Here is a 57671-nt window from a genome sequence, read left to right as displayed (position 1 = left end):
AATTTTCGCCAGGCCAGAGGGCGTTTGGCCGAGGTCGAAGGCGCTTCGGCCTTAAAATTAGATGAAATGGCTTTGCGATGGCGCATTCACAGTGTTGCTGGGGAGCGGTATGGGGATATTTCTGAGGAGACGCGGCAATATATCGCAGCTTTTGTTGGGGGTATCAACCACTATATTGAAATTCATCGGCAGGTATTGCCGCAGTGGGTGCAGGATGTGCGGGCGGTAGATGTAGTAGCTCTTGCGCGGTGGATTTTGTTCTTGTTTGCCGAGCAGACCGGTGAATCTGAATTGGCTCAGGTGGGATTGACGACAGCGGTTCCCAAATTGCCAGGATCCAATCTGTGGGTTGTGGGACCATCTCGATCTGACAGCGACGCACCGGTGCTGGCGATGGATGTGCAATTGCCATACACAACACCTTTTCAGCTTTGCGAAGCGCATCTGGTCAGCAATGCGGGTTTGAATGTAATGGGGGCAACATTTTTTGGTCTGCCGGTTATTTTTGCCGGTCACAATGATCACATTGCCTGGTCAATGACCGCCAATGATATTGATGTTTTTGATTTGTACGAAGAGCGTCTGGATCCCATCAATCCCAGACGCTATTTTTATGGGGATGAGAAAAGGCGCGTGGTGTCGCGGCGCGTGAAAATCCATAGCGGGGAGGGGATGCGGGAAGTTGAACGCGAGTTTCTCTATACCGATCACGGTCCCGTTTATAAGACGATTGGCAATTGGGCTTATGCTGCGCGTACGAGTGTGGCTGATCGCGTGGATGCAATGGGGCAGTTATTGGCGATGAATCGCGCGGTGTCACTGGGCGCGTTTCAGCAGGCGCTTTCGCGTTTAGAGTTGCTGGTTTTTAATGTGATATACGGCGATGTGATGGGCGAGATTTTTTATGTGTTTAATGGCAACTGCCCCGTGCGATCAGAGGATTTCGATTGGCGCGCACCCGTGCCGGGCTGGTTGCCTGAGACAGAGTGGAGGGGGACGGTCGCATTTTCTCAATTGCCGCAAGTGCATAATCCCGCTTCTGGATCTTTGCAGAATTGCAATGTCTCGCCAGATGTGGTTGCGATTGATAGCGGTCTTAAAAGGGACGATTTTCCACCGTTTTTGGGGTGGGGAACACCCAATCATCGCGCACAGAGGATTGTGAGCTTTTTGCTCACGCATCAAAATATTGCTGTTGGCGATATGCAGGCTTTGCTTCGAGATGATTATCTCGTTGACGCAGAAGAATATAAAGGGTTGATTTATCGTGCTTATAATAGCGCCTGGCCCTTGCTATACGATCCCAACTGGAAGATTGGCAAGGCTGTTCAAATTCTCAGATCCTGGGATAATCGGGCGAGTTTAGAGAGTGTTGGCACGCTTTTGTTTTCGATTTGGAAGATGCGATTCGATCCGTTACTCGCACAGGCTCCTCAAAAACGCGATATGATTGTTCGGGAGAAGGTCGCATTGGAGGCGTTACAGCAGGCAGTCGCATATATGATCGCGACTTATGGACGATTGGATGTGCCCTGGGGGCAGGTGCATTACTTGAAGCGAGGAAATCGCACTTTTCCGATGAGCGGTGCGCCTTCTGGCACAGAGGCTTTGCATCAGACACTGACGCGAATAGAAGCAGATGGGACGATGCTTATCGAAGGCGGATCGGCTTTTGGGATGGTGGTTTCGCTGGTGCAGCCGGTGCAGTCGTGGAGTGCGCTGGCTTATGGTAATAGCGAAGATCCCGAGTCTCCCCATTATGACGATCAGGCCGCTCTACAACATCGCAATACATTTAAGAAGACGGTTTTTACAACTGGCGATTTGCAATCTGTTCTGACAGGTCTTACAACAGTTCCTTACGATCCCGAAGAAGCCGAGCGTCAATCGCTGAAGGCTCTATGGCATAAGCAGTTACAAACAGGTGGAGTCGCACCCGATTCTACGAATGCTGAGCCAGAATCCCCACAAGACGATTAAAAATCTCCCGTATTCGGGGAGTTTGTTTTTGGACATTTATCAGGAGGTATTCATGCGTTTTTGGGTATTATTTTGGGGGCTAATGACAATTGCTATTCCCGATCATACATATGCGCAGGGTACGGTGCAGCAGGTGGTGGGTGATCTCGTCTATGTGGAAGGACTTTCGGCTGACCTGGATGGCAAATTGCGGGTTGCAGGCGACGACGGTGCGGTTTTGCAGGTAATTAAGGTATTGCCCAATGTAGCGGTTGCGCGCGTGGTTGAGGAGAATGGTTTGCCAGTGAAAACTGGCGATCGGATTCAGACCGATGATGGCACGCTTGCAGGATCGCCGCGCAGGGTGGTGCAGGCGACGCGGGTTGCAGCGGCACCGCGCATTGACGGGCGGTTGGACGACGCGGTTTGGCAACAAGCTCAGGCCGCAGAGGGCTTTGTGCAGCGCGATCCGAAATACTGGATGCCGGTTACTGAGCGGACGGTTGTGAAAATTATTTATGACAATAAAAAAATTTATTTTGGTTTTGAATGTTATGACAAAAATCCCGGCCTCATTGTTACCAATAATATGCGCCGAGATTCTCAGCTTTCGGGCGATGACAATATCCAGTTGTTGCTCGATCCGTTTAATGACAACCAGAATGGGGTTTTCTTTTTTGTAAATGCGCTCGGCGCTCGGGCAGATATGCTTTTGTCAAATGAAGGGCGAACGACGAATGAAGATTGGGATTGTATCTGGGAGGCGCGGTGTGTGCGTCATGAGAGGGGCTGGACTGCCGAAATAGCGATTCCCTTTAATCAACTCCGTTTCAATCCGTCTGATGAGATGGAATGGGGGATTAACATGGGGCGTTATATCGGGCACAAGAACGAAGAGACAGCGTTTATTGTCGGGCGGCACACGCCGTCGCCCCGGCGGCGATATCAGATGACAGATATGGGTGTCTTGCGCGGATTAAAGGCTGTTGAGAGGAAGCGGCTCTTTCAGGTCAAACCATATGTGTTGCCGGGGACTTCGCGCAATTTTGCAGGCGATGAGGGTGAGAATCGCACGTTTGAAGCGGGTGCAGATGTGCGCTATGGCGTGACGCCTAATCTCGCTCTGGATGTGTCGTATAATACGGATTTTGCCCAGGTCGAAGCCGATCAAGAGCAGGTGAATTTGACTCAATTTTCTCAGTTTTTTCCCGAAAAGCGCGAGTTTTTTCTGGAGGGGGCACAGTTGTTTGATTTTGGCGAGGCCGCGTCAACTCGTGGGGGCGATGTGCGCCCGCCAACGCTGCTGTTTTACAGCAGGAGAATCGGTCTGGATGGGGGGCAGCCCGTGCCGATTCTCGCAGGTGGCAAACTGGCTGGCAAAGCCGGGCGTACCAGTATTGGCGCGTTAAATGTTCTGACAGATTCTGAGATGCTGGACACGCAGACGCTGCCGCGGAGAAATTTTTCCGTCCTGCGGATGAAACGCGATGTGCTCGCGCGGTCCAATGTGGGATTTATCTGGGTAAATAAACAAAGCGAAGTGTCCGAAGGTGGGTGGGGCGACTACAATCGCGCCGGGGGGCTGGATTTCAGTTTTTCGCCGTCAACCGCGGTCAATGTGCAGGCGTTTTACGCGCGTACCTGGGATAAAGACTCAGAAGAAGTGGATGATGCACGGTATCTTCGCTTATCGTATAACGGTACTAAATACTCGGGTTCGGCAACTGTTCTGGATGTGGAGGACAATTTTGAGCCGGAGGCGGGGTTTGTCAATCGCAGACGTGGTATTCGGGGATTTCGGCGCTATAATGTCAATCTATCCTATTTGCCGCGTCCCAGAGTAGCCAATATTCGCAATTTGAGGTTCACGCCCGATATTCAGGTGATTGAAGACGACGAAGGCGAGGTGCCGTTCCAGCGGTTCAGACTTGACGGTGTGCTCGCACTTCAGACGGCTGATCGCTTTTTGGTGCGTGTGGAGAGGACCCGCGATGTCGTTACGCGGACTTTTAGACCGTCGCGCAAGCGACCCGATGTCGCCATTCCGCCGCGTGAATATACTTTTACATCGTTCAGGCTGGGACCGGATACGGCAAATTATCGCAAATTGCAGTTGGATTTTGATTTTCTGGTCGGAACCTATTATACCGGACACCTGTATCGGGTAACCGCAGAGAATGCCTATCGGCCCAATGGCAGATTGGGTATTGAGCTGATTTACGATGGCAATTGGATTCGCTTGCCACAGGCCAATCTCAATATTCAGGCATTGAGCACGAGGATAATTTATTCGTTTACAACCGATTTCTTTTTCAAAATTTTCGCGCAGTGGAATAGTGACAGCGAATCCATGGGCGCAAACTTTTTGCTCAATTACCGTTTCCGCCCGGGTAGCGATATTTTCTTTGTGTATGATCACGGGTTTGGAACCGATGGCGATCTTCACCAGACCGGCCGCGCCGTCCTGCTCAAGGTGTCGTATTTGATTGGGTTGTGAGACAGGTTCTATCACGGAAATTTAAAATTAACAAAAAGCACCCTAATAAAACACGGGTGCTTTTTTGTTTTTGACCTGGTTGCACTCTCACAGCGCGAGGGCAACGCCTATCCCTACGATGGGGAGGAGCAAGTATTTGAGCAGTCCGCTGCGTTTGCCCTGGATGTTGCTGAGGATAGATGTTTCCAATTTTTCATTTCCTGTTTTGTAATACAGGCATTCCGTACCTGGGGTCGCGGCAATGGCGGTGACACCGGGCCAAACGGGTTTGATGCCACCGAGGGGATAGAGAATGATATTTTCGCGGTGGCGTTTGTAATCGCCCATTTTGACCAGAAGTGCGTATTCTCGGCCAAAAGTAATTTGGTCGGGTTGAACAATCGGGCCGAGTTCGTCCCCGACGACGGTTTGCAAGAGAACCGTATCCGACGCGGTTTTGGCGGTGGGCAACCACAGGCTGACGCGCGGTGAGATGGATAGAAAAGTGGGGGCATCGGAAACTCGGAATGAAATGGGAATGGCCATGTTTTGCGTATCTTTAAGCATATAATGGCCTTTGGGAAGAGTGATGGAAAACTCTTGCCGGCGATTGGCGATATTCTCGTTCAGGATATGTTCGGCAAGAGCGACAAGGCTGTCGTGCATGGCCTGTTCGTGCGAGGAGGTGGCCGGGGGCACGGGTGCTTCTCGCGTGAAGCGCACCTGTTCAAAGCGCAGGGTTTTGGGAGGCAGGTTGCGAATGGCGAGATAGGCCGCATTTACGTTGACATCTAATCGCCCGAGGCGCATGTGCCAATGTTCGGCAAAGCGCGTGAGATCGCCCAGGCGGGACTCGTTTTCCCCTGGAAGGGGATTGGGTTCCTGTTCAATGGGAAAAGGGGAACGCTCACGGGCTTCTCGGAAGAGCGCGTGCGCTTCTGAGAAGCGGCGGTATTTGCCCAGCACAATACCGCGGTACACGTCAATTTGCGACAGCGCACGGAGCAGGCCGCGTTCGCTTTTTCCCATAAGACGCATCGTGCGTTCTAATTCACGCGTCTGGTGGCTATAGTATTTCAGATCTTCGATAAAAGGCGTCAGGCGCGGATCGCTGAGGCGGATAGACACATTGGTTTCAACTGCGGGGACCGTCTCGCCAATGGCCAGGGCAGCGGCGAGGAGTTGCGCGCTTTCGGCGAGGTATTGGTCTGCGATATCCACGAGACCGGGGATGGACAATTCCGTGAGTGGCAGCGGATTGCGGGTAAGCCTAATTTCTATGAGTTTGCCACGCGGGGGCAGAAAGAAGTCTTGTTCGATGAGGTTATAGCCGGGTTTGCTGATTTCGAGGCGGTATTTGCCCACAAAAAGGTCCGACTCATAAGCCACATTGCCGCGTCCGATGTTGATAAACCCGGTGATGGTCGTGTCTTGATCTGCAAATCGAAGGTGGATTTCTGCGCCTAAGGCCGCGAGTTGATCGGACCGGATCTCCAGATGCGCTTTCTGACGTATGAGCGCGATATGCACCGTATCTGCCAGAACAGTTGTCGTAAATGTGCGCATCCAGGGCTGGTAGCCATGTGCAAATGCCTGAATTTTATCGCCAATGTCCAGTAGCTTTTCTGTGACAAATGGCGTATAACCCGCTTCCTGCCCATTGATGAAGACCTGGGCACCTGTGGGTTCTGAGCGAATGTGGATTTTCGTCTTGAGAAGCATCCTCGGCGCAGGCTCTGTTTCTTGAGCCGAGATATGGAGCGGTGTGGTCAGCAGGATGCAAAATAAGATGAATCTCAGGGTGTTCATGGGGAGGTGTCCTGTTTTTTGCTGAGCAGCGCGCTGCTGTGCTTTTCTTCGAGTTGACGCGCTTGCACATAGTTGCCCTGACTTTTGGCAATGCGATGAAATTCTTTCCAGTAGCGTTCTGGCGCAATGCGATAGGCCATTTCCGCGGCCTGGTATGCTCTCGTCCCCACATTTTGCAGGTCGGAGTTGAAATAGGCAATCGCCAGGGTGATCAGGGCTTCGCCGCGGTCTTGCCATCCAAAGGATGTCACGGGATAAATGGTTGAAATCGCCTCTCGATACGCGCCTTCTTTGAGCTTTACGCTCGCCAAACTGAGCGAAAGCCCGCCATAGGTATCGCACACTCTCGGTTCGTATTGGTTGTACGCGTATGCGTATTTGGCATATTCAACGGCTCTGGGCAAGTCGTCACGGTACGCGGTGAAGGCCATGTCGAGATAGAGGGCGGCGCGAGAGGTGTCGGATCTCGCATAGACCAGAGCGCGTTGCATGGCGTGGATTGCGCGGTTGGCGTCTTCTTCTTTGCTGTGACGCAATCCCTTGAGGCGGTAGATGGCACAGCGCATGTTATAGCCGCCGTCAAAGCGCGCGGCAGCGAGCACTTGATTGAACCAGTCGGGGTTATCGCCCAAAACACCGCGAGAAGATGCGGCGGCAATTTTGGGGATGTAAAAATCGGGTTCTATCCCTTCAAAATTGGCCTGACCGGCGGTCTCGATCAGGTTCAGGCTATTTTCGATATAGACGCTTAAATAAGCCTGAAGAGTGTCACTCATGGTGCTGCGTTGCGGCGCAGCATAGATAATTTCCTTTTGCGTTCTGCCGAGAATCGCCATCCAAATGTTGCGCAGACCACCCCCTGCGAGATGCCATATTCGGTGCAGGGAGTCAATTGTTGCGGGTTGAAAGCGCGTGGGTATCCAGGTACTGTCTCGCAATACTGGCGGGGGCAAATCCAGCGGCAGGGGTTGGCGGTTGTTTTCGCGCTCGAGCACGAAGTTGGCACGCGCCATCGCGTATTTGACGGTGAGACGTCCCAATTCGTAGCGAATATCGGGGGCTTGCTCGCGGTCGAGTGCCGTGCGGTAGGCATCGGCACTTTTTCTGAGCAGGTCCAATCGGTTGGGCGCGTCCTGCCCCGTGTCGTAGGCACGCTCGCCTGCTGTGCCCAGCCAGATATAATAGGCGCTGGTAAAGATGAGGGCCTGGTTGCACGCGCGCTCAAAATGTGCGACTGCTTCGAGGTATCGCCCGCTCTCATAAGCACTGCGGCCCTGCTCGAAAGCCTGATAGGCGAGGGTGTCGTCCTTTTCCCGGGCAAGGGCAAGGGATGGCAAAATCAAAAAAGCGAGGGTAAGAGTTATTTTTTTCATAGGCGGTCTCACAGGTTGCTCAACGCGCGGTTGAGGAAGTGAATGCCCCGGCGCGCTTCGGTTTCTATATGAAGGGTTTTATCCATACCCGAACGTGCGAAAATCTGAATGTCGTCGAGTTGCCCCAGTCGAAAGATGAGGATAAATGCAACGCCGTCGGCAAATTGTATTTTGGCTTTGTCTGGAGCCAATGTGAGTTGGGCATTTTCATATATTCTGTTTTGCGGCGTTTTCAGTCGAGAGAGTGCGCGCTGGATACGGGTCAGGCGCACGAGTTCTACCGAGAGACCTGCCGATGTGTGAAAGTTGGAAAATCCAATGCGTCCTGCGGGCCGATAGCCTTTGAGGTCGGCGGATTCCGCTTGTTGCTCGGGCTGATCTTTGCTTGCGCTTGCGCCCGTTGATGGCAATGTGGTAGGGGCATGCGCTGGCATACTCATAGTGGCGCGCGCGACCTGGACTTCTGGCCGCGAACCAAAAAATGACGATGGGTTTGCTCCTCTGTCCAGGTCAGGTGCCGAGACGCGAGGCGGTGTTTTCAATCCACTGAGCGATGGTCTGTCGAGTTGGCGCGGAATATCGGGTAGTGATGCGAGTGCCAATTTCGGTTTGTCTGGCAGCGCGATTTGGGGGCGGGGCGCTGGCTCTGGGGCAGTGGATACTTCGGCTTTCACTTCTGGCTTTGTCGCACTAACTTCCTCGCGTGTGCTTTTGCTCATATCAAAGATGCCCTGCGCGCTTACGAGCATTTCCTCAAAATTTGTGACAATGGCTTTGAATGCCCGCCCCCCCTGGGGTGGGCTGAGTGCCAGGAGCAAGACAATGCCGAGTGCAAACGCACCGGCCAATGCGGGTAAAAAATGTTGCTGTGTGCGTTCAATAGGGGTATAAGATAAACGGATGGACTGCGACCGGGGAACTGACGCATGGTCAGGGACAAGGGCGATGGCGATTTCTATTTCATGCCGACGATTGGGAAAGTGCGCCCAGAGTTTGGAAAGCCCCAGATGGTTCTGTTTGGCTGCAAGCACGCCTGCTTCGTGGAGGATATGGCCCTTGTAAAAGCGGTTGATGATTTCGCGTGAGGGCAATTTGAAATGGCTCGATGGCGAAATCTGCCCTATGCACTCCTCAAAGCTGTCGGTTTTCGATGGCGGGACATACCCCAGGTCCCTCACCTGTTTAAACAGGTGTTCGATAGCCCGATGATAGTCGCTCGTAAAGTCTTCGGACGAGGGATAATTACATGCACGACGCGCCTCAGACAAGTTGCGAGCGCGCAGTGTGGCAGATAACACGCCAAAGAGTTTGGGATGATCCCGTCGCATGCTTTCCGCAGCGCTCTGGATCAATTTTTTTTCACGGGGAGACATATTCTATTTTACAATTTTCTTTTTTGACTTTCAAGCCCCCATTGCACAGTCTTAAATCCGCTGTTGTTGAGGGCGTCGTACACGCCAACGGTATAAGTCACTGTTGCATCGCGTTCAAAATAGAGACGCACCAAAATGTCATTGGGCGCAAATCCATGTTGCGCTTGTAGTGCGAGTAAAGCTTTTTTAACGGACAAAAATACAGCGCGTTCAATACCAATCTCGTCGTTGTCTGCGCGGTCTTGAAACACCATGTGTTCTTCGGTGGCGACGCCGCCTTTGTCAAATTGCACATAGGATTTACCGATGATGATCTGCAAAAATCGTTCATCTGTGGGGTGGGGGGCAGACCCTTTTTCATCGGGTGCTTTGATAAAATTGAGTTTTTGTGCGTGAACAAAGCGGTTGTGCAAATTGGCGAGATGGGTTTGCCACACGTTCTGAATGATAAAAAATGTAAGCAGCAAAAACAAGACATCAATAAACCCTTCGCCCGTGTCTAAAAGTGCTGCCAAAGGCCGCCTGTTGCGATGTCTCACGTCAATCTCCTATTCCTTCTCTCTCACCTGTGTCTATCTGATAAAAGTGCTGAACAAGATTGAGCATGCGCGCCCGATATTGCAAACTGCGGGCTTTGGTTTTGCGTATGAGGATCATGGATAGAATGCGTCCGAGAAATCCAATGGCTGTGGTGACGAGGGCAAAGTTGATGTAGTGTGCCATTTTGAGCTGGGTTTGGGCAGGGCCTTCGCCGACTTTCATGGTGTCTTCTAAAATTTTGAAGGCGTCTATCATGCCAACAACCGTGCCCAAAAGGCCCATGGAGAGCGATAGAAGCCCCAACATGCCAAATCCTTCGGATAGGCGATCTTCAATTTCATCGAAGAGAAGATAGATTTTGTCAGTACATCGCTCGACCAATCGGGCCTGATCAGATGCGATTTCTGATTCGACGGATGTGAGAATAGCGTAGAGTTCTGTGTTTTCAGACAGGGCGTAATCGGCGTTGTATTGCCCGCCCCATAGGAGGTTAATGCCCTGCTGCTGAACAACTTGCGCGTCAGAATCGGTGAAGAAGCGGTCAGGTGATAAGTCGTGAGATAAGACCTGGGCATAGCGCACAACCATATAGAAGGGCAAAGCGATCAGGAGCAGGATCAAAACCGTAGAAAGAGGACCGCTGATGTTGGAGATATAGCGTCCGATGGATTCGGCCAAATCACCACCCCGAACGACTGTAGGCACGGCATTGTCGGCTGCAAACGCGATTTGAATGTCCTCAAACTTGTATTCGACCATTTGCGTATTGGGCGCAATGGGACCAGCGGCTGTCTGGTCAAAGTCCATCGCATAGGTCCGGTTGTTGTACTGAAAGCTCAAATCGTCGATCACTGCGCTGTGGCTGGCATTGCGCGTGCGAATGACGAGGCTATCGACGGACAGGTCGGGTATTGCGATCCATTCGCGTTGCGTACCAGCGTGATAGGTCGAATCACGCCCCTGTGTGTGTACGATTACGGCGATGGGTAAAAAGCGATCTACATTCTTGAAACGGATATTCGTGACTGCAATTTTTTGTTCGGGTTTGTCGGGTTGTTGGAATGTGACGGTAAGTGCCTTCCAAAAAGTTCCCCCCTGAAGAACTTGCCCACCTTGTAGCCCGGTGATAGCTCCATCGAGCCAGATTGCCGCTTTTGTGCAGATATAGAGGCCGACAAAGAGGGTCGCGAGATAGAGTGCTACCTGGGCAATGGGACTTTTTTTAAGAATGGGATGATTTAGAATCTGTGCCATGTATTCTCGGTATTTGGACATGCAATAAGGAATCTCCACGTATATTGTATTAGAGACTAATTTGCAAAATTTAAGGCTTTATTCCGAAATTATCCACCAAAACTTTTAATCATACGGGGTGACATTGATTCGCTTCTGACAACTGAAAGAAGCCCCGTCTAAAATCGCTTGCACGATCTCGGACGGGGCCTTTTTATATTTATCATTTCTTTTTATGCGGCGATAATCATATAGCTAAACCATTCGCTGTGGGGATTTTTGATGTGATAGGATATGCCGGGGGGTACGTGAACCACATCGCCTTCTGTGATGTGCTGTTCGCCATCGGATGTGACGAGGATGCCCTTGTTTTCGAGAATCCAGAAGCCGAGTTCTATGTCGTCATAACATCGCGCAATGCTCTGTTGGCCGGGTTGTACAGCTTCGCGGTCGATGAAGGCAATGGATTTTAAGCATCCCGTGTTTTCTTCGCCGACAGGGCCGAGTTGATGCCAGCGAATCGCGCCTGCGCCATCGCTTACGGGTAAAACGTCTTCCCAGTTGCGGATCACACATTCGCCTCCGGGTTCGGTGTCGATATTTTTGCTGAGGACGAGGTGTTCGAGCCATTCGTCATTCATGTCGTTGAACATCTGATGGTAAATATCCGCGGGCAAATACACGGCGTCGCCAGGGCGTACGGAAAAGCGGTCTTCTCCTACGAGGACTTCGCCGCTGCCGCTGATGATATAATACGCCTGTTCGGTTTGCGGGTGTTTGTGGTGGTCGGAGGTTTTGCGCCCTTGAAGTCCGTGTTTGACAATGCCCTGAATATTGTGCAACTGCGGTGAGTCGTCTTCACCGTGTTTGGGTGTCGCATTTCTCTGTCTTAGCCCCGGCCAGCGAATCGCGCTCAGGTGCGCCACTTCGGGTTGCTGGTCTCGCCAGTTTTTGATGTATGCCATGCTTGCCTCCTGATGGTGAAGAAATCCGCAGATGAAAATAATTATCCGCAGATGTACGCAGATAAAAATAGATGAAAACAACAGTTAGTCACAATTTATCATGACTTTCCAGTTGATGCAATTTGGAAGTCATAAGGTAAACGCGAGGAGATCGACAATGCATGATCCCTATTCACTGATTGGCGTGCGTTCATTTATCAATTGCTGTGGTACGCGAACGATTCACGGGGGGACGCTGATGTTGCCGCAGGTGCGCGAAGCGATGATGGCTGCTTCGCATTTTTTTGTCAATATGGACGAACTCATGGCGGGGATGGGTAAGCGTTTATCTATGCTCACGGGAGCGGAGTGGGGGATGGTGGCCTCTGGCGCGGCGGCATGCCTGTGTCACGCAACAGCGGCCTGTGTGACAGGTGGTGATCCCGAGTTGATGTTTCGGTTACCCGATACGAGTGGAATGAAGCGCGAGGTCGTCATGCCCAGAGAAAGTCGTTTTACCTATGATCACGCCATTCGTTCGGTGGGTGTGACAATCGTGGAGGTGGATAATCTCAGAGAAATGGATGCGGTGCTCAATCGGGAACAGGTGGCTATGATCGCCTTGCTGGGGACCTGGGAGGCGGATATGACGCTTGAAGCGATTGTTGACATGGCGCGTCCGAGAGGTATCCCCGTGCTGGTCGATGCGGCGTCGGAGCATCTCCAATCTCCTGAACCATATACCAGTCGCGGGGCGAATTTGGTCGCTTATAGTGGAGGTAAATACCTGCGCGGACCCCAACCTACGGGGTTGTTATTAGGCGATCGCGACCTCGTCGAGGCCGCCTGGGTACACGCTGCACCGCATCACACGCTTGGGCGCGCGATGAAGATAGGGAAAGAGGAGGTTATGGGCATTTTAGCAGCAGTGGAATATCTCCTGGCAAAACGCGACCCCGAGTCGGAATACGAGGGCTGGATTGCCGATCTCGAGACGATTGCCCGGCAGGTAACGCGTGTACCGGGTGTAGAGGCTGAAATTCTCGCGTCTGATCAGTCGGATGTTCCCAGGTTGGAAATCCGTTGGGATGGAGATCGCATTGGTCTGACAGGTCTTGAATTGCGCGAACAACTTTTGTGCGGTGATCCACGCATTATGCTGGATGATCGAGGGGCAACGGATACGTCTATTTTTATTTTGCCGTTTTCGCTACAACCTGGGGAAGCAGATATTGTTGGCATACACATTCGCGATGCATTATCCCACGCGCCCTTGCCCTCAAAAGAAAAGGTGCGAGAACCCGTTGATGTGTCGGGTGCCTGGGAAATTGAAATCGCGCTGGTTAGAGAAACAGCGCGCCATCGCGTGGATATCGAGCAAGTTGCCGGGGTTTTAACAGGCACTCACCAGACGCGCTGGCTAAAAAATTCGTTGAACGGCTCGGTGAATGGGGATAAAATCGCATTTACGAGCCAGCATCGTTTTGAGGGGACCCATCTGTCTTATCGGTTTGTGGGAACGATGTCGGGTGGCGAAATGAGCGGCGAAGTTGAAATGGGCAGTTCGGGACAGTCTGCCCCCGGGCCGTTGAATCAGCGCGAATATGGCACAGCGAGATGGCGGGCAGTGAGGCAATAGGCTTTGTGAGGACTGGGCTATGTGGAAACGGATACAGTTTTTCCAGTTTTTCCCGATTCCATTGCCGCAAAGATGAGTGCCATTGTTTTGTGTACATCTTGCGCTGATGCTTGCGCGAGGGGGCGGTTGTCGCGGATAGCTGAGAGAAATTCGAGATGTATATTGTGCTCGCCAGCGAGGTGAACGGTTTCGGGTATGTGCTGTTCTTTTCCATTGAGCAATAAAGGTCCGCTGGTGCCGTTGAGGTGAATGACGCCTTCATCGCCCATTACGATCCATTCCGTACCGGCACGATGGTGAAATGAGAGGGCGCAGTTGAGGATGGCATTGCTTTCTGTTGTGGCGATGAGGGAGACTTCGTCTTCGATGTCGATATCGGGGTGTGGATCGATATTTTGCACGATTGCCGAGACGGATACGGCTTTTTCATCCATCCACCACAAGAGTACATCGAGCGAGTGAACGCCAATGCCAGGGAGAATGCCGCCCGATAATTTTTGACGCGCAAACCAGCTATTTTCGTCGCCGCCGCGTCCCGATCCAAGCCTGCGGTGGATGACGTGGCGAATTTTTCCCACTGCATTTTCTTCGAGTAGTTTTTTGACCTGGCGAATCGCTGTTGAAAAACGCTGGCTCTGTCCGGACATGAGCAATTTCCCTTTGGCTTCGGCGGTAGCGATCATATCATCGACATCTGCGAGGGTAAGGGCCATGGGCTTTTCGATGAGGGTGTGCAACTCCTTTTCCAGGCAGGCAATGGTATAATCGCGGTGCAGAAAGTTGGGCACGGCAATGATTGCAGCATCGGCTTCTGCGTTTGCAAGCGCATCGTCGAGGTTGTCAAAGGTAGTTGACACACCATATTGGGTTTTTAGATTATTGCGTGCCTCTTCGGACGGATCAACACCGGCGACAATGATGCCGAGTTCTTTCAATGATTTCAAACCGCTGGCATGGCCTAAAGCCATGCGCCCGCAACCGACGAGCAAAATGCGTATAGGTGTTTTCATTGCTTTCTCCGTTTACTGGATAGGTTGATCAGGTGTCTTCGGTTTTGGGGGTGATGCGAAAGCCCAGGCGTTTGTAGAGGCGCACAGCGGGTTCGCGCCAGAGGGCTGTGTTGAGATAGGCATCGGCATACCCGCGGGCAACGAGTTCTTTGAGGGCGCGAAGTGTAAGGGCATAACCGAGTCCATGTCCTCTGTATTTGGGATCGGTACCAACCCAGTGGATGAGGCCAACTGATTTTCCTCCGTAATAGGCTTCCCACGCGCTGGCAGTTGCTACCATATAATCGCCTCTGAGGGCGATAAAAATGCGTTTGTAGTCGCAGCACGGTTCGCGGGTGAATGTGGCGTGAAAATTGTCGATGGTCCAGGGGTTTCCACCTTCTTCACCAAAAGCCTCATTCTTCATGCGAATCCATTCTTCTTCTTCGCCGGGTTGAAGCGCGCGAATTGTGAAGCCTTGGGGGGCTGTGTATTCGGGTAGCGGTTCTCTAAGAGAAAGGCGCATGCGGATGCTACTTGTGCGATTATTCATAAGTCTAAAAATCCAGAAAGACAGTTGCCGGACGATTATTTTCGATGGATTCAATGATGGCACAGCATACGGCGACGGATCGCGCACCATCAACCGCGTCAATCAGTGGTTTTTCGCCACTTTCAATACAGGTCAAAAAGTGGTCGAGTTCCTGGGGGCAGGTATGGTCTTCTGCGCGGATTTCAATTGGGAGTTCAGACCATTCTTCTACATGGGGCATACCGCCGATGAAGAGTTTGTTGTTGTGAATGGAGCCTCTGGTGCCGTGATAGCTGAAGTTGAGGTTGTAGGGAATTTCTGCGCCGCAGGAGACCAGGCATTTGCCCAAGGCGCCAGATTCAAATTTTAAGTTCGCAATAACCGTGTCGTACCAGGGCGCATCGGGAATATTTTTGTTTACGCCATACGCGCTGACCTCAACGATTTCTCCGGCGAGCCAGCGCATGAGGTCCAGAGGATGGCAGGCCCCTCCGATAATGGGCAGTTGGCCTTCTTTTTCCGTGTCCATCCACCAGTCGTGACCGGGCAGTGGCAGGAAGGGTTTGAGATCGTGGATGTAGTCGCCTTCTACAAAACAGGCTTCTCCCAGCGTGCCGTTGTGAATGAGGTGGTAAATGGTTTCAAATACGTTGCTAAATCGCGCGCCGTGGCCAACCATAACTTGTTGCCCGGATCGTTTGGCTGCATCGACGATTTTTTGACAGTCTTCAACTGTAACGGCGAGGGGTTTTTCCACAAAGACGTGCTTGCCCGCGTCGAGCGCGGCGACGGCTTGATCTACGTGTTGTGAGTTGGGCGTGCAGAGATAAATGATGTCGATTTCGGAATCGGATAGGACGTTTTCGTATTGTGTCGAGATTTTATCTGCGCCATATGTCACTTGCAGGTCTTTTGCGATCTGTTCGCTGCGCGGGGTTGTACATATTGTTCGCAAATGTGCATTGGGATGCGCTGAGATGGCTTTGATGTGTTCGCCACCGATATAGCCCGTTCCTATGACGGCAATCGCGTTCATCGGAAGACCTCCTGTAGTTGTCCAACAAGGCGCAAAAATGTAAGATTGAAAATGTAAAATTAAAAATTAAAAATTGGGCGGTATGGTAAACTAATAGGGGTGAGACTATGGTACAAGAAAATCGACCAAATGTGTTGTTCATTTCATTCGATGATTTAAATCACTATGTGGGATTTTTGGATCGCGCTCCAAATGCAGTGACTCCTCATTTTAATCGGTTGGCCGAGCGGTGTACAGTATTTGAACGCGCGTATTGTCAGGCGCCGATTTGCAATCCGTCGCGGGCGAGTTTGATGAGTGGATTGAGGCCATCTACTACGGGTGTTTATAACAATCGACAACCGCTCAGATTTTCGGAAGCGGGAAAAAATTGCGTGACTTTGCCGCAGCACTTTCGGCAAAATGGCTATTTCACTACGGGCAGCGGCAAGGTATATCACGGAAAATTTCCCGATCCCATGTCGTGGGATTCTTATGTGCCGAGTTTGTTCAATCAGTCGCATTCCGGCGCGGGACCCGATCATCATTCCGTAAATGGCATGGTGGGTATGGGCAATCTGGACTGGGGACCGATGGATGTTGCCGATGAAGATATGCAGGATTACAGGGCTGTGAGTTATTGTGTTGAGCAATTGGGGACCAGGCATGACAAACCCTTCTTTTTAACGTGTGGATTTAAGCTGCCGCATCTGATGTGGCATGTGCCGAGGAAATATATAGAGGCTTATGAACTGGATGATCTCCATTTACCCGAGACACTGGCAAATGATCTGGACGATGTTCCCGCAATCGCGCAGCGATGGGCGAATCAAAAACCGCATGCGCGTATCGTAGAAGCAGGGCAATGGAAAGAAGCGATTCGGTGTTATCTGGCGTGCATCAGTTTTGTGGATACGCAAATTGGACGATTGATAGATGCACTGGATGCAAGTGCTTATGCAGAGAATACAGCGATTGTTTTGTGGGCAGATCACGGGTGGCATTTGGGCGAAAAAAGCCACTGGAAAAAGAGTACGTTGTGGGAAGAGGCCACGCGCGTGCCCTTGCTTATTTCGGCTCCGGGTTATTCGCCCGGCACCTGTTCAGAACCCGTGGGATTGATCGATATTTATCCCACGCTGATTGCGTTGTGCGGCTTGTCTGATCGCAGTGGATTGGAAGGCAGAAGTCTGGTGCCACTGATGGAAAATCCCAATCGCAACTGGCCCTTTCCCGCAATCACTACACACGGGCGTGGCAATCATGCCATACGGTCTGAGCGCTGGCGATATATCCTTTATGCAGATGGGTCAGAAGAGCTTTACGATCACAGACATGACGAGATGGAATGGGAAAATCTGGCGCATAGTCCGGGACTGCGCGAGGTCAAAGAACTTCTATCGCAATGGTTGCCCGAGAATAATGCGCCGGATTCTGAGGTCGTTGAATGGCCTGAAGATAATGAGCGCTATCGGGCGAGGATAGAGGCGATGATGGACGAATAGATATTACCATCCATGCACAATATGGCCTGCGTCGGGAAACCAGATGGCATCGACACCTGTAGAGATGCCAACGCCAAGCAAGTAGCCGATCATGAGGCCATACCAGAAGGGCAGGGATTTGCGGTAGAGCGCGACGCCGCCAAAGCGCATGATGAGTGCCTTGGTCGCCCACACAACGAGCAGACTAAAACCATAGCGGCGGGTGGGAAAGGCAATGGCTACGGGATTAAAGGGCCACCACGAAAAGCGCGTGCGTATGTAAGTCAAAAAACCCGCTATCGCAAATCCCCAGAGCCACACACCCAATTTTTCGATGTCGAAGTAGAGTATTGTCGAGCCTTCCACATAAGGGACCAGGCGCACGAGATGGTTCCAGTCGCCCAAATAGAGCGGTCCGTTCATTCCGCCGTCCATGTAGCTGCGATAGAGCGAATCGGTAGCGGTAGTGATGCAGCCCGTGATGTAGGCGATGGGAATAATGGCCCAGACTATGGGGTGCCTCTTGAGGTGGTTGCCCAGCATGCGAAAGTAGTGGGGGACAGACATGGTGGCGGTGAGGCGAATGGGCATACCGGCGAAGCCATTGCGGTTGATCATCCAGATTGTCGTGAGTGTGCCGGGCGACATGTTGGCCGTGCCGCCCATTTGCATCCACACATTGCCTCCCTTATCGGCACCGAGTCCGCCGGTACTTCCGGGGGATAAAAAGGTGAATCCGGTTGCTGCGGCGTATTTGGCAACGCCGAATAGCGCGATGAACATCAAGATGAGTTGCACTATGGTTGCCCACAGTTCCATGCCTGCGGCCAGACACCAGCCCGCGAGGAATATGACCGAAGCCGCGAGGCCGAGCCAGGCGGTTCGATAGGTGACTGGTGTTCCATCATCTGCGGCTCGGTTGCTCATCATCGCACATTCGAGGGTGTTTTTGAGGTGTTTGCGCGATACCCAGAGCGACCAGGCGACGAGAAAAACGAGTGCGCCGTGGGATTCGAAGCTGAGTATTTCTGCCGGTGTCGCTTGCTGTCCCTGTAACCCCACTGTGATGCCTGTTTGGTTCATCAGCCCCTCTTTGATAATATTGAGGACATTGTAAAACCAGAAGCTGAAGAGCAAGTCGAGCGGGCACAAATATGCCAGCCCCATTATCAAAGGTTGCATGCGTAAAAAATATCTTGGATAGTGATAGCCGATGTTTATCGCCATTTGTCCAGCGAGGTCGTAGATGGGAATATGCGGCAGGGTGTGGACAAAATAACCCGCGATATTCCAGCAGATTACAAAGACAGAAATGCCAAATCCCACCCAAAACAGGGGAGCGTGAAAGACGACGGGCAGGCGATAGCCGGGTTCTTCTCGCAACATTTCGGTGGGGAAGGTGGCCATAGGAAAGGTGAGACGCTCTTTTTCATGCCACTGTTTGAAGAATAAGACGCTGCAGAAAAAACCGGCCATGACCACGGATAAACAGGCGGCAGTCCACCAGAAGAGAGGGCGGATCCACGGTTGCCAGGGAATAGCTGTGTTGGGTTCTAATCCTCCATAAAGTTGCCCTATGACCACGGGCGATTTTTGCATAAAGAGCCAGTCGGGCAGCAGGGGGGCAATGACATCGCCCACGCGGTTTTCGGGCGATGCGAGGTGTACCGGGGCAGAGATGTTGCCCAGGAGATAGCCCGCCCAGCCCGTGGTGGGCAGGTTGCCCACGAGCCAGACCATGAAGAAGATGGTCAACATTTCCGTGCGCGATAAGGCGCGTTTTGGCGCGACGAGTTTGAGTATGGCGTTGATGCCGACCCAGGCGACAAAGGGGATCAGAGCCGATACGGGCATGTAGTTTTTGATCATGTTCCACGCAAAATGCGTGATGTAGATCGTCATGAGGGCAATGGTCAAGATACCGAGCATTACCGCGCGTACCGTGATCCCTCGATCCTGTACATCGGGATGGGTTTCCCGGGATATGTCTGTTTGTATGGCCATTTGTGAAATCGGAATGGGTTTGTCAATCTCGAACTTCGTAACCCAGTGCTCTGAGCTTGTCTTCTTGTCCTACGGGTGTGTGCAAGGTGGTGTAGAATTTGTCGAGCAGTGCTTTGGGCTGCTGGGGTGTAGATAGGCTTACGATAATGGTGAGTAGAACGCCTGTGCTGAGGTACCAGGTCACCTGTTCCATGAATTCCAGGTGAAAATAGTTGCGGGTAATCCACCACACGAGGGCAGAACTGATCAGGCCAGCCCACGCGCCGTACCCATTGCACCGGCGCCACAAGATGCCGCCCCATACGGCGATGCCCCAGAAGGCGGGAAGTGCCGAGAGAAAGCGCCACAATTCGACCACGCTACTAAAAATTTCCGTTACCACGATGCCCGCGATGACCATGAGGATGCCCATAATTCGCCCTGCATTGAGATAGTGGTGGTCTTCTTTTTTTCGCGCAAAATAGGGTTTGTAAATATTTTCGACAAAGAGTGCCGATCCAGCGACCATAAACGAGTCGCAAGAAGACATAACGGCTGCGAGCATGGATGCCAGCATGACACCGACGAGACCAACGGGCAGCAGGTCGCGCGTTGCCATGCCAAAGACGAGTTCGGGATCGTCTATGTTGGGATATATGACCATGGCGCCCACGCCGATAAACGCCCAGGCGATGGTGCAAAAGCGTTTGATCATGTTGCCATAGGTAAATCCGACGCGGCCTTCCCATTCTGTTTTGCCAGATCCGCCCATTTCCATGCAGTGGGGTTGTCCGGGGATGTTGAACAGGGTATTGATGGTGAGTATGATGACAAATGCGACGGAGATGCGATCGTAGCCGGGCGGTGGATCATCGGGCGCAGTGAGTCCAAAGACGTCCTGTGGCAATGTTTGATGTAGTCCGGTAAAACCACCGACCTGATCGAGCAGAAAAGGGCAGAGCAAAAAAGACAGGACGATGACGAATATGCCCTGAATAAAGTCTGTGATTACAGCGGCTTGCAGGCCGCCTAAGAGGCCATAAGATACAAATAAAATTGTCATGACAATGATGCAGGTCTCTGTGCTGAGCACACCGCCGGTAATCCCGCTTGCCATTTTTCCCGTGCCTTCGAGCATAATACCCATGGCGAGCACGTAGAAGATAACGCCAAAGGCCGTATATGCCGGGCCGAGTCCTTTGCCAAAACGCTCGTCAAAAAAGTCGCCTGTGGTGATATAACGCATACGCCTGAAAAGGGGCATCATGATCCAGTAAAACGGGGTGCAAAACAGGGGCAGCCAGGCATACCATATCCCGCGCATCCCCATTTTGTAAGATGCTCCGACGACATTGACAGCGGCATCGGTGTGGGTTCCGGTGCCAAAGGCATGCATGATGAGCACGGCTTTGCCAAACTTGCGCCCGCCCATAAAATAATCGAGTGTGCCTTTGACTCCTCGAGACGAAATGAGGCCGATGGTGGTGATGCCCACGAGATAAATGCCAAGTGTGACCACGTCGTAGATGTGCAGACCAAACATGAATCCTCCAGTGTAAAGCATTTTAATGACGGGGCAAAATAGGGCGAAGGTCAGAAGTTTTCAACTTAAAATTTATGGTTTTAATACAATAAAGAGCGTGGGCGGGGTACAACGGGTCGTTGCCAGACCCATTCAGGAAATTACACACTGATTTTGGGAGGACGGGCGGGGTTCGTTGATTCGTTGATTCGTCTATTCGTTTAAGGAGGTTGTTATGGATATTTATGAGAAGTATTTTTTTGATGTGAATGGATATCTGGTAGTGGAGGACATTTTATCTCCCGATCAGGTCGCAGCCCTCAATGAGGCGATTGATCACAATCGAGACAGAATACGGATTCGAGAGGGGGAGGATAGGTTGTCGGGCGGTGTGGGCAGACATGGCGGCGAGGTTTCTATCGCACTGGAAGGATCACATGGACGAGGGGATATCGGGAGTATTCTGAGATGGCCAAAGCCGTGGTGCCAGCCCTTCCGTGATTTGCTATCTCATTTGCCAACGATGCACTATATGCTCGATATGATCGGCAATGGATTTCGCTATGGCAATGCTAATGGGATTAGCATGACCAGAGGAGCAGAAGGGCATTTGCTTCACGGTGGGGGTGGGTTTTTGGGCGGACATATGTACTTTTGCAAGGATGGGAAGATGTGGAATAATCTGATTGCCGTGTGTTATCAACTCGCCGATGTCAATCCCGGCGATGGCGGATTTGTGTGTATTCCCGGCAGTCACAAGGCCAATTTTGAATGTCCGACGGATGTGCGCCGAATGGAGCGGGACCTGGGTTGTTTCAAGCATATTCCCATGAAGGCGGGATCGGCGGTAATTTTTACCGAAGCGTTGACACATGGCGCGATGCCCTGGACTGCGGATCACGAGCGACGGACCTTATTGTATCGCTATGCCGCAGGGGGATATGTCAACCCGCCCAGTGGCAATGATCCCGCGAAATACGCGCCGTTTATGGATGAGTTGACACCGCTTCAGCAGGCTATTATGCAACCCCCGCACAATGCGGGGCGCATAGATGTCGCCGCGCTGATCGAAGCGGAGGAAAGAGCGAGTTCTGGTGCTTGAGATTCACGGCTTTTCTGTTGACAGGTCGTTTTTTTCTATCTATATGTTTAATGTGGATTTGACAATGGTCTATCAATGAAGGAAAAGTATGCAAAAAGAGAATCAGCCATTGGCAGAGGTATTCGGTCATTTGCCAACAGATTTTAGCCCCAAAGCAATACGCTATCGTAGAAACAAACTCTGCCCTTTCAATAATCAAATTCCCAACTGCACTAAGGACAAGGCAAAGGATCCCCTGGGAGTCTGTAGTATTTACAACAGAGAGGGTGCAGTCATCACCTGCCCTGTCCGATTTCGAGAAGATTGGCTTGTCGCTGATGATGCCGCGGATTTCTTCTTTCCAGAAGGAGCCGCCTGGACTTCATTGACCGAAGTAAGATTGGCCGATTTTGACGGTAGGTCTGCGGGGAATATTGATGTGGTGTTGGTTGCTTATGACCGCGATGGTAGAGTGTACGACTTTGGCTCTTTAGAAATTCAGGCTGTATATATTTCTGGAAATGTAAGAAATCCATTTACCCATTACATGTCGGATTGCAAGGCGAATGCCTCAATGGACTGGACGCGCCAACCTAACTATCCTCGTCCCGATTTCCTCTCATCCTCTCGAAAGCGTTTAGCTCCTCAACTTATGTTTAAGGGAGGTATTATTCAGGCTTGGAATAAGAAAATGGCGGTGGCCTTGGACAGTGGTTTTTACAAGACGCTCCCCGACCTCACAGAGGTACCAAAATCTGAAGCTGAAGTCGCCTGGCTTGTGTACGATCTTGTTCTCGATACTAATGCCACCCGATACAATTTAACGAGAGCTAAAGTCGTTTATACAAAATTCTCAGAGGCGTTGAACGCCATAACCCGCCCGAAAGTTGGGAGAATTGAAGATTTCATGAACTTACTGCAGTCAAAAGTAGATGAGAAACAGGAATTGCCACCAACAAATAAAATTGTTGAAAATCCATTTGAAGGCTAACCACATGCAAAAATTGCTATTTAGTGACAAAGAAGAACCCTTAAAGGCCGTCAACGTCGCCTCTGTTCCACAGCGCAGTCCATTTCGGTATCCCGGTGGTAAGACCTGGTTTGTTCCCAGGCTTCGAGAATGGCTCATCTCACAACCAAAACGCCCCAGGCTCATGGTTGAGCCTTTTGCTGGAGGCGGTATTATCTCTTTAACAGCAATTTTTGAGAACCTGACCGAAACTGCGTTGATGGTTGAACTCGATGAGGATGTTGCGGCTGTATGGCAAACGATTATTGATGGTGAAGCAGAATGGCTTGCTAAAAGAATATTAAACTTTGAAATGTCGAGGGAAAACGCTATTGCCGAGATCAATATCCATAGAAAATTAACCAAAGAAAAAGCATTTCAGACCATTATAAAAAATCGCACATTTCACAGTGGAATTTTGGCGGCAGGAGCCGGATTTCTGAAGAATGGCGAATCGGGCAAAGGTGTTCTTTCACGCTGGTATCCAACCACACTTGCCAAGCGTCTGCGAGCTATTAACTTGATGCGAGATAAATTGCGTTTCGAACATGGTGATGCGTTTGATGTATTGGAACGATATAAAGACGATGAAGAGGTGGTATTCTTTATTGATCCCCCATATACTGCTGGTGGTAAGAAAGCAGGCAGTCGTCTTTATACGCACTTTGAATTGGACCACGAAGCTCTTTTTGCGGCCTGTGAAAATTTAAAAGGCGACTTTATAATGACTTATGACAATGCAGAAGAGGTTAAAAAACTTGCGCGAAAGCATCAGTTTATGGCTAAGCCTATACCCATGAAGAATACACACCATGCGGCAATGACAGAACTTGTTATTGGAAGAGACCTGTCGTGGATGCGTGGTATTGATAGGGTTTTGGAGGATCGAAGGGAATACAAAACGAGTAATTAAAGAGAGCAGGAGGAGGTTCTATGGATACAAGTTTATCTCGCGAGGTCGCTTTTTCAGATGATGTGGCAATGGGGCGGGCGGGGATGTCGAGACGCGATTTTATCAAAGGGATTATTGCCACTGGCGCGTCTATTTCTGCTATGGGATATGTGTTTGGGGGCTGTGCGGGTGATATGGGTAGCGCGCCGGGCGCGGTTGAGCGGCTCATTTCTCTCAATGTAAATGGTCGCGTGCGTCGCGTTGATGTTTTGCCGCAGGAAACACTGGCGATGACGTTGCGGTATAAACTGGGGCTTACGGGCACAAAGCTGGGGTGCGACCGGGGTGAATGCGGTGCGTGTACAGTGCTGGTCGATGATGTGGCGATGTATTCGTGTTCGACTTTAACCCACCGCGTGCGGGGCCGTTCGGTTGTGACCGTCGAGGGTCTTGAAGGCGAAGATGGCACATTGCATCCGGTTCAGCGAGCATTTATTGAAGAACTGGGACCCCAGTGTGGTTTTTGCACGCCGGGTCAGGTGATGTCGGCGGTGGCACTGCTCAAGATCAATCCGAATCCAACCCGCGAAGAAGCGCGGGTTGCCATGTCTGGAAATCTTTGTCGCTGTGGTGCTTACGATAATTATCTAAACTCAGTAATGCGCGCGGCAGAGGAGGCTTCTTAAATGGCATATCAATTGATTGGCAAGGATTTTACGCCGCCAGATGTGGCGGCAAAGGTTACGGGTAAGGCAAAATACGCAGAGGATTTTCGCGCCGAAGGCATGGTGTTTTGTCGCTTGCTTTTGAGCACAATGCCCCATGCGCGCGTTCGCAACATCGATGTGTCCGAAGCGATGAAGATGCAGGGCGTTTTGGGTATTTTAACTGCCGATGACGTGCCCGAGCAAAACGCGCCGAACAATCCCATATTGACGAATAATCCCCATTATGTAGGGGACCCGATTCTGGCGGTTGCCGCGCTCGACGAGCAGACGGCACAGGATGCAATCGACAAAATTGCGATTGATTATGAACCTCTGCCTTTTACGCTCGATCCTCTGGAGAGTCTCTATCCCGGCGGCACAAATGCCCGAGAAGACGGCAATGTTCGCAACCGGCGTTCGGGAAGCGAGACAATCAAATGGACTGCTGGCGATTTTGTCGATAAGGATGTGTGTCCGACGGGCAAACCCGCAACTGAATGGTCTTATGGCGAGGTTGACCAGGGATTTGAAAATGCGAAATTGATCGTAGATGAGAGCTTTGTCACGGCAAATAATCCGCATCATTCAATGGAACCGAGATCGTGCATGGCTTTATGGCAAAACGGCAAGTGTTTCGTGTATGGCGCAACGCAAAGCCAGAGCCGTCCCACGCGCGATCTGGCCCGTCTCCTGGATATGAATTCTGAAGATCTGGTTTATATCGCGGAATATTGCGGTGGGGGTTTTGGTTCCAAAGGCACGGCGTATCCCGTGATGGCGATTCCGCCGCTTATGTCCAAAAAAATTGGGCGTCCCGTCATGATGCGTATTAGTCGCGCGGAAGAGTATTTCATCGGGTCTGCGCGCCACGGCTTTCAGGGGCGAATTAAAATTGGTTTTCGCGACAACGGGCGGATTAGTGCGCTGGATATGTACGTAATTCAGGAAAATGGTGCCTATCGCGGCGGCGGTGATTGGACCGCTGCTGGCGATGCGGTTTCGCTGGTTTATACGCCCGAGGCCATGCGCTTTCGGGGAATTCCCGTATATACCAATACGCCAATCAGGGGGGCACAGCGAGGTCCCGGACAAAATCAGATCGCCTGTGTAGTCGAACCTTTGCTCGACAAGGCCGCTGAAGAATTGGGCATTGATCAACTGGCGATTCGGCACATCAATGCACCCGATAACGATTCGAAATACGGGCGCAGGCAAGGACCTGTTACGAGCGTTTATATGCGCGAGGCACTGGACAAAGGCGGCAGGGCTTTTGATTGGGCAGAAAAAAAGCAAAAAAGCCGTCAGAGAAACGGATCTAAGGTTATAGGCGTGGGAATTGGACAGGCTTATCACTCGGCGGGTTCAAGTAAGTTTGATGGCCTGGTGCGCCTGACGCCAGAGGGCAAGTTGCACATTCATTCGGGCGTTGGCAACCTCGGCACGTTTTCGCACACTGCAACCTCTCTTGCAGCCGCCGAAGTGCTGACGTGTAAATGGGAAAATTGTGTGATTGAGCGGGGCGACAGCCGTCGTCATTTGCCGTGGAATCACGCACAGTGGGGGAGCAATACCTCGTTTACGATGACGCGCACGAATTATGTTGCGGCTATGGACGCGAAAAACAAATTGCTGGAGATTGCAGCAATGGACCTGGGAGGCTCTCCCGGTGATTACGATCTGGCCGATGAGCGGATTGTGCATAAGACGGACAAATCCAAAAGTATGGGATTTGCCGATGCGGCAAAACGCGCGATTGAACTGGGAGGCAAATACGACGGTCATGAAGCTCCAGAGGATATTCACGCCATGACAAAAACCTCGGTGGCTGGGCTTGCGGGCACGGGCTTGATCGGTGTTGCCAAAGACAATCTGAAGCACGAGGGCGTTGTACCTGCGATGGCGGTCGGGTTTATCGAGATTGAGTTGGATCTGGAGACTGGTAAATACGAAATTCTGGATTACGTGGGTGTAGCGGAATGCGGTACGGTACTGCACCCACAGGGGCTGGAGACGCAGATCAAAGGCGGCGCAGTTATGGGATTTGGTCTGGCTGCGCTGGAGCGATACGTGTATGATCCGCAAAACGGCCTTCCAGCAAATATGGGGCTTTATCAGTGCAAGCCGCCGTCTTATCTCGATGTGCCATCTGAGATGAAAACCGAGGTGGTCGATATCGCCGATCCCCAAAATCCAGTTGGTGCTAAGGGGATAGGTGAGCCTGTGCAGGGGTGTGCTGCTGCCGCGCTTTTGTGCGCGATTTCAGACGCGCTGGACGGGTATTATTTTAATCGGATGCCCGTGACGACCGATCATATTGTCAATGCAGCCGCAGGACGCGAACAGTCGTATAAAGCACTGCAGGTGAATACGGTATGAGAAGGGGAAAATGAGATGCTCAAAGATATGATGGCTAATTTTGAATTGTATCAGCCCACGGCGATAGACCACGCACTGAATTTAATGGATCGCTATGGCGATGACGGTTGGGTTCTGGCAGGTGGTCAGGATAGTTTTGACTGGTTTAAGGACCGCGCCAAGAAGCCCCGAGCAGTTATCGATATTAACGGTATTGATGATTTGCATGGGATTCGCGAAACAGCCGATGGGATTGAGATTGGCGCGTTGACCACGCTGACGGAGATTGAGACGAGTGCGCTGATTAAAGAGAAATACGGCGTATTGGCCGATGCTGCGCGGCATGTTGCCAGTCCGCAAATTCGCAATGCGGGAACGATCGGGGGCAATGTCTGTCAGGATACGCGATGCTGGTATTATCGGTATGGGCTGGATTGTTATCGCGCGGGCGGGAATACATGTTATGCGGATACGCCCGAGGGAATTGACCGCGAGCATTGTCTTTTTGGGGCGGATCGGTGTATTGCCGTGTCTCCTTCAGATACCGCACCCGCACTTGTTGCCCTCGATGCGCGTATGGTGGTTGTAAATGGCGATGGAGAAAAAGAGGTGCTGGCAGAGAACTTTTTTATTGGTCCAGATGTGGATATTATGCGCATGACGATTTTGCAACCGGGTGATTTGCTCAAGTCTATTGTGATTCCCAACACATGGGCAGGTGCGCGTTTTTATTTTGAAAAGGTGGCCGAAAGGAACACATGGGATTTCGCGCTGGTCAATATTGCCTCTGCAATGAAGGTAGAGAACGACGCGATAGCCGATATCCGCATGGCATGCGGCGGTGTTGCGTGTGTACCGAGGCGCCTGACAGTTGTGGAAGAGGTGGTCAAGGGCAGTCCTCCAAATGGCGCATCTGCCGATCTCGCTGCGAGTGCGGCAACCCGGGGCGCCACGCCGCTGAATTACAATGGGTTTAAGATTCCCCTTATGGAGAGTCTCGTCAAGCGGGTAATACGGGAGAGCTGATGGATATTTTTCGATATACCAGTGATGCCTGGGGACAGCGGGTTTTAGAAGGTCTTTCGTGGGACCTGATCGGGTATTTTGCAGGTGCAGGCGTTGTGTTTATTGTTTTGCATGCGGGTTATATGCACTTTTGGGTGAAAAAAAACGGTCAATGAATGCTCTGCTGAGACATACTCTCGCTACCCGAATCAATCACTGGTTGATGGCAGCGTGTATGATTGCCCTGTTATTGACTGGTTTCTTGCCGATTTTGGGGATCAAGTTTGCGTGGGTGACGCTGCACTGGGTTTCCGGGGTGATTTTTACTGCTTCTGTTTTGTTTCATATTATTTACGCCCTGACCCGGCAAGACTGGCGGTCTATGTGGATCGCACGAGGAGAATTTGCAGATGTTCTTTCCTCGCTGGCGGGTTCGATCAAGGCTTTGAAAGTATCGCCCGGCAAATACTGGCTGATGCAAAAGGTTTATCACCATATTGTGGCGATTATGAGTCTGATTGCCTGTGTGACGGGTATTTTGATGTTGCTTAAAATTGATTCGCCTTTCTGGACGCGGGATCCTTATGTTTTTTCGGGTGAAAGCTGGGGTATTATTTATGTTTTGCACGATTTTTCGGGTCTGTGTTTTATTCCGCTGATTATGATGCATGTTTATTTCGCGATACGGCCCGAGAAACTTTTTTATACGCGATCGATGATTAAAGGATGGATTACAGACGAGGAATATCGCGCACATCACGATCCAAAAAAGTGGGATGCAAAAAGAAAAGGCATATGACGAATGGCAGATGTTTTCTCAGAGTGGGCGCAACATATTGAAGCGATAGAGTCGGGCTATGAATTGATGTTGGCTTATGCCGCACAAGGTATAGAAGGAGATGACGGGCCAGATTCTCAGATTCGACACGCGCTAAAAGAGATGAATAACGCGCTCGACAATCTGGGAGAATCCGCAGCGTTTATCGCAAGGGAAAGAGGACTTGCGGATTATCGAGATTTTTTGGATGAGATGAATGCCGATGCGAAAAGAGCACAGGCGGGCATTAAACTCGTGCTGGGCAAGCCCGCCATCAGTTCCCAGTTGATCGACAACTTAAATGCCTCTATCCATTTGCGCGCGCTGCTGACCGATCTGTTTTTAATTGATGAGGCTTTGAAATAATTATGGTTCAAATTCTACGTGAGGAACATCCCAGGCTATATCATCCCGTCGATGATCCAGATTACAGATTCGAGCCGCCGAAGGATGAGGCGCGAAAACGAATCCTTAAGAATATTCTCGCAGATTGCGAGATTTTTTATTTTCAGCGACCGTGGAAACGAATTCCCGAACGCCCGCACAGTCCGCATCCGTACCACCAGCTATACCTGACGTTCTATACGGGGATGCACGCAACCGCGCTGATAGAGCATTACGCGTTCGCCTGGCGGCTGACGGGAGATCCGCGCTGGTTGAAACGGGCGAGAGATTGGTTGCGTGCGGCAGGGGAATGGGAACATAGTGACCGGGTAGAAGAGCATTTTTATACAGCCAACCGGTATATGCAGGCGTTTGCGCTGGCGCTGGATCTGCTCGACAAGGCGTTGCCCGACATGGAAAAAAAACAGGCGACCGAGTGTTTGGTTCGGATGATGAAACGCTGGTGGCCGGATGTGGAGCGGAACCGATACTCATCGGATGGACGACACCACGCCGTGGTTGACAATGGGCATTTTGGCGTGGCGGCTTTGTATTTGTTGGGAAAACATCCCGATGCGGAAGCCTGGGTATCGGCCGTGATCGATCGGTTTCGCAGCGGAGTGATGCCCTATGGTTGCGGGCGAGATGGTGCACCGGGCGACGGACCTGCGTTCTGGCCGTGGGAAAATTTGTGGATGCTTCACTTCGCCGATGCGCTGCGCAATGTGACGGGGGAAGATCTGTATGAGGCTTTTCCTAAGCGGCTGGAGCGGCCTTTGACGTGGTTTCGATATCATCTGGCACCGCCGCCGGTGATCGAAGACAGGCTGTACTACCCGGAAAATTCAAATGTGATTTCGGGCAGCCAGATAGATGCGTGTTCGGTGACCCTGCTGCGGCTGGCGCAGGAGGCTGGGGACGCCGAGATGCGGGACGTAGCACTTGGCGATCCGAGGCTGGGACGACTCTACCGGTTTGGGATGGGCGTGAAGGGTACGACGGCGGAGTGCATGATCGCATACGCTCCGTACGCTTATTGTTATTATGATCCTGAGTCCCAGGGGTCGAGTCGCAAGATTGTATTGCCGCTTTCAAGAAAATTTACCCGAATGCACTACGGGGAGACCGGATTGCTGCGCAGTGAATGGGACAGGGAGGCTGTGGTCTGTTGTGTGTCGGGATACAAAGGCGGGAGCGCACATGGGTTTATGAACTTACATGTGCAATGGGGCGGATATCCGATTTTAAAGACGATTTCCGCGGAGGAGGCCCAGCCGGTGGCCTGCGGCAGCCTTCCTTTTACGGGTGGGCAAAACGAGATCGTGGCGTTTCTGCGGCGGCTGGATACAGCAGCGCGGTTCGAACGGTTGCGCGTGCGGTCTATTCGAACGGATCATGAATACTGGCTGTTGAAAGGGACTTTTCCAATCCTTGTAACGGCATTGAGACGCCGGAGACGCGGTGTAAGAATTATGCGGAATGGGGGGGAGGGGTTCGTGCGATTGAACGGCCGCGATTACTTGCAGTACGAGAGAGCGCCTTATTTTAATCCCAGGGCAGGTGAATTGCGGATGCGTTTCCGGTTGAACGGCGAGGGAGGGAAAGAAGAGCCAAAGGTTTTGTTTAATACGGGAATCGGCGTGGGAAAAGTCATGGGGAGCCGGGTCAATAATTATTCGCTGGCAATAATGGACGGGGGCGCGCTGACATTTGTTGTGCAGAGCCAGCGGAATACGTCGGTAGAGGTCGTCTCATCGGTGAAAATCGAACCCGATAGGTGGCATGATGCGGTTATCCGATGGGGTGAGTTCAATCGATCGGGAGGCAATCCGTTTATTGAGATCGAGGTGGATGGATGCCGGAACAGGTGCGACGACCGTGCGATTTTTGGTGAACTGGGAGTGGATTCTCAGAATCTGCAGTCGCGTGCAGAACCGAGGACGTTTTACATCAAGTCGAATACGGTGCTGGCGTTTGGGGGCGCAGTGCAGATGCCTGGGACAGGGGTGAAATGCGACCTTGACAGGGTAGATCTGACATGTCCGGGGCGCAGGCGGTTGCTGTTGGATTTTGAGACGGACCTGGGGCCGGAAACCGGAAGTAGTGCGTTGGGCTGGAAGTTAAACCCGGTAGATTTGAGACGGGTCCGGGCAAAACAAGCGCGTTTCGGTGCGGGTGGGCGATCGATCAATGCGTTGCTCCTGTACGGAGAGGATGCCTATTTCGAGAGGGAGGAGGTGCCTTTCGCACCTTCTGGGCTGGCGGCGGGAAGTTTGGTGAGTTTTGTCCCGGGAGCGCGGGATGCGAACACGCGGGTGCAGCTATCAACCCTCGGAGATATTCTGGTTTTTGCTTTTGTAGAGCACCAGGCAAATGCGCAGGTGATACAGAACGAGAATGGATTCGAGATTGGTGTTGAGAAAGAGCGGTACGGGTTCGACGTGAATACGCAGGGAGAAGAGATCCTCACATTGCGCTCATCCGTAACGGGGTAACAGAGCACATAAAGGTCGTAACCTGACTCACGGCCTTTTTTTAAGTATTGCCTATCAGGGGCACTCGCCGCGTGTGAGCCTGCTCTGGATGTCGTCCAATACAGCAGGCACATCCCAGATGCCATCGACGACATAGTGTGCGCCGGACTGATGCATGCGCTGATATACGGTCTCGAGTTGTGTTTGCAGTACTTCGGGATCAAGTTGGTTGATTTCTTCTTCGTTTAGACCGATTTCATTTCCCGTTTTTGCAAGTCCAATAGTCCACATGCCAGCATTGAGACCTTCTTCGATGCCGGGGATTGTGTCATCGACTTTGACACAGGCTGCAAAGGGGTACACCCCCAGTTGCAGGGCATTTTGCACACACATCCACGGTGCTGGACGGCCTTCGGGAACGTCGGTCGCACATACGGTTGCGTCGGGTTCGTAACCTCGTTTTTTGGCTTCTTCCTGCAATAGTGCCATCATTTCGCCTGTATATCCGGTGGTTGATCCTATTTGTAATCCGCGCTTGCGAAACTCGGCAACGGCTTCCAGTGTACCGGGAATTAGATCGGCGTATTCGGCCAGACAACTCAGTTGCAAGGGCACAAATGCTTCAAACATCTCGTCGATATCCGATTCCTGCGGTGGCCGATTGTAGGTATCTTTCCAGCGCTGGTGTACAGATTCGATTTGAGATATTTTGCGAATGTGGACTTTTTTGTGCGCTCCCATCGGTGCACGCGCCTCGGCGATGCTGATGGGTACTCGCATGCGTTCGTACACCTGGCGGAAGACTACGGCGGGCGCGTAACATCCGTAATCCATTGTGGTTCCCGCCCAATCTAACAAGATGGCTTTTAGCGCACCGCGATATGTACGTCGAAAATTAAAATCCATTTTCTGTCCTTTCTGATTTATTAAAAAAATGAAGCGTCTTGTGAAACAGATTACCCACATGGCACCCGGAGCTATTGAGACTGTGCAGTCTTTGTTAGATGACAGAGCCGTGCGGTCTGTTTTTGTTGTGGCTGATCGCACAGCCTACGATAGGTCCGGTGCAAAAATATATATAGAATCCGCATTACAGGGGCGCGTCCAGGCCATCTTTGATGATTTCGCGCCCAATCCCAAATACGCCGATGTAGTGCGCGGTGTCAAATTCTGGCACGCACATCCATGTGATATGATGATTGCCATAGGTGGCGGATCTGCAATTGATATGGCCAAGCTCATTGGCATTTGCGGTACACATCGCGGACAATACCGCGAACTTCTCACAGGGAATATACCGATTCTGGATAAGGTTGCGCCATTAATCGCCATTCCCTCCACAGCGGGTACAGGGAGTGAAGCGACGCATTTTGCTGTGGTTTATGTCGGGGAACAAAAATATTCTGTTGCGCACGCCAATGTGTTACCCGACTACGCAATTATCGATCCCAATCTGACAGATAATTTGCCGCCTTCTATTACCGCACATACGGGACTGGACGCACTGTCACAGGCTGTGGAATCTTTGTGGAGTGTGAATGCCACCGCGCAATCGCGTATTTTTGCAAGTGAAGCTCTGACACTGGTGCTCGGTAATATCGAGGCCGCGGTTCACCGTCCCACACCCGATGTGCGCGCCAATATGTGTCGCGCTGCCCATCTATCTGGCAAAGCGATCAATATCAGCAAGACCACAGCGCCTCACGCGATTTCCTATACACTCACATCTCAATTTGGCGTGCCTCACGGTTTGGCTGTGGCTCTGACATTGGGGGCAGTTTTAATATACAACAATGGGGTAACCCGTGGTGATTGTTGGCACCCCAAAGGTGTTGCTCAAGTTCAGAAAGACATCAGAGAGATCAACAGGCTGATAGGGGTTGCGAGTTCTGAAGAAGCGCGAAAACGCATTGATGATCTCATCAGTGCCATTGGTTGTCCAACCCGCCTGCAACAGGTCGGTGTGGATACCGATGCCGACCTGGAAATACTTGTGCAGAATGTCAATACGGAACGCCTGAAAAACAATCCCCGCGCCCTGTCGCAGTTTGAGCTAAGACAGATACTTCGAGAAATTCATTAAATCAAGAGATATTATGGCAGAGGCTTTAAGAGAGGTCGAGACAACACGCGATCATCAGACCCGGTCGCCGATTTCGGTGTGGTCGCTGTCGATTGGTATTGTATTGACGGTGCTGGCGACGAATGCGGGGTCTTATGCGCGATTTATTTTGCACGCGACCCGTCTGGATCAAAATCACCTGTCAATGGCGGCGGTTGTGCCTTTGATGGTGCTGGTGTTGTTTGCAAATCGATTCTTGAAGTTGAGCCGGGGTGAATTGATTGTCATTTTTGTGATGCCATTGATCGGGGCCACGATGCCGACGTATTTCATCGGCAAGATGGTCGCAAATTTCACAGTACCCCATTATCTGTCTTCCCCGGAGAACCAGTGGGCGGTGTATTACGAGACGCTTTTGCCAGCGTGGACCGTGGTGCCGGGTGGGGAGGGTCTGAGGTGGTTTTTTGAAGGGCTACCGCGCGGTGCGTCTATTCCGTGGATGATATGGCTGGTGCCGGTTTTCTGGTGGATGACGGTAATTGTCGCCTACTATGGGTGCGCTTTGTGTTTGATGGTGATTTTGCGAAAGCAATGGGTGGAGAACGAGCGGATTGAATATCCTTTGATGGAAGTTCCGCTGGCGGTGTTGGAAGAGCCGAAAGAGAAGGGCTTTTTCCGTATTCCGATTCTGAATCTGCCGCTTTTCTGGATTGGATTTGGATTGACGCTTTTCTGGGTGTTGTGGAATGTGATCAATCATTTTAACCCTTCGTTCCCACAGATCCCCTGGCGTTATCCCAATGTTGTGTTCGACCGGGTATTTCCGCCTATTTCGATGCGTATGTACCCGGTCGTGGCAGGGTTTGCCTATTTTATCAAGCTGGATATTCTGTTCAGTCTGTGGTTTTTCAACTTTTTTACCACAATGGAAATGGGCCTTTTCAACCGATTGGGTTATAAGGAGGCCATTTTTGACGAATACTCTACGAATCCGCTTTCGATTGGGGCGCAATCGCACGGTGCAATTATTGTGATTGTTCTCGTCGGATTCTGGATGGGGCGGGAACATCTGAAAAATGTATTTCGCAAGGCGTTTTACAATGATTCAGAAGTAGATGACTCAGGCGAGATTATGTCTTATCGCACTGCCGCATTTGGATTGATTGGGAGTGCGATTTACCTTGCGGTGTGGCATTATAAGACGGGAATGGAGTTGAAGTTTATCCCGCTGTTCCTTTTTGGCGTGCTGGTGATGTATTTGGGACAAACCCGTCTGATTGCAGAGGCCGGGTTGATTTCGCTTCGCGCAGCGATGTGTCCGCAAATTTTTGCATCGATCATGCTCGGTATTGATTCTTTAGCATCGCGCACGCTCGTTTCTGTCGCTATCTCTCATTCGTGGTGTAGCGATATCAAGACGACGATTATGCCCGCGCTGGGGCATTCGACAAAGTTATTCGATACCATCCAGACGAATAGGCGACGCTTGCTCTGGGTTCTGATCCTGGCGATGGGTGTGGGCGTGTTTGCCACATTTTTGTACACGATTTATATGGGCTATGTGAATGGTGCCGCCAATTACGGTGGAATTTTTACCGGTGAACTGGCGCGCTGGCCCTGGGATGATCTGGTCAAGAAGTCGAAGGATCCGTGGGGCAGAAATTGGGAGTTGATCGGTTTTTTGTCGGGCGGGGCGGCATTTACTTTGCTCCTGATGTTTGTGCGCTATCGCTTTCCCGGTTTCCCTTTTCACCCTCTTGGATTTGCCGCTGGTCCAGTGGGTCCCGTGCGATATGTCGTTCTCCCAATTTTTCTGGCGTGGTTTGCCAAAGCTATTATTCTCAGAATTGGCGGTGCCCAGGCGTATCGGACAGCGCGACCCTTTTTTATCGGTCTGATTCTCGGGCATTTTATGGGGGCAGGTACTTCGTTTGTCATCGATATGATCTGGTTTCCCGGGCAGGGACACAATATTCCGTTTTCAGATTGGTAACATTTATAGATCCCTCATACAGTAAATTCCGGGCGTCCCAGTGCATCGGTGGAGTTTTGGCGTTGGTAGATGGGAATTTCGCCGCTGGCATCTTCGAGAATACGGTGTTTTGCCCGTGCGATTCTATCTGCGGATCTTTCGGCAATGTTCTGGGTGCAGTCCGGGTCTGATGCCAGGTCGAAGACGCGAGGCCCAGAAAAGTCCGCCTGAGAAAAGAACCATGTGGTCTGGTCTTTGTACCAGACGGAATTGCCGTAGCGGCATGTTAGATAGTCTCGCTCACTGAAGGTTCCCGAGGATTCAACGATGGGTAGTAAGCTCTGTCCGTCGATTTCTCCAATCGGTGAGACGCCGGAAATGTCGAGCACTGTTGCGGGTATATCGAGGGTATAGACAAAGTCGTCGGATATGCTTCCGGCACCTTTGTTTTGTGGGTGTCGCAAGATCATCGGAATGCACATGGTGCCCGGATACATGTAGTCTGCGGGTTTGCCGATTATGCCTTCGGTATTGTCGGCGAAATTTGTGCCGTGGTCGCTGAGAAAAATGACCATGGTATTGTCCCGCAAGCCCACTCTGTCGATTGTATCGACCAATCGTCCAAACCAGGTATCCACCATTGTAACGAGTCCGGCATAATTGGCGCGAATAGAAGTGAGCCGATCTTCGTAGTCGGGATTGGCGTTCAAGGGACCATAAGGTACATTGAGACAGATGGGTACTCTATTTTCGCGGCTACCATACAGGTCGTAGTAATGGAGCGGGGCTTCCCAGGTTTCGTGGGGGGTGAAGCTATCGACGTAGAGGTAAAAGGGCGTGTTTGAAGCGTTTTGCTCGAGGAACTCAATGGCAGCGCGAAACGTCCTCGCTGCAGGCCATGTCTCTTCGGGACGCTGGGGTTGCACATTGACCAGATGGGCGCGGATCAGGTTCTCGGCTTGTCCTTTTCTGAGCTTGTAACATTCGATCAATGCCGGGTCTGCTGCGGCTATGGCGCGATAGCGGTCCTCTGCCTGGCCGCGAATGAATTCCCATTGGCGAAAGCCCCGCGTAAAATTCATTCCAGGGACAAAGTAATGGGGGACATCGGCAAAGAATCCGGTGTGATAACCAGCCTGCACGAGGGCTTCGGCGATTGTACCTTCATCACCCGACATGGGCTGCCATCCGGCGATATAGACATTGTCCCAGGGAACGGGGGTATAGTCTTTGAAGGGGAAGGCTCGGCACCCGGTGTGAAGGGTTCGCCGCGTCGGGATGGTGGGCAGACACTCGGGATGGGCATTGGTGAAGCGCACGCCTTCTTGGGCAAATTGGTCGAGATTTGGCGTGTGGATCCAGTCGTTTCCATAAGCACCCAGGAATGATGTGCGAAATGTATCGGCTACGATGACGACAATGTTCATAGGGTCTGACATTGGGGATCTCCTTAGAGCTGCGTGTAAAAGTGTTAAAACTGTTTATCCAGGTGTATTTGGTTCATTTCCCCAGGGGAATGATTCCACTCGTAGAAATCGGTCCACATCTGACAGGGCGATTTTCACGCCCCTTTGCTTTGAGGAGTGGTGGATGGCAAATCCGATCTCTGTGGCTCTGAGCGCATGATGGATGTCACAGGCCGTGCGATCACCCGTTTCGATAGCTTGCACGAGATCGCGCACCATTGCAGGTCCCGTCGGCCATGAGTCTTCGTCTGTGGGAAGGCTGAGGCGTTGGTAAGTATTTTCTCGATAGAGATGGGCATGCGTTGCGTCAGAGAAGATGGATAAATGACCTTTTGTTCCAGTGATTTGAAAACTGGGGCCTTTGCCGCCATCCATTGTGATATAGGCGACTACATCGTTATCCAGACCAATTTGGGCACGTGCAGGCGGGTCGAGTTTGCGGCGTTCATCGTCTGAATCGCCGTGTTCAATCAGACCACTGACCCATAAGGGTTCGGGATCGCCCAGTAGCCCCAGCAAGGCGTCGTACCAATGACAACCGTGGTTGATGGTGTTGGGCAGTCCATAAGCGACGAGACTCGTGATGGTTCCGATCAGATCGCTCATGTTCTCGCGAAGGTGGCGATAGGGGAGAGACCAGCGCCGGTCAAGGCCAAAGCAGAGGGGGATGTCCGCACACGCAGATATAATGCGATCCATTTCCGCAAGGGTTGTAGCCAGAGGCTTGTCGCAGAGAATACCCCGAACGCCTGCTGCGGCAGCGCCTTCGATCTGATCGGCGTGCATGGTCTGGCGTGTTGCAATGCAGATTACATCTGGTTTAATTTCTTTGAGCATGTGTTCATAGTTACCAAAGGTTGGGATATCGCCCCAAACGTCTTGCCAGCAGGTGACAAATTCCGCTCGCGTTTCCGCGCCGTAATCGAATACACCAACGATCTCAGTTTCCGGAATGGCTCGAAAAGCCGCGGCAAAATTGTGATGGGTCAAATCGTGTAGCAGCATGCGGTGGCAGCCCGCAATGGCGACTCTCAGTGTGTTTTCTTTGGCCATTTCTATGGTCCTCCTGTAAACGTATTTTACGTATCGAAATCCAAAGTAATATATCCAGTAACAAGAGTAAAGAACTGAAACACCGTAAATGCCAAATGAGATTCAGGACTTGCCTGCCCTATGATTTTATTTATTTTTGTACGCGATATATTTCAGAAATAATCACCTCAATATTTGGAGTGTTAATATGGCAGTTAAACAGTTTGAACCCGGAGAAACAAAAGTCGCGATGGATGAAGCGGGAAATTCGGTATATCTCGATGTGCGCACGGAAATGGAATTTGCCCAGGGGCATCCCGAAGGCGCTATCAATATCCCCATTGCAGTTCCCGGCCCGGCGGGAATGGTACCAAATCCCGATTTTTTGACTGTTGTGCAAAAAACACTGCCCGATAAAGAACAGCCCATTTTTTGTGGCTGTCAGAGCGGGATGCGTTCTCAGATGGCTGCGGATTTGATGGCGCGGTTGGGGTATTCAAATTTGGCCAATGTTCAGGGCGGCTTTGGCGGAAAAGTCGAAAATGGCGTTCTCGTCGTGGTGGGATGGCGCGATTCCAATTTGCCTGTCGAAACCGATGTTAATGAGTCCAATTCTTATGCGAGTATTAAAGCGCGGGCAGAGTCGTAGAGAATTGTTAGAACATACAAAACCATCAGGTGTTTCATTTGATGGAAAATGGAATATGAATCCTGTTCAATATTGTGGCAGAGGCACTTACGAGTGATAAAGCCAAAGGACACACAAGCGCGCGAGGCATTTGTTGCAGCAGCAGATTTGCAGGCCAGGACTCAGGTCTTGGATCTCGGCTGGGAGGGAGACTGTCTCGAATGCTTGCGGGAAACAGGTGCCCGGGTGACTTTTGTGGGGGAGGATATTCGCGCTGTGCAAAAAACAGAAGCACTTCGGATAAACGGGGTGCTCAGTGCAATGCCGGCACAGGTGATTTCCGACGCGCGTGTCGTATTTTACAAACCCGCCCAAAGGTCTGCCAAGGGACAGGTATTTGAATGGATTGATCAGGGCTTTCAGGCACTTGAAATGGGCGGCGCACTTTATCTGGCGGGCCAGCGCAATCGCGGCATTAGAAGTTATGTCGCGTATTTGCAAGCGGTTTTTGGCAATAGCAGACGTGCAGGGCGCGTGGGCAGAGTGGAAATTTATAGCGCGACTAAGAAGCAAGATGATCCTTGTCAGGCACCGGTTGAGAATCGAATGACATTTGAACTGTGCGATTTGCCGGGCAGTCCATATAGCATTGAAACCCGTGCGGGCGTTTTTTCACGGGATGGACTCGATGACGGGACGAGATTGCTGATCGACTGCATGAAAGTTCGTCCTGCAGACCATGTGCTGGACTGGGGGTGTGGCTGGGGCGCACTCGGCATGGTTGCTGCGCGTCTATCTGCAAAAGGTAGCGCAACGCTCATCGATTCGAATATTCGAGCTGTTTCCTGTGCGGAGGAAAATTTGAGGCGAAATCGAATTTGCAATGCGGTAGTGCGTGTGGGTGATGCTCGCATTATTGATCTATGCGAGAAATTCGATCTTATTGTTTCCAATCCGCCCTTTCACGATGGCAATGCTGCGTCACACCCCCTTGTAGAAGGTGCTTTTCGAGCACTGAGACCGGGAGGACGTTTAATGCTTGTTGTGATGCGTCCAGAAGCGTATTTGAAACACATCCAAAGGGTTTTTGGGCAAGGGGAGGTCGTGGCTCAAAAAGATGGGTATGTCGTTCTTGAGGCTCATATTGGGAACTAATGTATCACACAGGCGTCTATCGCAATGAAGTATAAGGTCAGATAGTTGTCCTGGGCTTCCGCAAGTGTTCTGTCTGGTCCCCTCCCACCAGATTGGGCATCTCGCGGAAGCCCGCTTTTTTGTGGTTGACACATCGTTTTTCAGAACGTTAATTCTCTCCCGCCAAAAGGCTTGACAGTCTGGAACTTCGGTTGTATTCTTAGCTTCTTAGAAAAATTCAAAAGCATCTAAAATCTGTGGTTTTAATCAAAGAGGAGGAAAATTTTGAACGCATTTGATTATGAAGCACCCCAGTCTGTAGATGAGGCTATTTCTCTGCTCAGCGCGGGAAATGGCAATGTCGGCATTCTGGCTGGTGGCACGGACTTGATCGCGCAGTTGAAGGAGGGGCGCCAGATCGATTTGATGATCGATCTCAAGCAGATTCCCGAAGCAACGGCGTTGAGTTTTGATGAGGACAGCGGTTTGAGCATTGGCGCGGCAACACCGTGTTCCAAAATTTACAGTTACGATGTTGTCAAAAACCGTTATCCCGCTCTTGTAGATTGTACTTCGCTCATCGGTTCTATTCAGATTCAAAACCGCGGATCTATTGGAGGCAATTTCTGCAATGCCTCGCCCGCAGCGGACACCCCACCTGCTGTTATTGTTCTGGGCAGCACATGTCGTATTGCGGGGCCAAATGGCACGCGAGAAGTTGCTGCAGAGGATTTCTTTACCGGTCCCGGGCAAAGTGTTCTTCAATCCGGCGAGTTTCTCGTTTCTATTCAGGTGCCAACTCCGGCTGCTAATTCGGGAGCATTTTTCCTGCGATTTATTCCGCGCAATGAAATGGATATTGCAGTCGCCAATGCTGCGGCTTCTGTGGTTTTGGACAGCGATAAAGCGACTATTCAAGAGGCGCGGGTGGCAATTGGGGCTGTTGCCCCCACACCCTTGCTCGTTGCCGATGCGGGCGCAGCACTTGAGGGGCAATCGGTAGATGATGAAGATGCTATAGAAGCGGCGTGTGCGGCATCGCGCGCGGCTGCCAGGCCAATTAGCGATATGCGAGGAACTATCGAACAGCGGGTTCACCTGTCCGGCGTTTTGACGCGCCGCGCCATTCAGGGGGCCATTCAAAGAGCAAAGGAGTCTTGATCGCATGCCAGGAAAAGTTCACGTTACAACGACAATTAATGGAGAATCGGTCGAGTTTTTGTGCGAACCTCGGCAGACAATTCTCGAAGTTTTGCGGGATCAACTCGATCTTACGGGCACGAAAGAGGGTTGCAGCAATGGCAACTGTGGCGCGTGTAGCATACTGGTCAATGGACAGGTTATCGATTCCTGCCTGATGATGGCTGTCGAAGCCGAAGGGCAGGAACTCCTGACGATTGAAGGCGTTGCAAGTGCCGATGGTTTGCATCCTCTCCAGCAAAAATTTCTCGAACACGCAGCCCTTCAGTGCGGCATTTGCACCCCGGGCTTTATTGTGGCTGCCAAGGCATTGCTCGATCAAGAGTCCGATCCTTCGGAAGAACGCATTCGGTTATACTTAGCGGGAAATCTGTGCCGTTGCACGGGGTATGACAAAATCGTTCGCGCGGTGCAAGACGCCGCGTCTGAAATGGCCGAATAGGGAGGTGATCCCATAATGGCGACAAAAACAGAAGATTATCTGGGCATTACGGATTACAAAGTTATTGGCACCCGTCCGATACGGCACGATGGCGTCGATAAAGTCGTTGGTCGGGCAAAATACGGTGCAGATATCGATATGGCAGGCATGTTGCACGGAGCAGTTGTGCGCAGCCCACATGCACATGCGCGGATCAAATCAATAGATACGAGCAAGGCAGAAGCGCTTGCAGGTGTAAAAGCCGTGATTACGGTTGACGACCTGCCATTGCAAGAAGACAAAATTGAAGATCTGGGTGAAGGTGCTGCTAATCTCAGGCACCTGCGCGCAAATGTGCTGGCCGATGGCAAGGTATTGTATCACGGCCATGCAGTTGCAGCGGTTGCCGCTACAGATATTCACACAGCACAAGAAGCAGTTGATTTAATTGATGTCGAATACGAGGTGTTGCAACCCGTTTTGACTGTCCACGAAGCCATGGAAGAGAACGCGCCTTTGCTTCTGGAAGACCAGACCACGCAGTCGCTGGGCGAAGATACGGGTCAAAAGAGCAATGTTTGTACCCATTTTCGCCACGAATTGGGCGACGTGGAGAAGGGATTTGCAGAGGCGGACCTCGTTATTGAGCGAGAATTTGACACAGCGACGGTTCACCAGGGGTATATTGAACCCCAAAATGCCACGGCCTTGTGGGGTGCCGATGATCAGATTACGGTGTGGTGCAGCACGCAGGGCGCATTTACCGTGCGCGAACAGACCGCGCAGATCCTGGATGTACCGGTTTCGCAAGTCAAAGTTGTTCCCATGGAAATTGGCGGTGGCTTCGGGGGCAAAATCCGGATTTATCTCGAGCCTCTGGCCGCAACTATGTCGAGAAAGACCGGGCACCCCGTCAAGATGGTCATGAGTCGCACAGAAGTTTTGCAGGCAACAGGCCCGACCGCTGGCTCTTTTATCAAGTGCAAAATGGGCGTTGACAAAGCGGGTAAGCTCGTCGCTGCATATGCGTATATGGCGTATGAGTCGGGCGGTTTTCCCGGCAGTTGGGCAGCTCCTGGTGCCATGTGCATTTTCGCGCCCTACAATATTCCCAATGTGCTGATTGACGGATACGAGGTGCTGGTCAATAAACCGCAGACCATGGCCTATCGGGCACCCGGCGCAACCAATGCCGCTTTTGCTTCCGAAACGATTATCGACGAGCTTTGCGAACAAATGGGTGTTGATCCACTCGAGTTTCGGCTCAAAAATTCTGCCAGAGAAGGCACGCGACGCGCAGATGGTCCGGTTTATCCGCGAATTGGTAACGAGGAATGCGTCAAAACAGCTCTTGCTTCAGATCACTATACGACACAAGTCAGTGGTAAAAACCGCGGGCGCGGGATCGCTTCGGGTTTCTGGTTCAATGTGGGTTTGAAGTCGAGTGCTGCTGCCAGTGTAAATTCAGATGGCACGGTCAGTCTGGTCGAGGGTTCTACGGATATTGGAGGAACCCGAACATCTATTGCGATGCAATTGGCCGAAGTGCTCGGCATCAGGGCCGAAGACGTCAAGCCACAGGTCGTTGATACGGATTCTATCGGCGATACAGATGTGACTGGCGGAAGCCGCACGACATTTGCAACCGGGTGGGCGGCCTATCAGTGCGCCCTGGACATCAAGGAGCAGTTGATTGAACGCGCGGCTAAATTGTGGGAGATCTCGACTGATGATGTGGCTTTTGACGATGGCACATTTTCTTCATCTGATTCTTCTAAGACCATCTCGTTCAAAGAGTTGGCTGGAATGCTTGACGAAACAGGTGGTCCCGTTATGGGCAGGGCAACCGTAAATCCGTCCGGCGTGGGTGGCGCTTTTGCGGTAATGATTGTCGATATTGAGGTCGATACCGAAACGGGCAAAGTAGAAATTTTGCGCGTCTCTATGATTCAAGATGCTGGCAAAGCTGTTTATCCCAGTTATGTCGAAGGACAAATGCAGGGGGGCACAGCACAGGGTATTGGCTGGGCACTCAACGAAGAATACGCCTATAATGGGGATGGGCTTTTGACCAATGCGAGTTTGCTCGATTATCGAATGCCCACCTGTCTCGATTTGCCCATGATTGAAACCCATATCGTCGAAGTGCCAAATCCCGGTCACCCCTATGGTGTGCGAGGGGTGGGAGAAGTGCCGATTGTTCCACCTGCTGCGGCAGTTGCAAATGCGATTTACGATGCCGTGGGTGTGAGACTGACAAATTTGCCCATGTCGCCAGGCGAAGTTCTCAAGGCATTGTGGGCAAAAAATGGAGGAAATGGGACAGCTTGATTTGTGAGGAATTGAATAGACATCCAATCCAAAGGAAAGGGGGTAACATGAATCGAGTGATTTCAATATTCGCTGCCTGGGGACTGGCAGCCCTGATGGTGCTGTGTGTTCCTCAGATGGCCGATGCCCTGGGGTTGCATGTCAAAGCGGGGGTGAGCCTGACGCGCGAACCTCAGTTTGACACCTTTTATGGTATGGGTGGCCAGTTTGACTCCCACCGATGGATGATCGGAGGCAATCTCGATCTGGGATCTGTTATGTTGCCCAAATTGCATCTGCTTCCGGGTATGGATATCGCGGTACAGGAGAATTTGCGCGTTTATGCCGTCAATCTGGATGTCGTTTACTTTTTTCATCAAACGCCGGTAGGACGGGCCTATTTCGGCGGTGGTTTTGGAACCCACTTCTTTCGCCCCCAAACACCATCTGATGCTATAGAACCTGATTCAGCGGGAGAAGCAACTGCAGAAGGCCCCCAGAACGATACCAAAATCAGCTTAAATTTGCCATTGGGGTATCAGCGCAAATTGAGTCCGATGCTGGCCTGGTTCGGCGAGATGAAGCTCATCATTGCCGATGATGAAAAAGATAGCGCATTGCAATTCACAGTTGGTTTTCGCTTTGGTAATGAATAGGAAGGATTTATGGCGAGTAGTGAACGTAGAAAAGAGCTTCGCCGAAGGCGACAGAGGCGAAAAAAACGCCTTAAAGCGCGCCGTCGAGAAGCGAGAGGTGGGAAGTAAAAAATATATAGGTCAGCAGGGCATATAGAATAAGAACCCTTGCCATATATGCGATTTTTTGTACATTAGTAGAGAATCGGATCAGACCTATAATGTCATTTCTCTGGAGGTTTTTCAATGGCTAATCCCAAAGTCATCGCCTATTTGAAGCCAGTTTGCGGTTGGAGCGGTGGTGTGCGCGCAGTGCTGGCAAAATATGGGCTGGAGTACGAAGACCGCGATATCATTAACAATCCCGATAACTATCGCGAGATGGTTATAAAGAGTGGGCAGCCCTTACAGCCCTGTGTGCAGATTGGGGATACCATGCTGGCCGATATCAGCGGTGATGAGTTAGAAGGTTGGTTAATCCAAAATGGATATCAGCCCGGAGGTCCAGATCCCTCGGTTCCAACGGATCGTTCCTGTACAGATGAAGAGCATGAAGCAATGGCGCGTGCTGCACAGCAACCGACCATTGCGAACCCTCACTTTGGTCGATAAAAACAAGGTGGTGGCTATTTATCTCGAGGCGATCCTTTAAGGGTCGCCTTTTTTTTTGAATAAGAGCCATTTGCACACGCTTTTATATTTATTATGCAGACGCGCGTTCTCGAAAAAGAGATAGCAGCATGTACCCTGTGCAAACGCCTGGTCGATTACTGCCGCACCTTTGAGCTGGCGGAAAATCGCAAAATTGGCGATTGCGATTACTGGGCAAAGCCCGTTCCGGGGTTTGGGGATGTCAACGCACAATTGCTCATTATTGGTCTGGCTCCCGGCGCACACGGAGCCAACCGCACAGGCAGACCATTTACGGGCGATGGCGCTGGGGATGTGCTGTATCGCGCGCTTTTCCGGCACGGTTTTGCCAGCCGGGAAACAGCGGTTGATCTCCACGACGGCATGCGACTGGACAATGTGTATATCACGAATGCCGTCAAATGTGTTCCGCCTCAAAATCGCCCCAGGTCTGAAGAAAAGCGCGCGTGTCTCGACTGGCTGGCACAGGAGATGAGGTTCCTTCGTCGAGTAAAAATCGTTCTGGCGATGGGGAGAGATGCATTTGACAGTTATATAAGGCTGGAGAGGTCAGCAGGGCGTGTGACGAGGCTAAACGCCTATCGTTTCCAGCACGGTGGCGTGTACCGGTTGGGGGATAAAATTCTCGTGGCGACCTACCATTTTAGCCGCTACAATATGAATACGGGCGTGCTGACAGAAGATATGATCGATGCGTTGTTCCAGCGCGTACGTGCATTGCTGTGTGAAGTGTGAAGGAGGATAAAGCACCCGCTTCTCACCTGGGTTCATTCAGCACAGCGATGTAGGGCAGGTTGCGGTAGGCTTGATCGTAGTCGAGACCATAACCCACGACAAATTGGTCCGGAATGGTGAAACCGCAGTGATGGATGGGAACGGGTACGATTCTGCGGTCTGGTTTGTCCAGGAGAGTGCAAATACCGAGGCTGCGTGGGTTTCTGTCCTTTAATAACGTGAGAAGTGCAGAGATCGTGCGCCCGGTATCGACAATGTCTTCTACAACAAGCACATGACGATCATCAATTTTACGGCTGAGGTCTTTTGTGAATGTCACTGTGCCCGAGCTACTTGTACCGACATAACTCGAAATCGCAATGAAATCAATTTCAATGGGACAGCTTATCGTTCGCGAAAGATCAACTAAAAAGTAGAGGGCGCCCGTTAGAATGCCCACGAGAACGACACCGTCCGGGTACTGCGCGGAAATTTCGGCGCCGAGTTCACGAACGCGATTCTGGATCGTTTTCTCGTCAATTAGTATAGAATCGAGATGAAGGACAGAATCCTGCACTGGAAAAATCTCCTTGCGATGGAAGATGGTATAACTTAAAGAATTTATTTTGTAAGTCAAACCCCATTGGGGCTAATTCATAACGATCAAGCGATATTTGAAGGAATCCCTTGATTCAGATTTGTAAAAATGCTATATTTGCGTTGAAGCTTGTGCTTCACAAAAAAACGCCTTGAATCTGCATTAGGGTAGCCCCGCAGGAAGTTTTCCGCTGTTTTAACACCGGGACTTCGACAAACATTTCGGCGCCCGGCGGGTTAGGCGTTTTTTGTTTTCTTTATTTCACATCTATCCTCAATATGCCCAATCAAATTCGCATACTCCCGGATGAGATCGCCAACCGCATCGCTGCTGGAGAAGTGGTTGAGCGGCCAGCATCTGTCGCAAAAGAACTGATTGAGAACTCAGTGGATGCGGGATCGGATCGCATTGTCGTTGAAGTCGCTGCCGGCGGCAAGGAAAGCCTGCGGATCAGTGATAATGGATGCGGGATGTCGCGCGATGACGCGCTTTTGGCACTTGAACGACACGCGACGAGCAAGATTCAAAGTCTGGACGATCTAAAAGGGTTGCTCACACACGGATTCAGGGGCGAGGCATTGCCCAGTATTGCCGCTGTTTCGCGCATGACTCTTGAAACTCGCCTGGTAGATGCGGTTGAAGGAACGCGAATCTCCGTGGTGGGCGGGCGCGTGCAGGATGTATCCGCGATTGGCCGCGGGCAGGGTACCACTGTTACATTGCACGGTCTATTTTTTAATGTGCCTGCCAGGCGAAAATTTCTCAAAAGTGTCGATACGGAATTTCGGCATATCGTGAACGCGGTGACAGCTATGGCCATGGCGTATCCCGAGATCGGGTTTGATCTCAAGCACAATGGTCGCCAGGTGCTACAACTGGGGAGGTCGCGCTTTGATCGGCGGGCAGAGCAGATATTCGGCGTGCGATATGGCACAGATGCCATCGGTGTTGAGAGCAAGGCGAGCGGCATAGAGGTTCGAGGCTTTGTGGGCAAGCCCGAGTCCGCGCGAAAATCCGGTGCCCAACAGGTTTTGATTGTCAATAACCGATGGGTGCAACACAAAGCCATCGCTTTTGCAGTTTACGAAGGATATGGCGGGCTTTTGCCCAAGGGGCTTGCGCCATCGTATTGCCTCTGTCTGAACATTGATCCGGCGCGTGTGGATGTCAATGTCCACCCCTCAAAGCGCGAGGTGCGCTTTGCCGATGAGCGGACAATTTACGGCCTGATTACTCAGGCTGTTCAGCAATCGCTGCGCGGCGCAGACCTGATCCCGGAAATGGACGATGCTATTATGCCCGTGGCAGATACGCCTGTGAGCATCGCAGAATCTCCTGAGATCACCTATCAGCCCGGGCAGCCCAAAGTTGGCGGACAACCCCAGATGGCATTGCCGCTAACGGTGAGAATGTCGTCGGGCAAGGCAAAGCGGGGAACCGGGGTTAATGCCGATGATCTCGATGAAGAAGATTTTGCCCGGGTTTCCGTATGGCAATTGCACAGCAAGTACATTTTGGCGCATATTAAAAATGGTTTGATTGCGATTGACCAGCAGGTTGCCCACCAAAGGATCTTGTACGAACGCGCCATTGATAATATGCATACCCGTCCCGCGACGAGTCAGCGGCTGCTGTTTCCACTTACGCTCGATTTTGGTGTCAAAGAAATTCTCATTGTGCGCGAGGCAATGCCCCTGTTGGAAAAAATGGGGTTTGGCATTCGCGATTTTGGGGGACATACGGTTGTTATCGATGCCATTCCCATGGGGCTGAGAACATGGCAAGATGGGCAGCTTTTGAGAGATATGGTTCGCGATATGGCCGAAGCCGAGCAAGCAACTTCTGTTTCGCCTTCCGTACAAGCGCGGCAGATCGCGCCCGAGGAACATCGGCTCGCATCGGTTTATGCTTGGCACACGTCAATTCGCACAGGTGAGGATTTATCGACAGAAGAAATGCGCGCACTTATAGATCAGTTGTTCGCAACGCGAGAACCTTTCGTCAGCCCTTATGGCAGGCCAACACTCGTTAAGATCGGGCTGGATGAAATCGACAATCGGTTTAAGCGGTAGTCATGGCCTCATTCCCAGATATTCTGGTGATTGCCGGACCGACGGCATCGGGCAAAACGACTGTAGGTATTGAACTCGCGCAGAGGATAGATGGCGAGATTATATCGGCAGATGCGCGGCAGATTTATCGTTTTATGGATATTGGGACTGCAAAGCCCACAACTGAAGAACGGGCTGCTGCGCGCCATCATCTCATCGATTTTGTGAATCCCGATGAAGATTATAGCGCGGGGCAATTTGCCGAAGATGCGTCTGCTGTAATTGGAGATATTTTGCGTCGTGGCAAGGTGCCCATTGTGGTTGGGGGCGCGGGACTTTATATTCGCGCGTTGTTCGATGGCTTTTCACCTGTACCGAAAATTCCGATAGAGATTCGCACGCGATTAAAGGAAGAGGGGAGAGCGTGTCTTCCCGCCCTGTACAAAAGGCTGTGTGAAGCCGATCCAGAATGGGCTGCAAAAATTCACCCAACTGATACACAACGCATTCTGCGCGGCCTGGAAGTCTATGAAGCATCGGGTAAGCCGCTTTCTGAACATCAGAAGGTGCCGCCAACGCCACCGATTTGTCATGCGGCATCTTATTTTGGTTTGTACTGGGAGCGCGAAGTACTCTATGACCGGATCAATGCGCGCGCTTGCCTCATGTTCCAGAATGGCCTGATCGAAGAAGCCGCAAGCCTTCGCGACAGGGGTTATACTCCCGATCTAAACGCGCTCAATGCATTCGGATACCGCGAGATATTTCAATATCTCAATGGTGAGACGACGCTTGATCGCGCGCTTGCCGATTTGCAACAGGGTACGCGGCGCTATGCCAAGCGACAGATGACCTTTTTTCGCAAAGATGAGCGCATACAGTGGATGGATGGCAGTGGTGGTGATGTGGCAACTCCCATCTTGCAAAATCTTGAAACATGTTGACATCACATGGGAACACCTGTAAATTGGCTATTCCTTGAGGAGCGGGAATAACTCAGTTGGTAGAGTGCAAGCTTCCCAAGCTTGATGTCGCGGGTTCGAGTCCCGTTTCCCGCTCCAAAAAATAATGAAAATCACGGGCAATCTCAAAGCGGGTTGTCCGTTCTTTTTGTTTTATGTATTGAATAAAGCCAATCGGTGCAATTTACTGCGTTCGAAGGAGTTTCGATGGATAACGAAATACGCATTCACTATGTCAGCCATTTTCTCAAGCTGAGTTTGTGGTATGCGCGGTTTCTGATGGCGCGGGAGGGGATTGGGTTTGAAAATGCGATTACTTCTCGGGTCAATACGTATCGAAATACGGATTTTTTCGATGGTGATCGCCATCCGGCGCGGGGGCATGAAGACCCGGATTGGAATGCTTGTCTAAAGGGTTTGAAGGCCATTTTTGATCGTTGTGAGGGTGAGGCATGGGAAGAAGAAGGGTTGGCCTATTTGTGGCCCCGCGTGAAAAAGGGTTATGGCAGACCTTCGACAAGGGGACGTCCTTACGAATGCTGGACGTATGACGATGGCGAGGATTATATCGCGATCCACATTGGCAATGTGTATCAGCCCAAATCGCCTCTGAGTGAAATGCGAGATGCATTTATGGGCACATTGCTGCAATTGTTAAAGGATACGCAACAGCGACGCTCCGATGTGAAGACTGTGAGGTGTGGCAGTTGGCTCAATTCTGCGCCACCATTTCAAGATCTCTTTCCCAAAAGCTGGCGCGAGAGCGCGATAGTGAGCCCAAAAGCGGGATATACGATGGGGCATTGGGGGCAATTTATGGACCGCACGGGGCGCTTTCATATAAAAAATGGGGCGCATTTGCGGGCAACAGGAGAGTTTCTCTATCCCTGTTCGACCTGTTATGCACCGATTGATGAGATTGTGGCGCATCTGGAGGCGATGGTGAAGGGCTGAACGAATCAGCGAATCAACGAATCAGCGAATCGAAGCCCGTAACGACTTTGGGTGGCGGGGTGGGATTCGTCTATTCGTCTATTCGTCTTTCCAGAGTCTCAGGAACGAGGAAGAGGAAGATACCCGCTGCGGAAAGGCCGATGCCTGCAATAGCCAGAGCAGCTGGCGATAGGCCGAGGAGGTCGGCGACATAACCGACGCATACGGGTCCAGACATGCGTCCGCCATCGCCGATGAGGCGCCAGAGGCCCAAAAACTCGCTCAAAGCGTCGCGAGGTGCAAGGTCGGCTCCCAGGGTCATCATGGCTCCAGAACTGAGGCCATTGCCAAATCCAAGCAGGCTGGCGGGGAATAAGAGGGCGATAAATTCTCCTGTGATGAGGTCGAGAAAGAAAAAGGACACATTGAGGTGGGGAGCAAAAGTTTCTGTGAGCGGGATAAGTGCCATGCCAATGGCTTGTAGTGCAAAGCTGGGAACATTGGCGAATTTGCGTCCAAAGCGATCCATGATGACCCCAGCGGGATAGAACATCATCATGTCGATAAAGCCCGAGATCGTCATAATGAGACCGATTTGTTCATATCCCAGGTCGAGGACTTCGGCGCCGTAAAGCGGTATGATGATGTAGCGACCACTGCGAATGGTTTGGGCAAAGAGCTGACCTGTGCCTGCAGTGATTAGATTTTTGCTGTGGGCGCGAAAGATATTGGCGAAGTGTCGCGCAAGACCGTGTTGCGGTGGCGATACGCGCTTGCGGGAGGCTTCAACGGCGATTGCCGCGACTACTGCGGATAGGAGTGAAATGCCGCCATAAACGAGGAATGGATATCTTACAGAGGCGACAGAGGCAATATAGCCGCCAATGACAGGTCCCAAAAAGGTGCCGATACGGCTGATACCACCAAATACAGAGAGGGCGCGGCCCCTCTGGTGGACGGCTGTGGCATCGGCTAAATAAGCATACCGCGAGATGTCCCAAAGTGCGCCGCCTATCCCGCCCACAAAGCGCAGCAGGAAGACTACGGATATGGATGGTGCGAAAAAGAGGCCTGCGCCGCACAATGCAACTGTTATTACCCCCAATAGCATCGCGGATTTGCGACCAATGCGGTTGAGTAGCATGGCTGCGGGCAGATCGCCAACGAGGTGACCGATACCTTCGGCAGCGAGCACGAGACCGACGAGGCTGTAGGAAATGTCAAAAGATTTGGCGTAGAGTGGCAATATAGGGACGAGCAGGCCACTGCCCAGTCTGAGTAGAAAAGTGGGGATAAAGACGGGGAGGATAAGGGGGTTGCGGATGATTGCGTTCATTGAGGTAAAAAACAAAAATAAGAGGCGAAAAGCAACCACAACACAATGGATTTTCCAATACGCGAAATATGTTATGCGAGCAGTATTTTTTGGATTGCGGGTAGCTTGCAGGGGTTGACAGGGTTTGGTTTTAACCTGCTTTCTATACCGGCAATGGTCTTGTGGTTTCCCGCCCAGGTGGTTGTGCCCGGGGTTTTGATGTCTTATTTGCCTTTGGGCACCGGGCAATTTATTCAACTGAGGCGGGATGTAGATTGGAAGGTGCTGGGAATGATTGTGGGGAGTGCGATTGTGGGCATGCCTATCGGTGCGATTGTTTTACGCGATACAGATGCAGAGGTGATGAAGCGCGCCATTGGTCTGGCGATGGTGGTATTGGCAATTGTTTTGCAGTTGCGACCGGGTAATCCTTTCCGACATGATACACTGACCTGTGGAGGGGTGGGTATGTTCAGCGGTTTTTTGTCGTCCAGTATCGGTGTATCTGGACCACCTATCGTTCTGTTTGGGTTGAAACAGCGCTGGCCGCAGGCGATGATGCGCGCAACGCTTTTGACCTGTTTTTTGTGTACTTCCACGTTGAGTCTCAGTGTGTTGTGGGCAGTAGGGGTGTTGACGATAGAGAGTTTGCAATTTGTCCTCTGGGGTGCGCCGGGTTTGATTTTGGGATTCTTGACCGCGACCTATCTCCGCGCACGGGTTCACCAGGTGGCGGTGTTTCGCTGGATTTCGATTGGGATGGTGATGGCCGGCGGATTGGCGGCGGCGATTTTTTAAGGAGAATTTATGCGCGATATAGATACAACCATTCGCAACTTGATGTCAGAGCGCATTTTGCTGCTCGATGGCGCGATGGCGACGATGATTCAGGCTTATGATCTGGACGAGCGGGCGTTTCGAGGGGAAGACTTTGGGGATCATCCCGTTGATGTGAAGGGATGTAGCGATCTCTTGTGCCTGACACAGCCGCATTTGATCGCGGATATTCATCGTCGTTTTTTGGAAGCCGGGGCGGATATTATCGAGACGAATACGTTTAATGCCACACCGATTTCAATGGCGGAGTATCAGCTTCAGGACCGGGTTTACGATCTCAATGTGGCAGCTGCTCGGGTTGCGCGAAAAGCAGCCGACGAGATGACAGTGCACAATCCGGATAAGCCGCGATTTGTCGCGGGTGCTCTGGGACCAACGAGTTGTACGCTTTCGCTCTCTCCCAATGTGAATGATCCGGCTTTTCGCACGCATACATTTGAAGATGTGGTCAATGGGTATTACGCGCAGGTAGAGGGTTTGATGGCTGGCGGTGTGGATCTGATCCTGGTGGAGACGGTGTTCGATACCCTCACAGCCAAAGCCGCATTATTTGCCGTGTCGCGTTATTTTCTGGATCAAGGTGTGAAAGTGCCCGTGATGATTTCTGGTACGGTTGCCGATCAAAGCGGACGCACGTTGTCCGGACAGACGATAGAGGCATTCTGGTTGTCGGTGGCGCACGCACAGCCCTTGAGTGTGGGGATTAACTGCGCCCTCGGTGCGCGGGAAATGCGGCCTTATGTGGAGGCTTTATCTCATTTCGCACCGGCATTTATGAGTTGCTATCCCAATGCGGGTTTGCCCAATGAGTTTGGGGAATACGACGATTCTCCGGGCCACATGGCGGGTATTTTAGGCGATTTTGCCGCGCAGGGGTGGCTCAATATCGTGGGCGGATGTTGTGGTACCACGCCCGAATATATTGCAGCGATTGCCGAGGCTGTATCCGATAAGGCACCGAGAAAAATCCCCGAGCGGTCTTCTGTGTCGCGGTTTAGCGGCTTGGAGCCAATGATTATTTATCCCGATTCCAATTTTATTATGATTGGCGAGCGCACCAATGTGACGGGATCGCGGCGGTTTGCGCGGTTGATCAAAACGGGTGATTATGCGGCAGCACTGGCAGTTGCGCGGGAGCAGGTGGCTGGTGGCGCGAATATGATTGATGTCAATATGGACGAGGGGTTGCTCGATTCAAAAGACGCTATGGCGACGTTTTTAAAGCTGATCTCGGGCGAACCCGATATTGCGCGCGTGCCAATTGTGATTGACAGTTCCGATTTTGAAGTGATTGAAGCTGGGTTGAAATGCGTACAGGGCAAGGCGATTGTCAATTCCATTAGTTTGAAAGAGGGCGAGGCGGTTTTTAAGTCACAGGCGGAAACCGTGTTGCGCTACGGTGCTGCGGTTGTGGTAATGGCATTTGATGAGAAGGGGCAGGCGACATCGATTGAAGATAAGGTGCGGATTTGCCAGCGCGCATATCGCATTTTGACCGAAGATGTGGGGATGGATGCATCGGATATTATTTTTGATCCGAATATATTGACCGTTGCAACGGGTATTGAAGAACACAACAATTATGCGGTCAATTTTATCGAGGCTGTGAAGCAGATCAAAGACCTGTGCCCGGGCGCAAAAACGAGTGGTGGCGTGAGCAATATTTCGTTCTCATTCCGGGGCAATGATTACGTGCGCGAGGCAATTCACGCGGCTTTTTTGTATCACGCTATTCAAGCTGGTCTGGATATGGGCATTGTCAATGCCGGACAGTTAATGGTGTATGAAGAAATTCCCGAGAAGTTGCGCGTGCTGATTGAAGATGTGTTATTCAACAGGCGGAAAGATGCAACGGAACGGCTGGTGGATTTTGCCGAGTCTGTGCGATCAGAGGGCAAGAGCCGCCAAAAAGACGATGCCTGGCGGCAGGGATCGGTTGAAGATCGCTTGAAACACGCGCTATTGCACGGGCAGTCAGAGCATTTGGAAGAGGATTTGGAGGAGGCGCTTGACAGGTACAAACCACTGGAGATGATCGAAGGTCCGTTGATGGACGGGATGAATGTGGTGGGCGATTTGTTTGGCGCGGGCAAAATGTTTTTGCCCCAGGTGGTTAAAACAGCGCGCGTGATGAAGCAGGCGGTGGCGTATCTCGAGCCTTTGATGGAAGAGGATAAAGCAGGCGGCGGGGCGCGGGGCAAGGTTCTGATGGCGACGGTGAAGGGGGATGTTCACGATATTGGCAAGAATATTGTGGGCGTGGTTTTGGGATGCAATAATTACGAGGTGATTGACCTGGGTGTGATGGTGCCCGCGGATCGCATTTTGAAAGTTGCGCGAGAAGAACAGGTCGATATCATCGGGCTGAGCGGTTTGATTACGCCATCGCTCAATGAGATGGTCCATGTCGCGCAGGAGATGCAGCGCGAAGAGTTTGACGTGCCTCTTTTAATTGGGGGAGCGACCACGAGCCGCAGGCATACGGCGGTGAAAATTGCCCCGGTTTACGATTATGCAACCGTGCATGTTGTGGATGCATCGCGCGCAACAGGTGTGGTGGGTACGCTGTTGAACGCAGAGCAGCGCGATGAGTATGTGCGGGCAAATCGCGAGTCACAGCAGCGGGCATTGGCTGAGTTTGATATTTCCCGAAGGCCGCTGATTTCGTATTCGGATGCTCTATCGCGTCGCCAGGCGTTTGATTGGGCACAGGTTGATCTTCCCAGGCCCAAGTTTACGGGTGTGCAAGATTTGTGCGATTTTCCGATTTCTCAACTGGCCGATTTTATCGATTGGGGACCGTTTTTCCACGCATGGGAGTTGCGAGGCAGCTATCCGAAGATATTGAATGATCCGAATAAGGGCGCAGAGGCGCGCAAATTATTCGACGATGCGCAGGCGATGCTCAAGGCGATTGTGGATGAGGGATGGATCCAGGCACAGGCGGTGTACGGATTTTTCCCTGCAAATGCCGATGGCGACGATATTGTCGTGTTTGAAGATGAGCGGAGAGATGCCGAGCGGGCGCGGTTGCCGATGTTGCGCCAGCAGCAGGAAAAGCGCACGGGAGGACCGTATTTTTCACTGGCCGATTTTGTCGCACCCGTTGGATACGCAGATTATATCGGGATATTTGCCGTGACGGCCGGATTGGGCGTTGATGCAAAAGCCGCGGCATTTAAGCACGCATTGGACGATTATAATGCCATTTTGCTTCAGGCTATAGCGGATCGCCTGGCTGAAGCATTTGCCGAGTTTTTGCACACAAAGGCGCGGCGAGATTGGGGATATGGTCTGGACGAGGCGTTGAGCAATGAGGATTTGATCCGGGAGAGATATCGCGGTATTCGTCCCGCGCCCGGTTATCCCGCTTGTCCAGATCACACGGAGAAGCAGACTTTGTTTGATTTGCTCGGGGTTGAGCGAGAGACGGATATTCGGTTGACTGAGAATTTTGCGATGTCTCCAGCGGCTTCGGTCAGCGGATGGTATCTCGCACATCCCGATGCGCGCTATTTTGCCGTGGGCAAGATCGATGCGGATCAGGTGGCCGATTACGCACGGCGGAAGGGGATGCAGATGGACGAGATGGAACGCTGGCTGGCTCCGAATTTGGGGTATAAGTAGTATCCGCAGATGAACGCAGATGAACGCAGATGAAAGGCGAGAGGGTAGGAATTTTGTGCATTGCGTTTTAATATTTTTACCCACCTTGTTAATACTCGAAAAGTGGAGTATATTTTGAGTACCAATAAGTATGGCGGATTCACTGCCATAGACGCGAGCAATTCATAGGAAGGATATGAATATGGCAATAGAGGTTTCGGAGCTTTCGGAACGACAAGCCAAAGGCAAATCCTTTGATTTTGATGAAATGGTGTACAGCGCTGAAATGGTACGCTTCAAGCCAGGCTGTGACAGCAATTCAAATGACGCAATAGAGGCTTTTTGTCGGGAAAAAGGTATAGCAAAGTGGTATTCAAAGCTACCTGGGCTTCTTGAAAGTCATTTTCCAAATTTAGAGAGTGGCGCATTCAGTCTCGAAAAAGATGATGAGTCTGACGATGTTTTTGTTGAGGTATTGTTCTCTGTCACGGGTGATCGAAAAGAGATTTATGAATATTATGATAGATTTCTCGATACCTGGGTCGAGGATGTTCCAGCAAAAGCAAGAGCATATTTCCAACTTCTTTTAGATATTGCGGAATAGCCAATGCAGCCAAATGAATTTTTTACTGTAGCACTTGATCTTGCAAAAAATTCTCCTTCAGCGGCTGAAAAACGGACTGCTATTAGCCGTGCCTATTATGCTTCATATCATATAGGGGCTAACATTATTCAGAATTTAGGTGGACGGGTTGGGAGAGGTTCCAACGCACATGGAAATGTATTTGGTTCTCTTTGTGGATGTAGTATCAAGGATGTGGCAAAATTGGGTGAGAAAATCAAAAGCCTACATGGCTGGCGCCGACGGGCCGATTATGTTCTCACCGATACGCTGGTCGAAAAAGACAGTAATGTTCAGCAGGTATTGCTGGATGCAACGGAGATTATTAATAATCTGGAAGAGATATGCCTGCACAGTTCAGATAAAGATCGGATTCAAGAAGATATACTTCAATACTTGCACGAGAATACATAATCGTACAATCACTGGGCATCTTTGATGAGACGAGAATATGAACAAGATTTATGTTGAGTATCGAGACAAAGGCTATTGGATTGCAAATAGTCGGGTCTCGCTGGATACCATTGTTTATGCTTTTCTGGATAGTCAATCTCCTGAGAGCATTGCCCAATCGCTTCCTGTACTGACACTCGAACAGGTCTATGGAGCTATTGCATTCTATCTTGCCCATCAGGCAGAAATTGAGACATATCTTGAGAGAGCGAAAACAGATTTCGAGATACAGCGAAAAGCGTCCCGAGAATCAGATCCTGTGTTTTATCAGAAATTAGCGGATGCACGACGCCGCGTTTCAACAATACACAAAATCAATTGATTATGATAACTACCTGTGCGAGAATAAGTTATGTATTCGAGTGGTTTTCCTGCTATCCTATACTACAGCTTGATACAATCTAACCTCAGCCGAAATCGGTCAAGTCCAAAAAGTTCTGTAAAATTGTAGCCCCGTGATAGGGGTCAGAGTTT

The 57671-nt window shown here is 51.3% G+C and carries 48 protein-coding genes and 1 tRNA gene (1 of these 49 running past the window's edge); 33 read left to right on the top strand and 16 right to left on the bottom strand.

The window, feature by feature from the left end:
- Together OXH16_00555 and OXH16_00550 are read left to right on the top strand one after the other, a co-directional pair.
- Positions 1-1980, top strand: partial view of a penicillin acylase family protein gene (locus OXH16_00555; GenBank protein ID MCY3679854.1) — the 3' portion only. 285 nt of this gene lie to the left of the window's left edge; 1980 of the gene's 2265 nt are visible here — the last part of the coding sequence; the start codon falls outside the window, past its left edge; its stop codon occupies positions 1978-1980.
- Between the two features lie 52 nt (positions 1981-2032).
- Entirely contained in the window at positions 2033-4456 is a 2424-nt protein-coding gene (locus OXH16_00550) for a DUF5916 domain-containing protein (protein ID MCY3679853.1), read from the top strand.
- A gap of 87 nt (positions 4457-4543) precedes the next feature.
- Here OXH16_00550 and OXH16_00545 read toward each other — a convergent pair whose 3' ends face one another.
- The 6 genes from OXH16_00545 to OXH16_00520 all read right to left on the bottom strand — a co-directional run bounded on the left by OXH16_00545 (position 4544) and on the right by OXH16_00520 (position 11728).
- On the bottom strand, positions 4544-6244 hold the full coding sequence (locus OXH16_00545) for a PEGA domain-containing protein (GenBank protein MCY3679852.1): 1701 nt from the start codon (positions 6242-6244) through the stop codon (positions 4544-4546).
- Positions 6241-7617, bottom strand: coding sequence for a hypothetical protein (locus OXH16_00540; GenBank protein ID MCY3679851.1), 1377 nt, complete (start codon positions 7615-7617; stop codon positions 6241-6243). Before OXH16_00540 ends, OXH16_00545 begins: the two co-directional genes overlap by 4 nt.
- A gap of 8 nt (positions 7618-7625) precedes the next feature.
- Positions 7626-8945, bottom strand: coding sequence for a hypothetical protein (locus OXH16_00535; GenBank protein ID MCY3679850.1), 1320 nt, complete (start codon positions 8943-8945; stop codon positions 7626-7628).
- Between the two features lie 53 nt (positions 8946-8998).
- On the bottom strand, positions 8999-9529 hold the full coding sequence (locus OXH16_00530) for a hypothetical protein (protein ID MCY3679849.1): 531 nt from the start codon (positions 9527-9529) through the stop codon (positions 8999-9001).
- Between the two features lies 1 nt (position 9530).
- Entirely contained in the window at positions 9531-10805 is a 1275-nt protein-coding gene (locus OXH16_00525; GenBank protein MCY3679848.1) for a MotA/TolQ/ExbB proton channel family protein, read from the bottom strand.
- A 191-nt stretch (positions 10806-10996) separates the two neighbouring features.
- On the bottom strand, positions 10997-11728 hold the full coding sequence (locus OXH16_00520; protein ID MCY3679847.1) for a cupin domain-containing protein: 732 nt from the start codon (positions 11726-11728) through the stop codon (positions 10997-10999).
- A gap of 157 nt (positions 11729-11885) precedes the next feature.
- Here OXH16_00520 and OXH16_00515 point away from each other — a divergent pair, with 157 nt between their 5' ends.
- Positions 11886-13346 (top strand): hypothetical protein, encoded by a 1461-nt coding sequence (locus tag OXH16_00515; GenBank protein ID MCY3679846.1) that lies wholly within the window; start codon positions 11886-11888, stop codon positions 13344-13346.
- Positions 13347-13363: 17 nt separating this feature from the next.
- Here the strand turns inward: OXH16_00515 and OXH16_00510 are convergent, their stop codons facing one another.
- The 3 genes from OXH16_00510 to OXH16_00500 are packed head-to-tail and all read right to left on the bottom strand — an operon-like array spanning position 13364 to position 15903.
- Positions 13364-14356 (bottom strand): Gfo/Idh/MocA family oxidoreductase, encoded by a 993-nt coding sequence (locus tag OXH16_00510; protein MCY3679845.1) that lies wholly within the window; start codon positions 14354-14356, stop codon positions 13364-13366.
- 28 nt (positions 14357-14384) lie between these two features.
- Complete coding sequence (locus OXH16_00505; protein MCY3679844.1) at positions 14385-14888, bottom strand: GNAT family N-acetyltransferase; 504 nt, start codon at positions 14886-14888, stop codon at positions 14385-14387.
- A gap of 4 nt (positions 14889-14892) precedes the next feature.
- Complete coding sequence (locus tag OXH16_00500; GenBank protein ID MCY3679843.1) at positions 14893-15903, bottom strand: Gfo/Idh/MocA family oxidoreductase; 1011 nt, start codon at positions 15901-15903, stop codon at positions 14893-14895.
- Between the two features lie 107 nt (positions 15904-16010).
- On the opposite strand from OXH16_00500, the gene OXH16_00495 reads away from it, so the two are divergent.
- Complete coding sequence (locus tag OXH16_00495; protein MCY3679842.1) at positions 16011-17387, top strand: sulfatase; 1377 nt, start codon at positions 16011-16013, stop codon at positions 17385-17387.
- A 3-nt stretch (positions 17388-17390) separates the two neighbouring features.
- Here OXH16_00495 and OXH16_00490 read toward each other — a convergent pair whose 3' ends face one another.
- Positions 17391-19370, bottom strand: coding sequence for a hypothetical protein (locus tag OXH16_00490; protein ID MCY3679841.1), 1980 nt, complete (start codon positions 19368-19370; stop codon positions 17391-17393).
- A gap of 22 nt (positions 19371-19392) precedes the next feature.
- Positions 19393-20892 (bottom strand): sodium:solute symporter family protein, encoded by a 1500-nt coding sequence (locus OXH16_00485; protein ID MCY3679840.1) that lies wholly within the window; start codon positions 20890-20892, stop codon positions 19393-19395.
- Positions 20893-21106: 214 nt separating this feature from the next.
- Between OXH16_00485 and OXH16_00480 the strand changes: the two genes are divergently transcribed.
- The 10 genes from OXH16_00480 (at position 21107) to OXH16_00435 (ending at position 31616) form a co-directional block, all read left to right on the top strand.
- A complete protein-coding gene (locus OXH16_00480) occupies positions 21107-21973 on the top strand; it encodes a phytanoyl-CoA dioxygenase family protein (protein MCY3679839.1) in 867 nt (288 codons plus the stop codon).
- Between the two features lie 88 nt (positions 21974-22061).
- Positions 22062-22943: a NotI family restriction endonuclease gene (locus tag OXH16_00475; protein MCY3679838.1), complete on the top strand. Its 882-nt coding sequence runs from the start codon at positions 22062-22064 to the stop codon at positions 22941-22943.
- A 4-nt stretch (positions 22944-22947) separates the two neighbouring features.
- Complete coding sequence (locus OXH16_00470; protein MCY3679837.1) at positions 22948-23874, top strand: DNA adenine methylase; 927 nt, start codon at positions 22948-22950, stop codon at positions 23872-23874.
- A 20-nt stretch (positions 23875-23894) separates the two neighbouring features.
- The gene (locus OXH16_00465) at positions 23895-24539 is read left to right on the top strand and encodes a (2Fe-2S)-binding protein (protein ID MCY3679836.1); all 645 of its coding nucleotides are present in this window, start codon (positions 23895-23897) and stop codon (positions 24537-24539) included.
- Positions 24540-26936, top strand: coding sequence for a xanthine dehydrogenase family protein molybdopterin-binding subunit (locus OXH16_00460; GenBank protein ID MCY3679835.1), 2397 nt, complete (start codon positions 24540-24542; stop codon positions 26934-26936). It abuts the gene before it with no gap.
- Positions 26937-26951: 15 nt separating this feature from the next.
- Entirely contained in the window at positions 26952-27941 is a 990-nt protein-coding gene (locus OXH16_00455; GenBank protein MCY3679834.1) for a xanthine dehydrogenase family protein subunit M, read from the top strand.
- Complete coding sequence (locus OXH16_00450) at positions 27941-28096, top strand: hypothetical protein (protein MCY3679833.1); 156 nt, start codon at positions 27941-27943, stop codon at positions 28094-28096. The genes OXH16_00455 and OXH16_00450 overlap by 1 nt, the downstream gene beginning before the upstream one ends.
- Positions 28093-28719, top strand: a complete 627-nt coding sequence (locus OXH16_00445) for a cytochrome b/b6 domain-containing protein (GenBank protein ID MCY3679832.1) — start codon at positions 28093-28095, stop codon at positions 28717-28719. Before OXH16_00450 ends, OXH16_00445 begins: the two co-directional genes overlap by 4 nt.
- A gap of 3 nt (positions 28720-28722) precedes the next feature.
- Positions 28723-29103, top strand: coding sequence for a hypothetical protein (locus OXH16_00440; protein MCY3679831.1), 381 nt, complete (start codon positions 28723-28725; stop codon positions 29101-29103).
- Positions 29104-29105: 2 nt separating this feature from the next.
- The gene (locus OXH16_00435; protein ID MCY3679830.1) at positions 29106-31616 is read left to right on the top strand and encodes a hypothetical protein; all 2511 of its coding nucleotides are present in this window, start codon (positions 29106-29108) and stop codon (positions 31614-31616) included.
- Positions 31617-31670: 54 nt separating this feature from the next.
- Here OXH16_00435 and OXH16_00430 read toward each other — a convergent pair whose 3' ends face one another.
- A complete protein-coding gene (locus OXH16_00430) occupies positions 31671-32501 on the bottom strand; it encodes a phosphonoacetaldehyde hydrolase (protein MCY3679829.1) in 831 nt (276 codons plus the stop codon).
- A 40-nt stretch (positions 32502-32541) separates the two neighbouring features.
- On the opposite strand from OXH16_00430, the gene OXH16_00425 reads away from it, so the two are divergent.
- Together OXH16_00425 and OXH16_00420 are read left to right on the top strand one after the other, a co-directional pair.
- Positions 32542-33678 carry a phosphonoacetaldehyde reductase gene (locus OXH16_00425; protein ID MCY3679828.1) on the top strand — a complete coding sequence of 379 codons (1137 nt, stop codon included), beginning with the start codon at positions 32542-32544 and terminating at the stop codon, positions 33676-33678.
- A 13-nt stretch (positions 33679-33691) separates the two neighbouring features.
- On the top strand, positions 33692-35650 hold the full coding sequence (locus OXH16_00420; GenBank protein MCY3679827.1) for a hypothetical protein: 1959 nt from the start codon (positions 33692-33694) through the stop codon (positions 35648-35650).
- Between the two features lie 14 nt (positions 35651-35664).
- On the opposite strand, the gene OXH16_00415 is transcribed toward OXH16_00420, so the two are convergent.
- Both OXH16_00415 and OXH16_00410 read right to left on the bottom strand, forming a co-directional pair.
- A complete protein-coding gene (locus OXH16_00415; protein ID MCY3679826.1) occupies positions 35665-37068 on the bottom strand; it encodes a sulfatase in 1404 nt (467 codons plus the stop codon).
- A 42-nt stretch (positions 37069-37110) separates the two neighbouring features.
- Positions 37111-38148 carry a Gfo/Idh/MocA family oxidoreductase gene (locus OXH16_00410; GenBank protein MCY3679825.1) on the bottom strand — a complete coding sequence of 346 codons (1038 nt, stop codon included), beginning with the start codon at positions 38146-38148 and terminating at the stop codon, positions 37111-37113.
- Positions 38149-38335: 187 nt separating this feature from the next.
- Between OXH16_00410 and OXH16_00405 the strand changes: the two genes are divergently transcribed.
- The 8 genes from OXH16_00405 (at position 38336) to OXH16_00370 (ending at position 45841) form a co-directional block, all read left to right on the top strand.
- The gene (locus tag OXH16_00405) at positions 38336-38776 is read left to right on the top strand and encodes a rhodanese-like domain-containing protein (GenBank protein MCY3679824.1); all 441 of its coding nucleotides are present in this window, start codon (positions 38336-38338) and stop codon (positions 38774-38776) included.
- Positions 38777-38869: 93 nt separating this feature from the next.
- On the top strand, positions 38870-39910 hold the full coding sequence (locus OXH16_00400; protein MCY3679823.1) for a methyltransferase: 1041 nt from the start codon (positions 38870-38872) through the stop codon (positions 39908-39910).
- Positions 39911-40174: 264 nt separating this feature from the next.
- The gene (locus OXH16_00395; GenBank protein ID MCY3679822.1) at positions 40175-41050 is read left to right on the top strand and encodes a xanthine dehydrogenase family protein subunit M; all 876 of its coding nucleotides are present in this window, start codon (positions 40175-40177) and stop codon (positions 41048-41050) included.
- A gap of 4 nt (positions 41051-41054) precedes the next feature.
- Positions 41055-41531 (top strand): (2Fe-2S)-binding protein, encoded by a 477-nt coding sequence (locus OXH16_00390; GenBank protein ID MCY3679821.1) that lies wholly within the window; start codon positions 41055-41057, stop codon positions 41529-41531.
- A 15-nt stretch (positions 41532-41546) separates the two neighbouring features.
- A complete protein-coding gene (locus OXH16_00385; GenBank protein ID MCY3679820.1) occupies positions 41547-43841 on the top strand; it encodes a xanthine dehydrogenase family protein molybdopterin-binding subunit in 2295 nt (764 codons plus the stop codon).
- A gap of 47 nt (positions 43842-43888) precedes the next feature.
- Entirely contained in the window at positions 43889-44476 is a 588-nt protein-coding gene (locus tag OXH16_00380; GenBank protein MCY3679819.1) for a hypothetical protein, read from the top strand.
- Between the two features lie 225 nt (positions 44477-44701).
- Complete coding sequence (locus OXH16_00375; protein MCY3679818.1) at positions 44702-45067, top strand: glutaredoxin; 366 nt, start codon at positions 44702-44704, stop codon at positions 45065-45067.
- A 93-nt stretch (positions 45068-45160) separates the two neighbouring features.
- Positions 45161-45841, top strand: coding sequence for a uracil-DNA glycosylase (locus OXH16_00370; protein MCY3679817.1), 681 nt, complete (start codon positions 45161-45163; stop codon positions 45839-45841).
- 22 nt (positions 45842-45863) lie between these two features.
- Here OXH16_00370 and hpt read toward each other — a convergent pair whose 3' ends face one another.
- Positions 45864-46397, bottom strand: a complete 534-nt coding sequence (hpt, locus tag OXH16_00365) for a hypoxanthine phosphoribosyltransferase (GenBank protein MCY3679816.1) — start codon at positions 46395-46397, stop codon at positions 45864-45866.
- Positions 46398-46696: 299 nt separating this feature from the next.
- Between hpt and mutL the strand changes: the two genes are divergently transcribed.
- The 4 genes from mutL to OXH16_00345 all read left to right on the top strand — a co-directional run bounded on the left by mutL (position 46697) and on the right by OXH16_00345 (position 50385).
- Positions 46697-48490, top strand: a complete 1794-nt coding sequence (mutL, locus tag OXH16_00360; GenBank protein ID MCY3679815.1) for a DNA mismatch repair endonuclease MutL — start codon at positions 46697-46699, stop codon at positions 48488-48490.
- A 2-nt stretch (positions 48491-48492) separates the two neighbouring features.
- A complete protein-coding gene (gene miaA, locus OXH16_00355; GenBank protein ID MCY3679814.1) occupies positions 48493-49413 on the top strand; it encodes a tRNA (adenosine(37)-N6)-dimethylallyltransferase MiaA in 921 nt (306 codons plus the stop codon).
- Positions 49414-49454: 41 nt separating this feature from the next.
- A tRNA-Gly gene (locus OXH16_00350) sits at positions 49455-49530 on the top strand.
- A gap of 108 nt (positions 49531-49638) precedes the next feature.
- Entirely contained in the window at positions 49639-50385 is a 747-nt protein-coding gene (locus OXH16_00345; protein MCY3679813.1) for a hypothetical protein, read from the top strand.
- A 70-nt stretch (positions 50386-50455) separates the two neighbouring features.
- On the opposite strand, the gene OXH16_00340 is transcribed toward OXH16_00345, so the two are convergent.
- Positions 50456-51739: an MFS transporter gene (locus OXH16_00340; protein MCY3679812.1), complete on the bottom strand. Its 1284-nt coding sequence runs from the start codon at positions 51737-51739 to the stop codon at positions 50456-50458.
- A gap of 6 nt (positions 51740-51745) precedes the next feature.
- Between OXH16_00340 and OXH16_00335 the strand changes: the two genes are divergently transcribed.
- From OXH16_00335 to OXH16_00315, 5 genes are all read left to right on the top strand, one after another.
- Positions 51746-52477, top strand: a complete 732-nt coding sequence (locus OXH16_00335; protein ID MCY3679811.1) for a sulfite exporter TauE/SafE family protein — start codon at positions 51746-51748, stop codon at positions 52475-52477.
- A gap of 9 nt (positions 52478-52486) precedes the next feature.
- Positions 52487-56143: a methionine synthase gene (gene metH / locus OXH16_00330; protein ID MCY3679810.1), complete on the top strand. Its 3657-nt coding sequence runs from the start codon at positions 52487-52489 to the stop codon at positions 56141-56143.
- A 181-nt stretch (positions 56144-56324) separates the two neighbouring features.
- Positions 56325-56726: a hypothetical protein gene (locus OXH16_00325; GenBank protein MCY3679809.1), complete on the top strand. Its 402-nt coding sequence runs from the start codon at positions 56325-56327 to the stop codon at positions 56724-56726.
- Between the two features lie 3 nt (positions 56727-56729).
- On the top strand, positions 56730-57158 hold the full coding sequence (locus tag OXH16_00320) for a hypothetical protein (protein ID MCY3679808.1): 429 nt from the start codon (positions 56730-56732) through the stop codon (positions 57156-57158).
- Positions 57159-57195: 37 nt separating this feature from the next.
- Positions 57196-57519, top strand: coding sequence for a DUF433 domain-containing protein (locus tag OXH16_00315; GenBank protein MCY3679807.1), 324 nt, complete (start codon positions 57196-57198; stop codon positions 57517-57519).
- Positions 57520-57671 lie beyond the last annotated feature (152 nt).

This window comes from Gemmatimonadota bacterium, from assembly GCA_026705765.1.
Classification (GTDB): domain Bacteria; phylum Latescibacterota; class UBA2968; order UBA2968; family UBA2968; genus VXRD01.
Note: the sequence above shows the minus strand (reverse complement) of the source record. Positions and strands in the feature narration are given on the sequence as shown.

Bases quoted from the DNA above. Each gene is read 5' to 3' on its own strand.
- OXH16_00550 (MCY3679853.1), top strand. From the start codon at position 2,033: ATGCGTTTTTGGGTATTATTTTGGGGGCTAATGACAATTGCTATTCCC.
- OXH16_00545 (MCY3679852.1), bottom strand. From the start codon at position 6,244: ATGAACACCCTGAGATTCATCTTATTTTGCATCCTGCTGACCACACCG.
- OXH16_00540 (MCY3679851.1), bottom strand. From the start codon at position 7,617: ATGAAAAAAATAACTCTTACCCTCGCTTTTTTGATTTTGCCATCCCTT.
- OXH16_00535 (MCY3679850.1), bottom strand. From the start codon at position 8,945: ATGCGACGGGATCATCCCAAACTCTTTGGCGTGTTATCTGCCACACTG.
- OXH16_00525 (MCY3679848.1), bottom strand. From the start codon at position 10,805: ATGTCCAAATACCGAGAATACATGGCACAGATTCTAAATCATCCCATT.
- OXH16_00520 (MCY3679847.1), bottom strand. From the start codon at position 11,728: ATGGCATACATCAAAAACTGGCGAGACCAGCAACCCGAAGTGGCGCAC.
- OXH16_00515 (MCY3679846.1), top strand. From the start codon at position 11,886: ATGCATGATCCCTATTCACTGATTGGCGTGCGTTCATTTATCAATTGC.
- OXH16_00510 (MCY3679845.1), bottom strand. From the start codon at position 14,356: ATGAAAACACCTATACGCATTTTGCTCGTCGGTTGCGGGCGCATGGCT.
- OXH16_00505 (MCY3679844.1), bottom strand. From the start codon at position 14,888: ATGAATAATCGCACAAGTAGCATCCGCATGCGCCTTTCTCTTAGAGAA.
- OXH16_00500 (MCY3679843.1), bottom strand. From the start codon at position 15,903: ATGAACGCGATTGCCGTCATAGGAACGGGCTATATCGGTGGCGAACAC.
- OXH16_00495 (MCY3679842.1), top strand. From the start codon at position 16,011: ATGGTACAAGAAAATCGACCAAATGTGTTGTTCATTTCATTCGATGAT.
- OXH16_00490 (MCY3679841.1), bottom strand. From the start codon at position 19,370: ATGGCCATACAAACAGACATATCCCGGGAAACCCATCCCGATGTACAG.
- OXH16_00485 (MCY3679840.1), bottom strand. From the start codon at position 20,892: ATGTTTGGTCTGCACATCTACGACGTGGTCACACTTGGCATTTATCTC.
- OXH16_00480 (MCY3679839.1), top strand. From the start codon at position 21,107: ATGGATATTTATGAGAAGTATTTTTTTGATGTGAATGGATATCTGGTA.
- OXH16_00475 (MCY3679838.1), top strand. From the start codon at position 22,062: ATGCAAAAAGAGAATCAGCCATTGGCAGAGGTATTCGGTCATTTGCCA.
- OXH16_00470 (MCY3679837.1), top strand. From the start codon at position 22,948: ATGCAAAAATTGCTATTTAGTGACAAAGAAGAACCCTTAAAGGCCGTC.
- OXH16_00465 (MCY3679836.1), top strand. From the start codon at position 23,895: ATGGATACAAGTTTATCTCGCGAGGTCGCTTTTTCAGATGATGTGGCA.
- OXH16_00460 (MCY3679835.1), top strand. From the start codon at position 24,540: ATGGCATATCAATTGATTGGCAAGGATTTTACGCCGCCAGATGTGGCG.
- OXH16_00455 (MCY3679834.1), top strand. From the start codon at position 26,952: ATGCTCAAAGATATGATGGCTAATTTTGAATTGTATCAGCCCACGGCG.
- OXH16_00450 (MCY3679833.1), top strand. From the start codon at position 27,941: ATGGATATTTTTCGATATACCAGTGATGCCTGGGGACAGCGGGTTTTA.
- OXH16_00445 (MCY3679832.1), top strand. From the start codon at position 28,093: ATGAATGCTCTGCTGAGACATACTCTCGCTACCCGAATCAATCACTGG.
- OXH16_00440 (MCY3679831.1), top strand. From the start codon at position 28,723: ATGGCAGATGTTTTCTCAGAGTGGGCGCAACATATTGAAGCGATAGAG.
- OXH16_00435 (MCY3679830.1), top strand. From the start codon at position 29,106: ATGGTTCAAATTCTACGTGAGGAACATCCCAGGCTATATCATCCCGTC.
- OXH16_00430 (MCY3679829.1), bottom strand. From the start codon at position 32,501: ATGGATTTTAATTTTCGACGTACATATCGCGGTGCGCTAAAAGCCATC.
- OXH16_00420 (MCY3679827.1), top strand. From the start codon at position 33,692: ATGGCAGAGGCTTTAAGAGAGGTCGAGACAACACGCGATCATCAGACC.
- OXH16_00415 (MCY3679826.1), bottom strand. From the start codon at position 37,068: ATGTCAGACCCTATGAACATTGTCGTCATCGTAGCCGATACATTTCGC.
- OXH16_00410 (MCY3679825.1), bottom strand. From the start codon at position 38,148: ATGGCCAAAGAAAACACACTGAGAGTCGCCATTGCGGGCTGCCACCGC.
- OXH16_00405 (MCY3679824.1), top strand. From the start codon at position 38,336: ATGGCAGTTAAACAGTTTGAACCCGGAGAAACAAAAGTCGCGATGGAT.
- OXH16_00390 (MCY3679821.1), top strand. From the start codon at position 41,055: ATGCCAGGAAAAGTTCACGTTACAACGACAATTAATGGAGAATCGGTC.
- OXH16_00385 (MCY3679820.1), top strand. From the start codon at position 41,547: ATGGCGACAAAAACAGAAGATTATCTGGGCATTACGGATTACAAAGTT.
- OXH16_00380 (MCY3679819.1), top strand. From the start codon at position 43,889: ATGAATCGAGTGATTTCAATATTCGCTGCCTGGGGACTGGCAGCCCTG.
- OXH16_00375 (MCY3679818.1), top strand. From the start codon at position 44,702: ATGGCTAATCCCAAAGTCATCGCCTATTTGAAGCCAGTTTGCGGTTGG.
- OXH16_00370 (MCY3679817.1), top strand. From the start codon at position 45,161: ATGCAGACGCGCGTTCTCGAAAAAGAGATAGCAGCATGTACCCTGTGC.
- mutL (MCY3679815.1), top strand. From the start codon at position 46,697: ATGCCCAATCAAATTCGCATACTCCCGGATGAGATCGCCAACCGCATC.
- miaA (MCY3679814.1), top strand. From the start codon at position 48,493: ATGGCCTCATTCCCAGATATTCTGGTGATTGCCGGACCGACGGCATCG.
- OXH16_00345 (MCY3679813.1), top strand. From the start codon at position 49,639: ATGGATAACGAAATACGCATTCACTATGTCAGCCATTTTCTCAAGCTG.
- OXH16_00335 (MCY3679811.1), top strand. From the start codon at position 51,746: ATGGATTTTCCAATACGCGAAATATGTTATGCGAGCAGTATTTTTTGG.
- metH (MCY3679810.1), top strand. From the start codon at position 52,487: ATGCGCGATATAGATACAACCATTCGCAACTTGATGTCAGAGCGCATT.
- OXH16_00325 (MCY3679809.1), top strand. From the start codon at position 56,325: ATGGCAATAGAGGTTTCGGAGCTTTCGGAACGACAAGCCAAAGGCAAA.
- OXH16_00320 (MCY3679808.1), top strand. From the start codon at position 56,730: ATGCAGCCAAATGAATTTTTTACTGTAGCACTTGATCTTGCAAAAAAT.
- OXH16_00315 (MCY3679807.1), top strand. From the start codon at position 57,196: ATGAACAAGATTTATGTTGAGTATCGAGACAAAGGCTATTGGATTGCA.